Origin of the sequence: Nannocystis sp. RBIL2, from assembly GCF_026626745.1 — a bacterium.
Taxonomy (GTDB): Bacteria; Myxococcota_A; Polyangia; order Nannocystales; family Nannocystaceae; genus Nannocystis.
On sequence record NZ_JAPNJW010000002.1, the window covers coordinates 2075244 to 2132914 of the forward strand.

The 57671-nt window shown below is 73.1% G+C and carries 48 protein-coding genes and 1 tRNA gene (2 of these 49 cut by a window edge); 18 read left to right on the forward strand and 31 right to left on the reverse strand.

The window, feature by feature from the left end:
• Window positions 1-709 carry the end of a hypothetical protein gene (locus OV090_RS33320; protein ID WP_267708712.1) on the forward strand. It extends 1781 nt beyond the left edge of the window, so the window shows 709 of its 2490 coding nt (coding positions 1782-2490); its start codon lies off the left edge, out of view; it ends in the stop codon at window positions 707-709.
• Between the two features lie 3 nt (window positions 710-712).
• Here the strand turns inward: OV090_RS33320 and OV090_RS33325 are convergent, their stop codons facing one another.
• Window positions 713-1660 (reverse strand): DUF4215 domain-containing protein, encoded by a 948-nt coding sequence (locus OV090_RS33325; protein ID WP_267708713.1) that lies wholly within the window; start codon window positions 1658-1660, stop codon window positions 713-715.
• A gap of 118 nt (window positions 1661-1778) precedes the next feature.
• On the opposite strand from OV090_RS33325, the gene OV090_RS33330 reads away from it, so the two are divergent.
• Both OV090_RS33330 and OV090_RS33335 read left to right on the forward strand, forming a co-directional pair.
• Complete coding sequence (locus tag OV090_RS33330; protein ID WP_267708714.1) at window positions 1779-2360, forward strand: MYXO-CTERM sorting domain-containing protein; 582 nt, start codon at window positions 1779-1781, stop codon at window positions 2358-2360.
• Window positions 2357-3067, forward strand: a complete 711-nt coding sequence (locus OV090_RS33335) for a hypothetical protein (RefSeq protein ID WP_267708715.1) — start codon at window positions 2357-2359, stop codon at window positions 3065-3067. Before OV090_RS33330 ends, OV090_RS33335 begins: the two co-directional genes overlap by 4 nt.
• A gap of 117 nt (window positions 3068-3184) precedes the next feature.
• On the opposite strand, the gene OV090_RS33340 is transcribed toward OV090_RS33335, so the two are convergent.
• The 6 genes from OV090_RS33340 to OV090_RS33365 all read right to left on the reverse strand — a co-directional run bounded on the left by OV090_RS33340 (window position 3185) and on the right by OV090_RS33365 (window position 11555).
• Window positions 3185-5143, reverse strand: coding sequence for a hypothetical protein (locus OV090_RS33340; protein ID WP_267708716.1), 1959 nt, complete (start codon window positions 5141-5143; stop codon window positions 3185-3187).
• Between the two features lie 333 nt (window positions 5144-5476).
• On the reverse strand, window positions 5477-6562 hold the full coding sequence (locus tag OV090_RS33345) for a J domain-containing protein (RefSeq protein ID WP_267708717.1): 1086 nt from the start codon (window positions 6560-6562) through the stop codon (window positions 5477-5479).
• Between the two features lie 20 nt (window positions 6563-6582).
• On the reverse strand, window positions 6583-8418 hold the full coding sequence (gene dnaK, locus OV090_RS33350; protein WP_267708718.1) for a molecular chaperone DnaK: 1836 nt from the start codon (window positions 8416-8418) through the stop codon (window positions 6583-6585).
• Window positions 8419-8424: 6 nt separating this feature from the next.
• Window positions 8425-8991, reverse strand: a complete 567-nt coding sequence (locus OV090_RS33355; protein ID WP_267708719.1) for a nucleotide exchange factor GrpE — start codon at window positions 8989-8991, stop codon at window positions 8425-8427.
• Between the two features lie 87 nt (window positions 8992-9078).
• Window positions 9079-10146: a hypothetical protein gene (locus tag OV090_RS33360; RefSeq protein ID WP_267708720.1), complete on the reverse strand. Its 1068-nt coding sequence runs from the start codon at window positions 10144-10146 to the stop codon at window positions 9079-9081.
• Between the two features lie 80 nt (window positions 10147-10226).
• Window positions 10227-11555: a LysR substrate-binding domain-containing protein gene (locus OV090_RS33365; RefSeq protein WP_267708721.1), complete on the reverse strand. Its 1329-nt coding sequence runs from the start codon at window positions 11553-11555 to the stop codon at window positions 10227-10229.
• 85 nt (window positions 11556-11640) lie between these two features.
• Here OV090_RS33365 and OV090_RS33370 point away from each other — a divergent pair, with 85 nt between their 5' ends.
• Window positions 11641-12339, forward strand: coding sequence for a pirin family protein (locus tag OV090_RS33370; RefSeq protein ID WP_267708722.1), 699 nt, complete (start codon window positions 11641-11643; stop codon window positions 12337-12339).
• 608 nt (window positions 12340-12947) lie between these two features.
• On the opposite strand, the gene OV090_RS33375 is transcribed toward OV090_RS33370, so the two are convergent.
• The 3 genes from OV090_RS33375 to OV090_RS33385 form a co-directional block, all read right to left on the reverse strand.
• The gene (locus tag OV090_RS33375; RefSeq protein ID WP_267708723.1) at window positions 12948-13379 is read right to left on the reverse strand and encodes a hypothetical protein; all 432 of its coding nucleotides are present in this window, start codon (window positions 13377-13379) and stop codon (window positions 12948-12950) included.
• A complete protein-coding gene (locus tag OV090_RS33380; protein ID WP_267708724.1) occupies window positions 13376-14062 on the reverse strand; it encodes a hypothetical protein in 687 nt (228 codons plus the stop codon). The genes OV090_RS33375 and OV090_RS33380 overlap by 4 nt, the downstream gene beginning before the upstream one ends.
• A 423-nt stretch (window positions 14063-14485) precedes the next feature.
• Window positions 14486-15496, reverse strand: a complete 1011-nt coding sequence (locus OV090_RS33385; protein WP_267708725.1) for an amidohydrolase family protein — start codon at window positions 15494-15496, stop codon at window positions 14486-14488.
• Between the two features lie 432 nt (window positions 15497-15928).
• On the opposite strand from OV090_RS33385, the gene OV090_RS33390 reads away from it, so the two are divergent.
• Window positions 15929-16612: a hypothetical protein gene (locus OV090_RS33390; RefSeq protein ID WP_267708726.1), complete on the forward strand. Its 684-nt coding sequence runs from the start codon at window positions 15929-15931 to the stop codon at window positions 16610-16612.
• Window positions 16613-17063: 451 nt separating this feature from the next.
• Here OV090_RS33390 and OV090_RS33395 read toward each other — a convergent pair whose 3' ends face one another.
• From OV090_RS33395 to OV090_RS51120, 7 genes are all read right to left on the reverse strand, one after another.
• Complete coding sequence (locus OV090_RS33395) at window positions 17064-18242, reverse strand: coproporphyrinogen-III oxidase family protein (RefSeq protein WP_267708727.1); 1179 nt, start codon at window positions 18240-18242, stop codon at window positions 17064-17066.
• A 403-nt stretch (window positions 18243-18645) separates the two neighbouring features.
• Window positions 18646-19359: a hypothetical protein gene (locus OV090_RS33400; RefSeq protein ID WP_267708728.1), complete on the reverse strand. Its 714-nt coding sequence runs from the start codon at window positions 19357-19359 to the stop codon at window positions 18646-18648.
• A 72-nt stretch (window positions 19360-19431) separates the two neighbouring features.
• Window positions 19432-21021, reverse strand: coding sequence for a serine/threonine-protein kinase (locus OV090_RS33405; RefSeq protein ID WP_267708729.1), 1590 nt, complete (start codon window positions 21019-21021; stop codon window positions 19432-19434).
• A gap of 247 nt (window positions 21022-21268) precedes the next feature.
• Window positions 21269-22315, reverse strand: a complete 1047-nt coding sequence (locus OV090_RS33410) for an NAD(P)H-dependent glycerol-3-phosphate dehydrogenase (RefSeq protein WP_267708730.1) — start codon at window positions 22313-22315, stop codon at window positions 21269-21271.
• Between the two features lie 27 nt (window positions 22316-22342).
• Window positions 22343-22777, reverse strand: a complete 435-nt coding sequence (locus tag OV090_RS33415; RefSeq protein ID WP_267708731.1) for a thioesterase family protein — start codon at window positions 22775-22777, stop codon at window positions 22343-22345.
• 74 nt (window positions 22778-22851) lie between these two features.
• Window positions 22852-23007: a hypothetical protein gene (locus OV090_RS33420; protein ID WP_267708732.1), complete on the reverse strand. Its 156-nt coding sequence runs from the start codon at window positions 23005-23007 to the stop codon at window positions 22852-22854.
• 1158 nt (window positions 23008-24165) lie between these two features.
• Window positions 24166-26352 carry a serine/threonine-protein kinase gene (locus OV090_RS51120; protein WP_267708733.1) on the reverse strand — a complete coding sequence of 729 codons (2187 nt, stop codon included), beginning with the start codon at window positions 26350-26352 and terminating at the stop codon, window positions 24166-24168.
• Between the two features lie 76 nt (window positions 26353-26428).
• Between OV090_RS51120 and OV090_RS33430 the strand changes: the two genes are divergently transcribed.
• Window positions 26429-27073, forward strand: a complete 645-nt coding sequence (locus tag OV090_RS33430) for a M23 family metallopeptidase (protein WP_267708734.1) — start codon at window positions 26429-26431, stop codon at window positions 27071-27073.
• Between the two features lie 2 nt (window positions 27074-27075).
• Here the strand turns inward: OV090_RS33430 and OV090_RS33435 are convergent, their stop codons facing one another.
• From OV090_RS33435 to OV090_RS33455, 5 genes are all read right to left on the reverse strand, one after another.
• A complete protein-coding gene (locus tag OV090_RS33435) occupies window positions 27076-28749 on the reverse strand; it encodes an NAD(P)/FAD-dependent oxidoreductase (protein WP_267708735.1) in 1674 nt (557 codons plus the stop codon).
• A 77-nt stretch (window positions 28750-28826) separates the two neighbouring features.
• The gene (locus OV090_RS33440) at window positions 28827-30686 is read right to left on the reverse strand and encodes an oligopeptide transporter, OPT family (protein WP_267708736.1); all 1860 of its coding nucleotides are present in this window, start codon (window positions 30684-30686) and stop codon (window positions 28827-28829) included.
• 188 nt (window positions 30687-30874) lie between these two features.
• A complete protein-coding gene (locus OV090_RS33445; protein ID WP_267708737.1) occupies window positions 30875-31534 on the reverse strand; it encodes a hypothetical protein in 660 nt (219 codons plus the stop codon).
• A gap of 173 nt (window positions 31535-31707) precedes the next feature.
• On the reverse strand, window positions 31708-32895 hold the full coding sequence (gene carA / locus OV090_RS33450; RefSeq protein ID WP_267708738.1) for a glutamine-hydrolyzing carbamoyl-phosphate synthase small subunit: 1188 nt from the start codon (window positions 32893-32895) through the stop codon (window positions 31708-31710).
• Window positions 32896-32914: 19 nt separating this feature from the next.
• Complete coding sequence (locus OV090_RS33455) at window positions 32915-33919, reverse strand: aspartate carbamoyltransferase catalytic subunit (protein WP_267708739.1); 1005 nt, start codon at window positions 33917-33919, stop codon at window positions 32915-32917.
• A gap of 131 nt (window positions 33920-34050) precedes the next feature.
• Here OV090_RS33455 and OV090_RS33460 point away from each other — a divergent pair, with 131 nt between their 5' ends.
• The 4 genes from OV090_RS33460 to OV090_RS33475 all read left to right on the forward strand — a co-directional run bounded on the left by OV090_RS33460 (window position 34051) and on the right by OV090_RS33475 (window position 38448).
• A complete protein-coding gene (locus OV090_RS33460; RefSeq protein ID WP_267708740.1) occupies window positions 34051-34869 on the forward strand; it encodes a competence/damage-inducible protein A in 819 nt (272 codons plus the stop codon).
• A gap of 39 nt (window positions 34870-34908) precedes the next feature.
• Window positions 34909-35430, forward strand: coding sequence for a hypothetical protein (locus OV090_RS33465; RefSeq protein WP_267708741.1), 522 nt, complete (start codon window positions 34909-34911; stop codon window positions 35428-35430).
• Window positions 35431-35441: 11 nt separating this feature from the next.
• A complete protein-coding gene (locus OV090_RS33470) occupies window positions 35442-36410 on the forward strand; it encodes a TerC family protein (RefSeq protein ID WP_267708742.1) in 969 nt (322 codons plus the stop codon).
• 241 nt (window positions 36411-36651) lie between these two features.
• Window positions 36652-38448 (forward strand): HEAT repeat domain-containing protein, encoded by a 1797-nt coding sequence (locus tag OV090_RS33475; RefSeq protein ID WP_267708743.1) that lies wholly within the window; start codon window positions 36652-36654, stop codon window positions 38446-38448.
• A gap of 133 nt (window positions 38449-38581) precedes the next feature.
• On the opposite strand, the gene OV090_RS33480 is transcribed toward OV090_RS33475, so the two are convergent.
• Genes OV090_RS33480 through OV090_RS33490 form a run of 3 tightly spaced genes read right to left on the reverse strand, consistent with a single transcriptional unit; the run spans window position 38582 to window position 41596 of the window.
• Complete coding sequence (locus tag OV090_RS33480) at window positions 38582-40264, reverse strand: acetate--CoA ligase family protein (RefSeq protein WP_267712110.1); 1683 nt, start codon at window positions 40262-40264, stop codon at window positions 38582-38584.
• A 13-nt stretch (window positions 40265-40277) separates the two neighbouring features.
• Window positions 40278-41084: a hypothetical protein gene (locus OV090_RS33485; protein WP_267708744.1), complete on the reverse strand. Its 807-nt coding sequence runs from the start codon at window positions 41082-41084 to the stop codon at window positions 40278-40280.
• A complete protein-coding gene (locus tag OV090_RS33490) occupies window positions 41084-41596 on the reverse strand; it encodes a DUF507 family protein (protein ID WP_267708745.1) in 513 nt (170 codons plus the stop codon). The genes OV090_RS33485 and OV090_RS33490 overlap by 1 nt, the downstream gene beginning before the upstream one ends.
• Window positions 41597-41658: 62 nt before the next feature.
• Between OV090_RS33490 and OV090_RS33495 the strand changes: the two genes are divergently transcribed.
• The 5 genes from OV090_RS33495 (at window position 41659) to OV090_RS33515 (ending at window position 47680) form a co-directional block, all read left to right on the forward strand.
• The gene (locus OV090_RS33495; protein ID WP_267708746.1) at window positions 41659-42123 is read left to right on the forward strand and encodes an NUDIX domain-containing protein; all 465 of its coding nucleotides are present in this window, start codon (window positions 41659-41661) and stop codon (window positions 42121-42123) included.
• Window positions 42124-42689: 566 nt separating this feature from the next.
• Window positions 42690-43055, forward strand: coding sequence for a DUF962 domain-containing protein (locus tag OV090_RS33500; protein ID WP_267708747.1), 366 nt, complete (start codon window positions 42690-42692; stop codon window positions 43053-43055).
• A 429-nt stretch (window positions 43056-43484) separates the two neighbouring features.
• Window positions 43485-44579: a HEAT repeat domain-containing protein gene (locus tag OV090_RS33505; protein ID WP_267708748.1), complete on the forward strand. Its 1095-nt coding sequence runs from the start codon at window positions 43485-43487 to the stop codon at window positions 44577-44579.
• Window positions 44580-44920: 341 nt separating this feature from the next.
• The gene (locus OV090_RS33510; protein WP_267708749.1) at window positions 44921-46915 is read left to right on the forward strand and encodes a prenyltransferase/squalene oxidase repeat-containing protein; all 1995 of its coding nucleotides are present in this window, start codon (window positions 44921-44923) and stop codon (window positions 46913-46915) included.
• 255 nt (window positions 46916-47170) lie between these two features.
• Entirely contained in the window at window positions 47171-47680 is a 510-nt protein-coding gene (locus OV090_RS33515) for a hypothetical protein (protein ID WP_267708750.1), read from the forward strand.
• A gap of 90 nt (window positions 47681-47770) precedes the next feature.
• Here OV090_RS33515 and OV090_RS33520 read toward each other — a convergent pair whose 3' ends face one another.
• From OV090_RS33520 to OV090_RS33540, 5 genes are all read right to left on the reverse strand, one after another.
• Window positions 47771-48319: an adenine phosphoribosyltransferase gene (locus OV090_RS33520; RefSeq protein ID WP_276601147.1), complete on the reverse strand. Its 549-nt coding sequence runs from the start codon at window positions 48317-48319 to the stop codon at window positions 47771-47773.
• Window positions 48320-48355: 36 nt separating this feature from the next.
• Window positions 48356-49165 (reverse strand): 5'/3'-nucleotidase SurE, encoded by an 810-nt coding sequence (surE, locus tag OV090_RS33525; protein ID WP_267708752.1) that lies wholly within the window; start codon window positions 49163-49165, stop codon window positions 48356-48358.
• Between the two features lie 120 nt (window positions 49166-49285).
• A tRNA-Pro gene (locus OV090_RS33530) sits at window positions 49286-49359 on the reverse strand.
• 305 nt (window positions 49360-49664) lie between these two features.
• Entirely contained in the window at window positions 49665-50279 is a 615-nt protein-coding gene (locus OV090_RS33535; protein WP_267708753.1) for a MerR family transcriptional regulator, read from the reverse strand.
• A 10-nt stretch (window positions 50280-50289) separates the two neighbouring features.
• The gene (locus OV090_RS33540; protein ID WP_096333509.1) at window positions 50290-50568 is read right to left on the reverse strand and encodes an integration host factor subunit alpha; all 279 of its coding nucleotides are present in this window, start codon (window positions 50566-50568) and stop codon (window positions 50290-50292) included.
• A 289-nt stretch (window positions 50569-50857) separates the two neighbouring features.
• Between OV090_RS33540 and OV090_RS33545 the strand changes: the two genes are divergently transcribed.
• Together OV090_RS33545 and OV090_RS33550 are read left to right on the forward strand one after the other, a co-directional pair.
• Window positions 50858-52651: a DUF2330 domain-containing protein gene (locus tag OV090_RS33545; protein WP_267708754.1), complete on the forward strand. Its 1794-nt coding sequence runs from the start codon at window positions 50858-50860 to the stop codon at window positions 52649-52651.
• A 313-nt stretch (window positions 52652-52964) separates the two neighbouring features.
• A complete protein-coding gene (locus tag OV090_RS33550; protein ID WP_267708755.1) occupies window positions 52965-53927 on the forward strand; it encodes a YndJ family transporter in 963 nt (320 codons plus the stop codon).
• Between the two features lie 92 nt (window positions 53928-54019).
• On the opposite strand, the gene OV090_RS33555 is transcribed toward OV090_RS33550, so the two are convergent.
• Entirely contained in the window at window positions 54020-55564 is a 1545-nt protein-coding gene (locus OV090_RS33555; protein WP_267708756.1) for a hypothetical protein, read from the reverse strand.
• Window positions 55565-56204: 640 nt separating this feature from the next.
• On the opposite strand from OV090_RS33555, the gene OV090_RS33560 reads away from it, so the two are divergent.
• On the forward strand, window positions 56205-57671 hold the 5' portion of the coding sequence (locus OV090_RS33560; RefSeq protein WP_267708757.1) for an SUMF1/EgtB/PvdO family nonheme iron enzyme. Its footprint extends 594 nt past the window's final position; only the first 1467 of its 2061 coding nucleotides appear in the window; the start codon lies at window positions 56205-56207; the stop codon falls past the right edge of the window.

A 57671-nucleotide genomic window follows, 5' to 3' on the forward strand; every position in this document is an offset into this window, starting at 1 on the left:
CCCGCGGATCAACGTCGACCCGCGCAGCCTGCTCGGCCTCATGCAGGCAGTGCAGCTCAGCGCCAACCTCCACCTCCGCCTCACCGCCGGCCTCGGCCTCGACATCACCGGCTTCTGGCGCCGCGACCGCGACCGCGGCCCGCTCGTCCTCGACTACCTCGGCCGGCCGATCGAGGACACCGGCGCGGCCGTCCACGGCCTCGAGGTCATGCTGCGCCAGGACCTCACCCGCCGCCTGTTCGGCTGGGTCGCCTACACGCTGATGCGCGCGCGCACCGGCCGCTTCGACGCGCACGACCGCCTCGCCCTGCGCACCCCCAACGACTTCGATCAGCGCCACAACCTCGTCGCAGTGCTCGGCGTCAAGCTGCCGCGGCGCTGGCAGATCGCCGGCCGCTTCCGCCTCGTCACCGGCCTGCCGTTCACCCCGGTCGTCGGCGGCCTCAAGGCCGACGGCCCGTTCTCGGCCACGTACCCGGTCTACGGCGCCTACAACAGCGCCCGCATGCCGGTGTTCCACCAGCTCGACATCCGCGTCGACAAGACGTGGGTCCGCTCGCGCACCATCGTCTCGACCTACCTCGACGTGCAGAACATCTACAACCGCCAGAACGCCGAGGGCCTGTGGTACCTCACCGATTACTCCGGCACCCAGACGGTCGTCGGCGTCCCGATCTTGCCGGTGATCGGCGTGCGCGTCGAGTACTGACGCTCACGGCGCTTTCGGCTGCTCGAAGCAGTACAGGCGCGCCAGCCCGTCGCACGTCAGGTCCTCGCACGACTCGGTCCAGCGGGCGTCGGCCAGCGAGCACTCTCCGACCGCCGCCGGCCCGAGCGGCTGCCCGCTCCAGCCGTTGCAATTGTTCGCCAGCGCCGTCCCGGTGATCGTCGTCGCCGTCCACACCGGGCACGCGCCGCAAATAGGGGTCAGCACCGGCACGGTGTTGCCGTACTCGTCGACATCGATCGCCGCGGCGAGTTCGCCGTCGATCAGCTCGTCCCAGTTCTTGGCGATCGGCGTGCCGTTCAGCAGCTGCCACGGCCGCGTCCCGTGGACCAGGCGGTCCGCCGCGGTCTGACCCGAGCTGCTCAGCCACGCCACGTACTGGCCCGTCAGGCCCGCCCCGCGGGCTCGCGCAGTGCAGATCATGTCGGCCGAGTCGAGATTTTTGAACTCGACCAGCGAGATCGGGTTCGCGGTGACGAACACGCGGAAGTAGGTGCGGACGCACATCTCGCAGCCGTCGCCGCCGTCGCACTCCTCCTTGGGCTGCACGATCATGTCGCCGCAGTACTCGAGCTTGCACGCGTTGGAGCAGCCGTCGCCCTCCACCATGTTGCCGTCGTCGCACTCCTCGCCGGGGCCCTGCACGCTGTCGCCGCAGCCCTCGACCGCCGTCGTCGCCGGGCTCGTCGTGTCGGGCTCGCCCGTGCTCGTCGAGGTCGACGTCACGACCGGCTCCGTCGTCTCCTCCGTGGTGGCGGTCGTCGAGGTCGGCGCCGTCGGCTCGCTCGTGCTCGTCGTGCCCGGGCTCGTCGAAGTCGTCGAGCCCGGCGCCCCGGTCGTCTGCGTCTCGCTCTCCGTCGCCGCGCTCCCGCTCGGCGAGAAGCACCCGGAGGCCAGCAGGAGCACGAGCGAGGCGAGTCGCGGACTTGACATCGCAGTCATTGTCGAAGAAACCCCGGCGCCGCGTCAAAGCACGCGCAGCGCCGCGCCGGCGGGCCCCTGCCGACGCGATCGGTTGTCGCCGCCGATCGCAGGATGATACCGTCGAGCGATGGAACGCAAGCAGGGCCGTTCGCGCGCGCGGTGGGCCGTCGTCTCGATGTGGCTGTGGTCGCAGGGCACACCGGCGCGAGCGGACGTCGTCGAGGAGCCGCCGGCTGTCTGCCCGGCGGGCGCCGAGGGCAACACCTGCCACGGCGGCCCGTTCTGCAGCCCGATCAAGTGCACCACCGACGCCGAATGCACGGACGGCGCCATCTGCCAGGACACCAAGGGCTGCATTGGCACCGTCGAGTGCGGCGGCGGTGACGGTGGGCCCGATCCGACCCCTACGCTGTCTGCCCTGTGCGAGGGCGGCGAGGCCTGCGGCGCTGACGAGACCTGTCAGGCGATCAAGCTCTGCATGCCGATGGTCGAGCCGACGACCGGCGGCAGCGCGAGCACCGGACCGACCTCGAGCGGCACTGCCACCACCGACGCCGGCACCGCCAGCGGCACCGGCGACGACACCGGCGGCGGCAAGGGCGGCTGCGGCAGCTGCAGCACCGACGCCGACGCCGGCTCGTCGGCCCTCGCGCTCCTGACGATCGTCGCGTTCACAAGTCGACGTCGCCGCGCCCGGGAGCGGCCATGACGATCGCTCACCCGCAGTCGGGCTTGCGACCTCGCGCTCCGCTCGTCGCCGCCGCGATCCTCTTGTTCGCCTGCACCCCGCGCGAAGCTCCGCAAGCGCCCACGGCCGAGCCCGCCCCCGCACCCGACCCTGCCGCCACGCCCGCGTCGGAGGCCGAGCCCCCGCCCGCTCCGCCCGCAGCCGCCTCCGCGCAGCCCGAGCCCGCTGCTGAGCCGCCCCCCACCGCAGACAAACCGTCCACCCCGCTGGGGCCCAGCAAGACCTGGCCGTTCGTCGCCTGGGATCGCGCCGAGGCCTTCACTTTCAATCAAGTCGCCTACGGTCCCGGCATCCCGCTGCGGGTCTACGACGCGACAGCCGGCTGGAGCCCCAAGATCGTCGAGCGCACGCCGATCTCGGCGGACCAGGCCGGACGCGCAGTCGAGCGGGTCGTCGCTACCCGCGGCACCCTCGAGGTCTCGAAGTGCGCCTTCCCGCGTCACGCAGTCGTCCTGTACGCCGGTGACACGCCCGTCGGCAGCGTCAACGTCTGCTTCGAGTGCGGCGACATCCTGGTCTGGCCCGACTTCGAGCCGCCCGCCTCCGGCCCCACCGCCGAGCGCCGCCACCGGCAGCAGATGAAGGCCTACAAGCGCGTGTTCCCCGAGTGGGAGCGGTTCTTCCGCGACGACCTCGGCTTCCCGCTCACCCCGCCCGCGCAGCCCTGACCTCAGCGGGTCCGTTCACATGTCTCTCGGGACATCATGTCCCGAGAGCCATCCCGATGCCGGATCATTTACCTGTCGCTCAGGATATGTCCGAGAGTCACTATCAGGCCACGCCGCTCATCTGTCTCTCGGGACATCTGATTTCGGGCGCCCCTCGGGCGTCGTCGCTGGCTCGTCCTCGATCGCGAAGTGATCGACGCGAGAGGCCCAGCGCGTCCCGCCCGGCGCCGGCACCAGCCCCTCCTGCGCCGGCACCCGCACCCGCACGCGCCCGCTCGCTACGATGTCCGTCAGCCCCTCGCGTCGGCGCAGCGTCGAGCCGTGGGGCGCGTGCGACCACCCGAGCCAGCCCTCGAGCCGCGCCAGCGCCTCCGGCGTCGCGCGCCATCCCCCCGTATCCTCGCCGTCCACCGACCACGAGCGCTCCACCGGATCGTCGGCGGTCAGCGGGCGAGCCCCGCGGAGCTCGCCGCTCGCCAGCGACCACACGCGCAGCACCCCGTCGCGCGCCCCCGTCACCGCGCAGCTGCCGTCGCGCGCCACTGCCACCCCGGTCACCGCGGCCGGGTGCTGCAGCAGCGTCGCCTCGCGCGTCCCGGTCGACACCTGCCACAGCGTCACCGTTCCGCCCGCCGCCACCAGCAAGCGCCCGCTGTCCGGCGCGAACGCGACGCAGCGCGGCTCGACCTTCCCCAGCTCGGCGCGCACGCTGCCGTCGTCGACCGCGCAGAGCTGCATCTCGATCGGCCACCAGCCCCTGAGGCGGCCGTGGACGTACCAGCGAGCGTCGGGCGACAGGACGACCTCCTGGGTGTGAACGTAATGCCGGTCCCAGTCGACGCGCTCGCGCTTCCCCTCGATCGCGTCCCACACCGCCAGCCCGCGCGGCGCCATCTCGACGAAGCGGTCGTCGGCCAGCCTGCGCCCGTGCCTCGGCGGTCCGCCCTCGAGGTAACCCGGGCCGTCGAGGTCGAGCCGGGCGATCAGCCGCCCGTCGCGACCGTCGCACAGCAGCGTCCCCGTGATCAGCCGCTGCCCGCCCGGTGAGAACGCCGCGTCGATCCACCCCTCGTGCGTCCCGCGGAGCCGCGTCGGTCGCCCGCGCCGCAGCGCCGCGACGTCCCACACCCGCAGCACGTCCTCGTGGCGGGTCACCAGCGTCGACCCGTCGGCCGACAGCGCCAGCGCGTGCGCCGTCAGCGGCGCGCTCACCAGCGTCGCCCCGGATGTCCCATCGAGCAGGTGGATCGCCGCCCCGTCGCTGGCCGCCACCAGCGCCCCCGCGCGGTCACACGCCAGCGCGTGGATCTGCCCGCCGATCTGCACCCTCCAGCGGACCTTCGCGCCGGCCAGATCGATGCGGGCGAGCACCCCGTCGTAGTCCTGGCACCACCCGGCCACGAACACGGCTGTCCTGTCGGCCAGGCCGATCGCGCAGTCGAACTTCGAATCGCCGTCGACCTTCACGTCGACCAGCGACGCGCCGCTCCGCCGGTCGTCGACCTGCGCCCGGCCCCACGCGTCGCCCCGCGCCTCGAGCTCGGGCCTGCCGTCGTCGAGCTGCTGCGCGGCCAGGTCCGGCGCCAGCGCGCAGCCGGTCGCCCGCTCCCACGCGATCGCAGTCGGCCCCCAGCAGCCCACGATCCGGCCGTCGCGGGAGAGCGCCGGCGCCCCCGCGCCATCCGGCACCCCGCGGTACTCCTCGCGCAGCGGCCCGAGCAGCGGGAACTCCGGCGGCCGCAGCGAGCGCGCCCACGGCCCGCGCCCGCCTCGCAGAGCCCGCCAGCGCTCCGCCCACGCTCGCAGCGGCGCCCCGGCGTCGGCTCCCTCGCCGTAGAACGCCGCCGCCTCGGCGCTCGCGTGCCAGTACACGCGGTTGTACACGCACTGGAACAGCAGCGCCGGCTCGCGCACGACCAGCGCCAGGTCGAGGCGCAGCGCCGCCAGCACCACCCTCCGGAGCTCGTCTCCGGCAGTCTGCGCGGTCCAGCGGGCGACGAGCGCCGCGAGCTCGCCTTCGGCGGCGGCGCGCTCCAGCGCTGCCGGGTCCAACAAGTCGGGCGACGCGTCGGCCATGGGCATCGTGCGCCCAGCGTACCGCGGACCGCCGCTCGCGCGCACCAGAGCCCATGACTCCGGCGGAGCGCGATTCGTCGCCCAGTCCCCGCTCGCGCGGGCGAAGACGCCGGCGGCTCCGCATCACGGGCACTCGCTGCGCCTGCGCGCGTGCTCGGGCCCGAGCACGACCGACCGGCTCGGGTCCGCGCTCCGCCAGGCGCCCGCGTCGCACGCAAGGCGAGCCAGGTATCATGTCCTCGAGGACATGCCGATCAAGACATGTCCACAGGACCATGCCCGCAAGAGCATGCCCCTCCGGACATGCTCCTTCAGACACCCCCTACACGGCGCTCACTTCAGCCCGCGCTGGGCCGCGCGCTTCGGCAGCGCCTGCGGCTCGGCCTGCAACGCGCGCTCGAGCCCCTCGAGCGCGGCCCCGACCGCGCCTGTCCCTGCGGACAGGTTGGCAGTCTCGACCACCACCGTCACCAGTTGGTCGCCCGGGCGACCGCCCTCCGACGGCACGCCCTTGCCGCGCAAACGCAGCTTGCCGCCGGTGGCCACCCCGGGCGGAAGCTCGAGCAGCGCCGACCCGGTCAGCGTCGGCACCGGCACCTTGCCGCCGCGCGCCGCCTCGAGCGGGCTGACGAACAGCTCGCAGTGGATGTCCTGGCCCTCGCGGCGCAGCCACGCGTGCGGGCGCACGCTGACGGTCACGCGCAGGTTGCCGGGCCCGCCGCCGAACTGCCCCGGCTCGCCGTGGTTGGCGATCACCTTCTCGGCCCCGCCCTCGGTCCCGGCCGGCAGGCGCACCTTGAACGTCCGCGCCTCGCGACGCGCCCCGCGGCCGCGGCACGTCTCGCACGGATCGAGCTGGACCATCCCCGTGCCCGAGCAGCGGCCGCAAGTGGTGTGGCGGGCCAGGAAGCCCTCGCCCTTGACCTCGCCGCGACCGCCGCACAGCGGGCAGCCCGTCGGCGCCCGCCCGCCCGGCTTCGAGCCCGTGCCGGAGCACGTCGCGCACGGCCCCAGCGCCTCGAACTGGATCTCATGCTCCGACCCGAGCGCCGCCTCGGCCAGGTCGACCGTCAGCGTGTAGCGCACGTCGCGGCCGCGGCGACGCTCGCGGCGCTGGCGGCCGAACACGTCGCCGACCACCGCCGCCAGCAGGTCGCGCGCCGTCTGCATCGTCACCGGTTGATCGAACAGCCCGACCGGCAGGTGGCGCTGCGCGTCGTACCTGGCCCTTTGGGCAGGGTCGCTCAGCACCGCATACGCCGTGCTGATGGCCCGGAAGCGCTCCTCCGCCTCGACGTCGCCGGGGTGGCGGTCCGGATGGCTGGCCAGCGCCAGGCGGCGATAGTTGCGCTTGATCTCGTCGAGCGTGGCGTCGGCGGCCACGCCGAGCACGGCGTAGTGGTCTTGGTGCTGCGCCATGAAGGTCTTCGGTCCCGAGGTCAGGAGCTCCCGGTGGATTCGCCGCCGAGCAGCGCCGCGTAGATCTGCTGCGAGGAGCGCTCGAGGGTCAAGAGGGCCGCCTCGATCGCCGTCGCCGGCGCCGCCGCGGCGAGCAATTCGCGCAGCGTCGCCACCTCGGCCCGCAGAGCCGCGCGCTGCGGCCCCTGCAGCCCGGGCAGCCCCTCGGCAGCGCGCTCGCACGCGTAGGCCAGCGCCTCCGCGCGATTTCGCAGCAGCGCCGCGTCCTTGCGGACCGCGTCGGCCTGGCGGGCCGCGGCCGCCTCGCGGGCCAGCTGCTCGACCTGCGCCCGGGTCAGCCCGGCCGCCGGCTGCACCGTCGTCGCCACCTCCGCCCCGGCCCCGAGCTCACGCGCCGAGACGTGCAAGATCCCGTCGGCGTCGACCTCGAACTGCACCTTGATCTGCGGCGTCCCGCGCGGCGCCTCGGCGATCCCCGACAGCCGCAGGCGGGCCAGAGTTTGATTGTCGGCCGCCATCTCGCGCAGCCCCTGTTGTACGTGCACGTCGACCGCCGTCTGACCGTCGATCGTCGTCCCGAACACCTCCGAGCGGCGGGTCGGCACCGTCGTGTTGCGCGGGATCAGCGGCGTGAACACCCCGCCCTGCGTCTCGACGCCGATGTCGAGCGGCACCACGTCGAGCAGCAGCACCTCCTCGACCTCGCCCGCCAGCACCGCGCCCTGGATCGCCGCGCCCACGGCCACCACCTCGTCCGGGTTCGGCGACGTGTTGGGCGCGCGGCCGAAGAACTCCGCCACCGCCTCGATCACCCGCGGCATGCGCGTCTGCCCGCCGACCAGGATCACCTCGTCGACGTCGCGCGCGCGCAGCTTCGCGTCGGCCAGCGCGCGGCGGCACGGTTCGAGAGTGCGCTGGATCAGCGGCCGCACCAGGCGCTCGAGCTCGAGCCGCGACAGGCTCGCCTGCAGGTGCAACGGTTTGCCGCCGGCCGCGGCCACGAACGGCACCTGGATGTCCGTCGCCAGCGACCACGACAGCTCGTGCTTGGCCCGCTGCGCCGCTTCCTGCAGCTTCACCAGCGCCGCGCGGTCGCGGCGGAGGTCGATCCCGTGCTCGCGCTGGAAGCCCTCGGCCAGGTGGTCGACCAGCGCCGCGTCGAAGTCTTCGCCGCCGAGCAGCGTGTCGCCGGCGGTCGCCAGCACCTCGAACACGCCGCTGCGCAGCTCGAGCAGCGACAGGTCGAACGTCCCGCCGCCGAGGTCGTAGACCGCCACGATCTTCGGCGGCCTGTCCTTTCGGTCAGCCAGCCCGTAGGCCAGGGCCGCCGCCGTCGGCTCGTTGACGATCCGCTCGACCCGCAGCCCCGCGATCGTGCCCGCGTCGCGGGTCGCCTGCCGCTGCGCGTCGTCGAAGTAGGCCGGCACAGTGATGACCGCCCGCGTCACCGGCTGCCCGATCGCCGCCTCGGCCGCGTCGCGCAGCGACGCCAGCACGTGCGCGCCGACCTCGGCCGGCGCGATCGTGCGGCCTGCGACCTCGATCCACGCGTCGCCGTGCTCGCCGGGCACCAGGTCGTAAGTCAGCCGCGCGCGCAGCCCGGCGACCGCCGCGTAGCTGCGGCCGATCAGGCGCTTCGCCGCATAAATCGTGGTGGCCGGACTGACCGCCGCCTGGCGCTGAGCCAGCGTGCCGACCAGGATCTCCTGGCCGGCGAACGCCACCACGCTCGGGGTGGTGCGACTGCCCTCGGCGTTGACCAGCACGCGGACCTCGCCGCCGTCCATCACCGCGGCGCACGAGTTGGTGGTGCCGAGGTCGATGCCGAGGATCGGGCTCGGTCGCGGACCGGCCATCGGTCGTTACGACGCCTGGCCCTCGCCCTTGCCGCCGGTCGAGCCGGGGCCGGCGATGACCACGCGAGCCGGACGGAGCAGGCGGTCGCCCTGGCGGAAGCCCTTCTCCCACTCGCGCGCGACCACGCCGGGCGGGAAGTCGGGCGTGTCGATCTGCTGCAGCGCCTCGTGGATCGCCGGGTCGAACGGGTGGCCCACGCTCGGCACCGGCTCGACGCCGAAGCGGCCCAGGGCGCTCATGAAGTCGTTGACGACCATCTGGATGCCCTTGTGGAGCTGCTCGTTGCCGCGCGCCAGCTCGAGCGCCCGCCCGAGGTTGTCGACCGTCGGCAGGAACGCGTTCAGCAGGTTCTGCTGGGCCCGAAACACGTTGTCGTCGATCTCGCGGCGCGTCCGCTTCTTGTAGTTCTCGAGCTCGGCGAGCGCGCGCAGCCACTTGTCCTTGAGTTCGGCCTTCTCGGCCTCGGCCAGCTCGGCCCGCTCCTCCGCGGTGATGACCAGCTCGGCCTCCACCGCGCCGTTGCCGTTCTCACCCGCGCCGTCCGCCTTCTCTTCCTGTGGATCCTGGCTCATGCGGCTCCCGCTTTAAGGCCGGCGGGCGCGCGAGACAAGCCCGAATCGCGACCTCGTATTCGCGGAGAGCGAACCGCCAGTGAGGGATCACTCGCTGGTGCGCGCCGCCAGCGCTTGCGCGGCGTATTCTACCAGAGGGATCGCCGCCTCGTAGTCCATGCGGTCCGAGCCCAGCAGCGCCACCGCGGCCGTGCGGCCGTCCTCGGCCGGCTGCACGCGGCAGCCGATGAGGCTCATCCCCGACAGCACGCACGGCCCCGTCGGGCCCACGCCGGCCAGCGCCGGGCGCAGCTCCGCGGCCACGTGGACCTCGGCGCGGGCCTTCTCGAGCGAGTGTTCGGGCAGCAGCTGACACAGCAGTTCGGCGAGCCCGTGGTAGTCGTCGAACAGCGCCAGCACCTGCGCCAGGGTTTGGTCGCTCTGGCCCGCCAGCAGGCGTTGCCCGGCGATCTGCACCCACAACGGATCGAGCGCCGCCGCCGTGCACAGCCACAGGCCGATCCGCAGGCTCTCGGCCAGCAGGCGGTCGAGCCGCGCCTCGTGTTCGGCCCACAGCCGCGACAGCTCGGCCCGCGCCTCGGCCAGCGTCTTGCCGACGCACAGCCCGCGCAGCCGCTCCTGCAGCCGCAGCATGCCTCCGGTCTCGGCGAAGCGGGCGTCGATCGTCACCGGGTGCAGCCGCGTGTGCATCCCCGCCAGAGTCAGCGCCACCATCGCCCGGCAGCCCTGCACCGGCACCAGGTCGACCTGCGACACCTTGCCGCCGCGGTCCTCGCTGACGAACGTGACCGCCACGCAGCTCGCCACCTCGCTCAGCACCTGCGCCGCCACGCGCATGCTCTCGGGCCCGTGCACCGGCTCCGACAGCGACACGTCGACCGCCCGCCGCAGCTCCGCGCGCAGCGGCGGCGGCCGCACCAGCGAGCGCACGTACAGGCGCATCCCCAGCGGCGTCGGCAGGCGCCCGGCCGACTGGTGCGGCTGCGCCACATAGCCGGCCTCTTCGAGCGCCACCAGCTCGTTGCGGATCGTCGCCGGCGACCACTCGAGCCCGTGGGTCTGGACCAGCGCCCCCGACGCCACCGCGCGCCCGGTGACGATGTACTCGCGGCACACTGCGAACAGGATCCGCTGGCGTCTGGGGCTCAGCTCCACTCGATCCGCATTTACCTCGTCTCGTGGCCGGACGCCAGCGGGCTCGCGCGCGCGCCCGCAAGACCGCGCCAGGGCCTGCGTCACTTCTCCGATTTCCCCGACCTCGCCCTGCCCCCACGCGACGGCCCCGCGCCCCGCGACCCGCCCCGCGCGCCCGTGCTCACCCTCGAACTCTTCCCTGCCGCCTGCGCCCGCGACTTGTTCGACCCCTTCCCCGCCGCCTCCGCCCGCGACTTGCTCGAACTCTTCCCTGCCGCCTCCGCCCGCGCCTCGTTCGGCCTCTTCCCTGCCACCTCCCCGCGGGCCTCGTTCTCGCCCTCGCGCGCGGCTTCGGCCCGGCCCGTCGCCCGTGATCGATTCACGCCCGAGCTTGCCCGGCCTGCCCTCCACGACTCGCCCGCAGCCTCTGCCCCACCTGCCGCCCGTCTCCTGCGCGCGCCCGCCTCCTCCACCCGTGACACGCGCGCACGCATGCTCGCCTCGTCCGCCTCACTCCTCATGCCCGGCGGCTCACTCGGCCCCGCGCACAGCGTCGTCAGCCGCTCCACGATCCACCGGTGCGCCGGCCCCAGGATCGTGTCTGCGCGGTGGATCGCCGACAGGTGCAGCGTGTGTTCGTCCTCCGCCCACGCGGCCGGCCGGATCGCCACCAGCCGGCCGGCCGCCAGATCGTCCTCCGCCAGCGCCGCCGGCAAGTTGCCCCACCCGAGGCCCGCGCGCAGCAGCGCCTGCTTCGTGTGCAGGTCGGCCACTCGCCAAGTCCGCGGCGACAGCACCGCCTGGTCGGGCACCCCCGTCGCCCCGCGCTCCGACAGCACCACCTGCACGTGCTCGCCGAGGCGCGCGCTGTCGATCGGGCCCTCGATCTGCGCCAGCGGGTGCTCGGCGGCCACCACCGCGATCATCCGGATCGGCGCCAGCGGCCGGCGCTCGAGCCCCGGCGCCACGGCGATCGGCGCCGCCACCCCGAGAGTGGCCGCCCCCGCCAGCACCCGCGCCGACACTGCCGACATCGTCTCGGTGTCGACGCGCAACGCCACCGTCGGGAACGTCGCCGCGAACTCGCGGCACAGCGCCACCAGCACCGCCAGCGGGAACAACGCGTCGACGCACAGCGACACCGACGGCTCGAGCCCGCGACCGATCCCGGCCGCCAGCCCGCGCAGCGCGTCGACCTCGCCGGCCACCCGGCGTGCGGCCGCCAGGATCGCCTTGCCCGGCTCGGTCAGCGTCGGCACCCGCGTCGAGCGGTCGAACACCGCCACGTCGAGCTGGCGCTCGAGGTTGGCGATCGCCTGGCTCACCGCCGACTGCACCCGACGCAGCCGTTTGGCCGCCGCCGAGAAGCTCCCGGCCTCCGCGACCGCCGTCAGCACCCGTAGTTGGTCGAGCGTCACCTCGCCGATCATCCGCGAAGTATCGCACGAACTGATGGATGGCATCACATCTTCAGCGATTTACAGCATAAAAACCCAGGTCATGATGGGACCCGTCATGATCACCCAACGCCCCGCCGACTCCCGCGGCCACGCCGACCACGGCTGGCTCGACTCACACCACACCTTCTCGTTCGCCGACTATTACGACCCGGCGCACATGGGCTTCCGCAACCTCCGGGTCATCAACGAGGACCGCGTCCAGCCCGGCCGTGGCTTCGGCACGCACCCGCACCGCGACATGGAGATCCTCTCCTACGTGCTCGACGGCGGCCTCGAGCACCGCGACTCGATGGGCACCGGCTCGGTCATCCGGCCCGGCGACGTGCAGGTGATGAGCGCGGGCACCGGCGTCACGCACAGCGAGTTCAACGCCTCGCCCACCGACCCCGTCCACTTCCTGCAGATCTGGCTGCTCCCCGAGCGCCGCGGCCTCAAGCCCGGCTATCAGCAGCGCAGCTTCGGTACGGAAGAGAAGGACGGCCGCCTGCGCCTGGTCGCCAGCCCGGACGGCCGCGACGACAGCGTCACGATCCACACCGACGCCCACGTCTACGCCGGGGTGTTCGCCGCCGGTCAGCGCGCCGAACACCCGCTCGCGTCCGGCCGCCACGCCTGGGTCCACGTCGCCAGGGGCACCGCCCGCGTCAACGGCCGCGACCTAAAGGCCGGCGACGCCCTCGCCCTGTCGAACGAGCCCGCCGTCACCGTCGAGGGCACCAGCGGCGGCGAGGTCCTGGTGTTCGACCTCGGCTAGCACCTGCCCGAACGGGCATGTCCTTCTAAAACAAGCCATGCCCGGCCGGACTCGCCCGGTCCGCGGAGCCCCCGTGGGCCGGGCTCCTCCATGTTCGGAGGGACATGCCCCACGGAGCATGTCCCTCCGCACATCTCATTTCCGCGACCCGTCATCCCGCGCCCCGCGCCCGCGAGGGGCACCCGGTTCGGCCACGTCCCTGACCCCATGGCGACGCGGCCGCCGCGTCCCGTGCCCGCGAGAGCCAGCGTGTCCGCCCGACATCTCGTTTCCCAGGTCCGCCCGCAGCAGCATCGTTCACCCCTATCCACAAGGCACCCGACGGCAGCCCCGCGAGGACAGGCGCCTCGGAGCATGTCCCTCCGGACATCTTTTCGAGCGATCCGCCGCAGCCGCGGGCCCGCGTCCGCAAGCGACATCGGCTCCAGCGCATGTCCTTTCGGACATCTGATGCCTGATCCCGCCGAGGACATCCCGCCGAGGTACCGGTCGCATCGCGCACGGAACCTGGATCGTCGAGGTTGGGCCAGCCCGTCGCGATGCGACCGGTACCTCGGCGATCAGGAGCGCCGCGCTCGCCCCGGGTCGCAACCTCCGCGACGCCGCGCTCACGGCGGATACAGCGCCGACGGGCTCGCACACGGCGCCGCCAGCGTCAGCGAGAACGTCAGCGTGTGCGCCGGAAACTCCGTCAGCTCGACGAGCCCGGCAGGCTCGGGCGCCGCATCGAGGCCGCACAGGAGCCCGTCACCGTCGACGTCGAGCCAGGCGTACAGCACGAGCCCCTCGCCGTCGTCGATCGGCACCAGCGTCTCCCACGCGACGGCCCCCGGGCGCTCGAGCTCCAGCGCGTCGAACCGCCCGAGCGGCGTCGCCAGCTCGCCCGCCCCGCGCGACGCGTGGTGCAGCTCGAGCATCACCCGCCCCTCGCTCGCACCCGGCGCCACCACCTCGCCGGTCAGCGCCACCTCGTAGAGGCGCACGTCCTCGTTGATGCAGCCGGCCAGCACCGCCAGCGCCAACCATCGTCGCCCGCTCATCGCGCTCCTCCTCCGAAGGCCAGCCCCAGGTGAAAGCCCGGGATCGACGGAGTCTTGCTCGGCGCGTCGTACCACGCGAGGTCGACCCCGAGCTCGAGCCCGACCTCGCGCGTGATCGCCACCGCCAGCCCGATCGTCGCCCGCGGCAGCCACTCGTGGCGGAACGACAGGTCGCGCGACGTCCCCGCCGCCGTGATCACCGTCGTGCGGTCGGTCAGCAGCGTGTGCGACGTCCCCAGCATCACGTACGGCGCCACCCGACCGGTCGGAAAGGCCATGCGGATCCGCAGCTCCGCGTTCGGCCCGCGGCGCGCCAGCTCGCCGGTCTGGATCAGCCAGCCGAGCAGCAGCTCGCCGGTCACGCGCAGCCGCTTGCGATCGACCCACCGCAGCGCCAGCACGGCCGCCGGGCGAAACCGGCGGAAGCGCGCCATCTCGAGGTCCGCCCCGACCGTCAGCGCCCGCGGTCCCACGCCCACCTGCCCGCGCGCGCCGAGCCACGGGTAGCCGCCGGACACCGCCGCAGCCCACGTCCGCGCGTGCGAGCCGCCGCCCACCACGTCGAACACCGCCGCCTCGGCGAAGCGGACCGGCCGCACCGCCCGCTCGGCCGCGGGCGTCGTCTCCGCGCCCGGCAGCCCGCTCGTCGCCGTCAGCAGCGCACACAGCCCCAGCCCGATCATGTCGTCGCCTCCATCGCCATGCCCCGCGAGACATGCTCAAAAGGGCATGTCGTGAATGACATGGCACATAAGCCATGCGCGTCTCGCCATGTCCTCGAACGTCCAGCGCGCCGGGCGGCCCGCCGTACGGGGCACGGCGGATTCCGCCGCGCACCGGCCTGGCCGAGCCACATCATGCCATCGCCTCCGTCGCCATGACCCGCGAGACATGCTCATAAGGGCATGTCGCGGTGAACATGGTACAAAAGACATGCTCTTCTCGACATGTCCTCGAGTATCCGGCGCGCCGGGAGCCCCGTCGTACGGAACACGGCGGAGTCCGCCCCGCACCGCCGCGGGCCGCCCGCGGCGCTCTGTCGGCGCCAGGCGGGGGCCGCCACGCCATGTCCCCTCGGACATGCCTCAAAAGACAGCCGATGCCGCTCACAGCTCGGGCTCCGGGACCGCGAACACGCGCGCGAAGTTGCCGGCCAGCACCGCGCGCGCCTCCGCGGCCGAGTAGTCGGCGGCGGCCATCGCCGCGACCGTGCGCTCCAGGTACTCGGCGACGAACCCCGGGCTCTGCGGCCCGTCGCTGCCGTAGATGATGCGGTCCGTCAGCCCGGCCGCGCGCATGTCGGCCATCGCCTGCCGGAGGTTCTCGCCGGTCGGGTCGGAGCCCTTGCTGCCGAGCGCCGACGGCTCGAGGTACACGTTGTCGAAGCGCCTCGCCAGATCGATGCAGGTCGCCAGCGCCCCGGGCCGCCGGTCCTCGAAGTCGTAGCCGAGGTGGCCGAGGATGAAGATCGCCCCGGGGTGGGCCGCGATCGCCGGCTCGAGGTACGCCGGGTCGGTGTACGCCGGCTCCTGCGCCGTGCCAGGGAACGGGCTCGTCCCGGTGTGCAGGTACACCGGCTTCTTCAGCTCCGCCGCCAGCGCGTAGATCCCGAAGAAGCGCGGATCATCCATGCGGAACTGCTGGTGCGCGTGCGCCAGCTTGATCCCGACCATCCCCGGAGCCATCAACGCCGCGCGCAGCGCCGCCAGCTGCTCGGCCCCGTCCTCGTTCCAGCGATCGACGCGCAGGCTCGCCAGCCCGTAGAAGCGCCGCGGATCGTGAGCGACATCGGCGATCACGTCCTCGTTGGCCGCGATGCCGACGGTCCGCGGCGCGTAGATGGCCAGCAGCGTCCCCACGCTCACCCCCGCCCGGTCCATCTCGTCGAGGATCCCGGCCGGCGAGAGCACGCCCCCCGCCGCCTTGTCGGGCCGCAGATCGATCGGGAACGGGAACCGCGAGCTCAGGAACTCCTGGGTCTCCGGCGGAATGCTGTCCCAGTCGCCCGGGTGCAGGTGCATGTCGATCACCGGCATGCGCTCCCCGGCGTACACCACCCCGAGCTCCTCGTCGGCACAGCTCACCAGCGCGACCACGACCAGCGAAGACCATCGCATCGCAGCCACCTATATCAGGCGCCGCCGCCCCGCCCCGCCTCTCCAGCGTGCGCCCACACGCCCGCCCCCGACGCGAAATTTTAATAAAGGGGGTGACGAGGCCTCGCGGCGAATCACGAGCGGGCAGAAAAACGACGCTCGCGACGCCGTGCTCGCCGGCACTCCGATCGCGGAGCCGGGCGTGCTCCGTGACGCGCGACCGATGGCTTTGCCGGCCACCCGAGAGCTCGTCGGCACGTCGTCCCTGGCGACGCTCCGCGGTAGGCCGGATCCTCCAAGCGACCGCCGCGGGGCTTCAGCGTGACGCTGGGCCCGCGCGCCGAGCACCCTTTCGAGAAACCACCACAGTCCCGCTTACACGATCGCTGGCACGCCCTCGCTACTCGCGCCGTCCTGTCAGATCGGCCCACCCCGGCTCTACGCTCCCTGGCGATGCGGAAGTCGCTCGCGTTCGTCCTGCTCGTGCTCGTCGCTCTCGGCGCGTGGTGGTCGACGCGGTCGGCCCCGCCCGCGGCCGAGGCAGCGATCGCGGCGTCGTCCCCCGCCCGACCGATCGCCGAGGCAGCCGAGCGGCGGACCCGGCTCGACGACGCCGAGCCCGAACGAGCCCGTCGCCTGCGCGACGGCGCGGCCCGGCGCGCGACCATGCAGCGACAGATCGTCGACGCCATGGCCGCGCGCGAAGCTGCCGTCGCCGCGCGGCCGGACGCCGAGCCCGGCGATCCCGACTCCAAGCGCGGCGGCAAGGCACGCGCTCAGCCGGCCGACGACACCCCCGCCGACGCCATCCTCGATCGCACCGGCAACCACGGCTACCTCACCGGCGTGCTGAGCCGCGACCTCATGCCGCTGGTCGACGAGTGTCACGCGCTCGTCCGCGAGGAGCACCCCGATCTCGCCGGCATGCTCGTGCTCGACCTCGAGATCCTCGGCGACGAGGACATCGGCGGCGTCGTCAACACCTTCGAGCCCGGCAAGGGCAACGAGATCGACGAGCCGGCCCTGCTCGAGTGCGTGCGCGAGTCGCTGCTCGCCACCACCCTGCCCCCGCCCGAACAGGGCGGCCGCGACGCCATCTCGCTGTCGATGCGCTTCGACCCGCCCGCCCCCGAGTGACGCCGGAAGGGCGCACATCTTGGCCCTGCGAACACGTCCTTCGACCATCTCGCGGCTCCATGCCCACACGTCCGTCCGCTACACGGCTGGCGCTTCGAACCTGTCCTTTCAAAAACGTCTAGTGCCCCCGCGTTCTCGCTCCCCCCTGCCGCAGTTGCCGGCGCTTCACCGCATGGCCCTGAGAACATGTCCGTTCGACCACATCACACCTGGCACCCGCTCACTCAGCCCGCATTCGCCCGCCTCACTGTCTGGCTATTCAGACATGTCCATTCAACCACCTCGCCCTGAGCTCCCGCTCACTCCTGCCCGCACGTTCGCAAGCCGCACTGTCTGACTCTGCGAACATGTCCCTTCGACCACCTGGACCCCTGAGCCCCGCCCGCCCTTGCCCGCAGCTTCGTCCCGCCGCGCGGCATAGCGCTGCGAACATGACCGTCCGCGCCGGAGTTCACGCCAGCAGGTCGGCCGCGACCGCGTCGTGCCAGTACCAGCGGCCGGGCGCGATCCGCAAGATCCGCCCCGCCTCGCTCCACTCGAGGTTGCCGCGCGCCACTTGCCGGCGGGTGCGGTGCTCGATCCACTCGCGCGTCACCGCCGGGAAGCGGCGCAGGTACGCCGCCACGTCGAGCCCCCGGAGGTCGCGCAGGCCCGTCCACAGCCCCTCGATAGCGGCCGCCTCCGGCGTCAGGCGCTCCGCCTCCGCCGGCGTGCTCGGGTCCTTCGCCCACGTCGGCAGCCCGCGCACGTTGCCCCGGCGCAGCACCGACCCGTCGGCGAAGTAGCGGGCAGAGTGAGCCGAGGGGCCGAGCCCCAGGTAGTCCTGCCACGTCCAGTACAGCAGGTTGTGCCGCGCCTCCGCCCCGGCGCGCGCGTAGCTGGCCACCTCGTAGTGCTGCAGCCCCGCCCCCGTCAGCGCCTCCTCGGCGGCGGCCAGCATGTCGGCCTGGTGGTCGCTGTCGGGCAGGCGTCGCTTGCCCCGGCGAACCAGCGTGGGCCACGGCGTATCGGCCTCGATCGTCAGCGCATACACCGACACGTGCTCGGCCCCCGCCTCGGTCAGGCGCGCGACGTCGGCGCGCACCCCCGCGGCGGTTTGCCCCGGCCAGCCGACGATCAAGTCCGCGCTGACGCGCAGGCCCACCGCCGCCGCCGCCGCGATCGACGCCAGCGCCTGAGCCGGCGAGTGGACCCGCCCCAGAGTGTGCAGCCCCTCCGCCTCGGTGCTCTGCGTCCCGAGCGACACCCGCGTGCCGCCGATCGCCCGCACCGCCGCGTACAGGGCCTCGTCACCGTGCTCGGGGTTCACCTCGATCGTGAACTCCGCCGTCCCGGCCCCCGGAAACCGCCGCGCCAGCCACTCGCCGAGGCTCGCCAGGCCCGTCGGTCCGAGCAGGCTCGGCGTCCCGCCGCCGAGGTACACAGTGGACCATGTCGCATCGGACATGTCCACATCGCCATGTCCTTCAGAACCTGTCCAATCCGCCAGCTCCGCTGCCCGCCCGCTCACCTCGCGCTCGAGCCCCGCCAGGAACCCCTCGGTGTCCGGCGCGCGCCCGACCTGGAAGTCGAAGTCGCAGTACGGGCAGGCCCGGGCGCAGAACGGCACGTGAATGTAGATCCCGCGCATCTACGGCCCCCTCCAGGCGAGCGGCCCCGCCGCCTCGATCGCGCCAGCGCCGGCCGCCTGGAGCTCAACCATGCCTCGGCCGAACGAGCTCGCCAGCGGGCAGCACCGCGACGCGCGGGCTGCGGCTCGAACGACCCGCGGCCGCATGCCCCGAGCGAACGCCGCGCCCGCGGACCTCGCGCCCCGCGCCACGCGCCGGCCGGGCGAAGTGCCCGCTCGGCGGACCCAGCAGCGAACCTGTCCCAGACGACATGCCCGAGCCGACACACTCGAACACACCGGCTCCGCGCCTACTCGACGGCCGAGGCCGCCCACCTGCCCCGAGGGACATGCCCGGACTGACATGCCCCGGCGAACATGCCCTCTCGGACATGCCCTCTCGGACATGCCCGGGCCCCGCCGATCACACGTCGGAGACGAGCGCGGCGAAGTCGGCGCCGTGGGGGACATCGTCGTAGAGCTCGACCCCGCCGTCGGCGCGGAAGCGGGCCGCGACGCCGCGCCACCACCAGTGGGGCAGCGTCTCGAGGTCGATGCCGGCCGAGCGGAGCAGGCTGGCCTGGGCCTCGACGGTCTCGAGGCTGGACGGGTGGAACGGCTGGCCGAGGCCGCGCATCTGCAGGCCGAGGCGGCGGGACGAGCGGAGCGGCGTCGCCTCCTCGAGCCACTCTTGCGCCGACACGAAGGCGCGGCGGGCGATGCCGATGTCGGGGAACTCGAAGATGTGCCCGTGGACCACCAGCTCCTCGCCGAGCAGCACCGCCAGGCGGGCCGAGTACATCGACAGCAGCTGCTCGTAGACCGCCAGCGAGCTGCCCATGCGCGACACCGCGTCGGCGCGGACCAGGGCCACCACCTCTTCGGCGCTGGCGTAGGCGAACGACACGTTGTGCGACTGCAGCAGGCCGATGCCGGCGCGCACCGTGAGGCGGGCGAGCTCCGAGTCGAGGGGGTCGTTGGCGCGGGCGCGCATCTCCAGCAGGCGGGCCACGCCCTCGGGGCGCGGCGCGAACTGCATCACCAGACGGAACCCGGGCATCGGCTCGTGATCGCCGAGCACGCGGAAGGCGGAGAACTTACCCCAGGTGTGATTGCCTTGGACCTCGACGCTGTGCATCGGCTTTCTCGTCTCGCCCGTCGCCCGCTTCTTGTGGTGTCGCTGCTGTCTCTGGCCTTCGGCCGCTGCGCGCTACTTCATCGAGAACATCGTGTACGCGACGTAGCCGAGCCCGCCGAGCCCGAACAGCACGAGGATCCACGTGATGGCCGCGCTGCCCTGCTTGGTCTGCTCGGCCATGATGCCGTGACCGAAGCTGGTGCTCGTCGCGCCCGGGTCGACCACCACCACCGGCACCGACGCCGTCGACGTCGTCGGGTTCGGCTTGGCCGACGGCGCGCGGCCCGAGGCCAGCGAACGGTTGGCGCCGGTCGGCGGCCGGCGCGGGCCGGAGCCCATGCTCTGCGCGGCGCTCGGCGGCAGCGTCTTGTGGCGGGCCGACTGGTTCTTGCGGGCCCGACGAGCGCCGGCCACCGCCGCCGCCTCGGACGCCGCGCGCTGGCTGCGGGTCGTCGGCGCCGAGCCGGTCGCCGGCTTCTGCTGCGCCTGCGCCTGCGCCTGCGCCTGCGCCTGCTGCTGCACCTGTTGCAGCCGCTGGGCCTCGGCGAGCACCGCGTCGAGGTTGCCGATCGTCATCGACTTCTTGCTGCGCGTGTCGGACTGCGCCGGCTTGGCCCAGTCGGGCGCGTCGTCCTTCTCGGGCTGCGAGTCGAGGCGGTCGAACTGGTCGAAGTCGAGGGCCTCGTCGGCGAGGTCGTCGTAGAGGTCGTCGTAGTTGACCTCGGCCGGCGCGCCCTCGCCGAACATCTCGGACATGTAGTTCGAGAGGATGCGCGGCGTGCTGCGGATGCCGGCCTCTTCCGTGAACCGCTCGAGGTCACGGAACATGTGGTCGCAGTTCTGGTAGCGCTCGGCCGGGTCGACCTCGAGCGCCTTCATGATGATCGCCTCGAGCGCCGGCGGGAACTCGGAGTCGACGAACGTCGGCGCCGGGATGTCGCCCTCGACGATGCGCTCCGCGACCTCCTCGGCGGCGCCGCGGAACAGTCGCCGGCTGAGGCACATCTCGTAGAGCACCACGCCGAGCGCGAAGATGTCGGCGCGCGCGTCGATCGGGTGGCCGAGCACCTGCTCCGGGGCCATGTAGGCCAGCTTGCCGGCGAACTGGCCCTCGCCGCCGCCCTGCACGCTCGCGCGCGTGGCCGCGATGCCGAAGTCGACGATCTTGCAGGTGCCGTCGTAGCCGACGTGGATGTTGGTCGGGTTGATGTCGCGGTGGCACAGCCCGAGCAGGCGCCCGCGATCGTCGGCCCTCGAATGGACGTAGTAGAGCCCCTCGAGCGCCTGCATGATGATGCCGAGCGAGATCTGCAGCGGCAGGTGCAGCCCGGTCTTGGCCGACTTGCGCAGCACCGCCACCAGCTCCTGACCCTTCAGGAGCTCCATGGCGATGAAGTACTCGCCGCCGATCTCGCCGAGATCGTAGGTGTGCACCACGTTCTGGTGCGTGAGCGTGGCGGCGACGCGGGCCTCGTCGAGGAACATGCGCACGACGTTCGGCCGCTCGGCGAACTCCTCGCGCAACCGCTTGATCACCAGCTCCTTGGCGAAGCCCTCGATGCCGGAGTACGTGGCGCGATAGATCTCGGCCATGCCGCCGGTAGCGATGTGCTCGACCAGCACATATTTGTCGCCGAAGGGCGTTGGCTCAATGTTGCTCAAGGCGGCCCCAGATTAACGGATCTGCGATCTGTCGCCAAGCCCCGGCGGCCCGCAGCGCCCGGCGGCCGCGGCCTCGGCGATAAAGTCGCGGCCTTGCGGGCGAAATCCCCGGCGGCGCGCGCCCGAGGCCGGCGGCTCGCGCGACGGGGACCTGCACCTGCGCCTCGGCCGCAACCGGGATCGCGCACGCCCATTGGTAGGCGAGTGCCCACCTGTCGGCGGCGTCATCGGGGCCCAGGAAACCGCGTCAGTCCCGTTCGGGCTTCAGGTCGCGCTGCATCAGCGCCGCCACGGCCCGGCGCACGCTCATGCCCTCGTAGAGGATCGCGTGCATGATCTGGGTGATCGGCATCTCGACTTGCTCGCGCTGGGCCAGGCGATGAGCGCTGAGCGTGTTGTTGACGCCCTCGGCGACCATCCCCATCTCGTCGAGGATCTCCTGCAGCGCCCGACCCTGCCCGAGCGCCAGCCCGACCCTGCGATTGCGCGACAGACCGCCAGTGCAGGTGAGCACGAGGTCGCCGAGCCCGGCCAGCCCCGACAGCGTGACGGGGTCGGCGCCGAGGGCGATGCACAGGCGACCGATCTCCGCCAGCCCGCGCGTGATCAGGGCCGCGCGCGCGTTCTGGCCCAGGCCGGCGCCGTCGCACACGCCGGCGGCCAGGGCGATCACGTTCTTGAACGCCCCGCCGAGCTCGACGCCGACGACGTCGTCGGTGGCGTAGACCCGCAGCCCGTCGCCGTGCATCCACTGCTGGATCGCGGCGGCCGCCGCCGCGTCGGCGCTGGCGATCACCACCGCCGTCGGCAATCCGCGCGCGACCTCGGCGGCGAAGCTCGGCCCGCCGAGCACCGCCATCCGCTGCGCATGTTCTTTGGGCAATGTCTCTTGGACCACGTCGGCCATGGTCCGCAGGCTGTCGATCTCGACGCCCTTGGCGGCCACCAGGTAGTACGGCGGCGCCGCGTCGCCGAGCTCGGCCAGCGCCGCGCGGACCAGCTGGAGCGTGGCCCTGAGGCCGTGGCTGGGGATGGCGAGGATCACGAAGCCGGCGCCCGCGAGCGCGCGGCCGAGGTCGTGCTCGACCGCGAGGTTGTCGGGGAACGGGAACTCGGCCAGGTAACGGGCGTTGACGCGGCCCGCCGCCATCGCCTCGAAGTGTTCGACGCTGCGGGTCCACAGCCGGACGGGCAGCCCGCGGCGGGCGCAGTGGAGGGCCAGCGCGGTGCCCCAACTGCCGGCGCCGAGCACGGCGACCGTCGGTGGCGGCGGGGACGCGGGAGCGTTCGTCATCGCCACCGGTTTTACACCTCGCCCGCGTCAGCGCGCGACCACCGGGAACGCCGCCTGCAACTCCGCGGGCACGCGCGTCAGCGACTGCCCGGCGAGCTTGACGAACACCCAGCGGGTCTCGGCGGTCGCCAGCACCACTGCATCGGCGGGTCGCACGATCTCGTAGCGGCGCAGCGAGAGGATCTTCCCCATCTCCGCCACCCACGTGCGGACGACCACGGCGTCGCCGAGGCGGGCCGGGCAGAGGTACTCGATCGCGTGCGAACGCACCACCCACGTCGCCCCGAGCTCGCGGTAGCGCGCGAACGGCCAGCCGACCGCGATCGAGTGCGCCTTCGCGGCGGTCTGCGTCCACGCCAGGTAGTGGAGGTTGTTGACGTGGTCGAGCTCGTCGATCTCGTCGGCCGCGACCGTGTGGTGGTGATCGAACACGCCCGGGATCGCCGCGAGGTCGGCCGTCATGCGGCGCGAGTAGAGCACGCCTCCCGGCGCCGCGACCGGGGCATCTCGAGCAACCCGCGCCGACCGCGTGAGCCTCAGCGCGGCGCGTCGGCGGCCGGGCTGGGCGTCTGCGGGCCCAGCACCAGCAGCGTCGCGTGGTGCGAGGCGATCCCGCCGGGCACCCGCCGGATCGCATCGACGTCGAACACCTTCTTCGCCGCCGGTCGCGGCCCTCCCTGCACCCCACCCATGGCGCGAAGCTAGCTGCACGGCGGGCCCGCGCGCAAGGGTCGGCCGGTGGTGGCAGAGCGCCCTCGCCCCCGCCCGCGTGCTAGCGTCGACCCCGACTCGCCGCCGATGCTCCCGCCGCTGTACGGCCGCTGGATCTCCGACCTGCTCGGAGGGCCATTACCCGAAGAACAGGCCGCGACCTGCAGCGACTGCGTGCAGTGTCAGAGCCACGTGCCCGAGGGCTATCGGTTCGCCGACGCCACCAAGTGCTGCACCTACGTGCCGGCCCTGCCCAACTTCCTGGTCGGCGGCGCGCTCAAGGCCGGCTCGCTCGCCGGGCGCGAGCGGCTGCTGCGGCGCATGGTCGCGCAGCCCGACAGCATCACTCCGCACGGGCTCGACGCCACCGACGACGAGCGCGACCGCTACCGCGACATCCTCGCCGCCGAGCAGTTCGGCCGCGACCCCTCCCTCTTCTGCCCCTACTACCTCGCCGAGGCCGGCGGCCTGTGCGGCGTGTGGCGCAACCGCAACGGCATCTGCGCCACCTGGTACTGCAAGCACGACCGCGGCGCGCGCGGCCAGCGGTTCTGGCAGGCGCTCGAGGTGCTGCTCACCGCCGTCGAGCGCGAGCTCAGCCACTGGTGCGCCTGCACGATCCTTTTTGAAGAGACCCCGCCGGCCGAGGGCGGCGAGGCCGCGTGGAGCTGGTGGGCGGGCCGCGAGGGCGACTTCTTCCGCCGCTGCGCCGAGCTCGTCGAGGCGCTCGGCTGGTCCGAAGTACAGGCCATGATCGGGCCCGCGATCGAGACCCAGGTCGGCGACCTCCTGGCCGCCCGCGCCGCGCTCGCCGGGCCGATCCCCGACTCCTTGCAGCTCGGCACGATCCGCGTCTCGCACCGCGGCGACGAGCGCAGCCGCGTCGTCACCTACCTCGACACCGACGCCCTCGAGCTGCCGACCGCCCTCCTCGACCTCCTGCCGCGCTTCGACGGCCGCCCCACCGCGCCGTCCTCGCCGAGCTGCGCGGCCTCGGCGTCGAGGTCTCCCCCGCCCTCCTGCGCATGCTCGTCGACTTCGAGCTGCTCACCGCCGCCTGAACCGTCCGACATGTGCATTTGGCCATGTCTTCTCGGCCATGGCGCATGGAACATGTCCATGCGCACATGTCCCTTCGTCTACCGCCCAGGCTTCAGCAGCACCACCTCGAACTCGCTGCCGGGCACGAAGCCGACCGCCGCCACCGGCGTCGCGCCGCTGCGATCGAGCGGCACGCCCTCCGAGTCGCCGCGGCGGCGCAACAGCCACGCCGAGCCGTACGTGCGCGGCAGCGGCCGCCGGTGCGGCGGAAACGAGGCCCACACGTGGTCGAGCAGCTCCTGCGTGCTGTCGTAGCCGAAGCACGGCACCGCGACTTCGCCCCGCTCGCCGTCGGTCGCCGCGGTCCAGTGGATCACCGCGCAGCGCGAGCGCAAGGCGTCGGGTGCGGCCGCCGGCCCCTCCAGCGCGTGCAAGCCCAGCCGCAAGCGCACGCCGGGGCGCAGCCCCGCGTCGGCGGGCGCCGTCAGGCCGCGCTGCGGATCGGTCACGAGCGCGGCCTCGAGCGCCTGCTCGTCTCCGGCGCGCCGCAGCGACCACGACGACCCATAGGCGGCGAACGGCGGACGCACACGGGCAGGAATCGCCGACCAGATCGCCTCCATCAGCGCGCCCGTCGACGCGTGACGGCCGAGCACGAACCGCTGCACTCGCTCCAGCTCCGCCACCCCCTCCGGCAGCTCCACGATCAGCTCGCCGTGACGGGCCAGCAGCCTGCCGCCGTCGTCGATCGCCACCCGCAGCATCCCCAGCGTGTACGGCGTCATCGTCGCCAGCGCCGCCTCGAAGCCGGCCACGAGCGCCAGGAGGCAGGTCCGCCGCGGCATCCCGAACGCACCCGACAGCAGCAGCGGCACGGTGAGCGACTGCACCCCCGAGCACCGCGCCTGTTCGAGGCACGCCGTGGCCACCCGCGCGAGCAGTTGCTCGGAGCCGGCCGAGCCGGCGAATTCCTGCGGGAGGTGGACGAAGAACACCCGCGCGGCCGGGAGCCGCCCTCCCGCGACGACCTGGACGGAGCCGAGCGGACCCTGCGGCAACTCCATCACGGCGGCCGCGACCTCGGGCCCGCCGAACTCGCACAGGCTGCGCGCCAGCGTGCCATGCACCGGTCCGTCGCTGGTGATGCCGCACACGATCGCGTCGACCTCTTCGAACCGCAGATCGGTGCGCAGCACGATCAGCGTGGCGGACCCGGGCAGCGCGAACGCCTCGGGCCGCCAGCGACTGGACGGCTTGACGTAGAACGTGGCCCGCTGACGGACTTGCTGCAGCGCGTCGAGCTGCGGCACCTCGGGCGACCCGGAGGTCGACGCCTGCCCGTCCGCCGCCGCGGTGGCCGCCAGCGGATCGACGACCTCGCGCGCCCGCTCGACCCGCGGCAGCGGGCGGCCGTCCGGGAGCTCCTGCAGCGCCTCCGCGAACGCCCGCATGTCGGCGAACCGCGACCGCGGATCCTTCGCCAGCGCGCGCGCCAGCACCGTCTCGAGGGCGTCCGGCCAGTCGGGGGCGTGGTTTTTCGCAACCAGCGGCGACGGCGGCTCGCTCTGGATCTCCGCCATCAACTGGAACACGTCCTCACCGCCGAACGGCCGCGTCCCCGCGAGCAACTCGTGGAGGATGACGCCCAGCGCCCACACGTCACCGCGCGCGTCGCCCTCGCGGGCCCCGCCGGCGCGCAGCAGCTCCGGGGCCATGTAGGCGACCGTGCCGAGGAACGCGCCGTCGCCGGTCAGCGTCGTCGTGCTCTGGGTCGCAATCTTGGCCACGCCGAAGTCGAGGATCTTGATGGCGTCGTCGTCGGTCCCGCGGATGGTGCGGAAGCAATTCGCCGGCTTGAGGTCGCGATGGACGATCCCGTGCGCGTGGACCACCGCCATGGCGTCGCAGATCTGCAGCGCCACGTGCCGGACGCGCCGCCACGCGAGACGGCCCTCACGCATCAGCGTGAGCGACAGGTCCTCGCCGGCCAGGAATTCCATCACGTAGTAACCTGTCCCATCATGCAGGTGACCGGCGTCGACGACGCTGATCACGCCCGGATGACGGATGCTCGAGGCAGCCAGGGCCTCGCGGAAGAACCGCCGCAGCGCCGGCTCCGAGCGGCACAGGCGCGGCTGCAGCACCTTCACCGCGTAAGGCAGCCGGGCCTCGGTGCTCTCGGCCAGATAGACCGTCCCCATGCCCCCCTCGCCCAGACGGCGGACGATCCGCACGGGCAGTTTGTCGCCGAGCACCGCGCCGACGAGGGGATCGGACTCTCGCACGCCCGTCACGATACAACAGGCGCCCAGCCGACAGACCGGTGACCCCGGCGCGCGGATCTGCTAGGGTGCGCGCGCCGTGACGCTGTCCCTCCGGACATCCTCGCTCGCCGTCCTCGCCGTGGTCCTCGCGTGCGGAGAGACCGAGGAACCGGCGGCGCCGGTCGAGGCCGCGACGGACGCGGCTGCTCCGGCCGAGGTGCCCGCCGAGGAGCCGGCCCCGCCGCGTGACCCGTTCGCCGCCGAGGGCATCGAGGCCGCGCGTCCGGGCCTGCGCTTCGGCTGGCCGGTCGAGAGCCCGCACATCACCTCCTACTTCGGCTGGCGCACCAACCCGATGACGGGCGTCGGCACCAAGCTGCACCGCGGCCTCGACCTGCGCGGCGGGATCGGCGACCTCATCCTCAGCATCGGCCCCGGCGTGGTCCAGTTCGCCGGCCAGGACCTGCTGCTCGGCAACCTCGTGATCGTCGACCACGGCCTCGGCGTCACCTCGTACTACGGGCACATGCACGACATCCTGGTCCACGTCGGCCTGCCCGTCGACCGCGGCACCGCCCTCGGCCTGGTCGGCAACACCGGCCGCAGCGAGGCCCCGCACCTCCACCTCACCGTCAAGATCGGCGCCCTCGCCGTCGACCCGCTGTGGCTCATCGGCGCCCCCCTGCACGGCTACCCCGGCCTGCCGGCGCTGGCCGAGGCCGACACCGACGTCGAGTACTGACCTCACTCGCCGAACACGCGCACGAGATCCATGTTCGTCGGGACATGCTCCTTGAGCCATGTCCCGAAGCGCACCCGCGACGCCCGCCAGAACTCCGCCAAAGTCGCTCCCGGCGTCGCGTCGAGCCCCTGCACCAGGCTCACGAAGCCGCGGATCGCCGGCGCGAGGCTCGGCGCGCGCAGCGGGTCCGAGCCGTGGCGCGGCGCGATCGCCCCGATGTCGAAGTTACGCGTGCGCGCCAGCGCCGGCGCCACCGGGTCACGCGGCTCGATCAGCAGGTACAGGTCGCCTTGCCCCGGCGCCGCCGCGCGCTCGCGCAGGTGCACGCACACGAACCCCAGCCGGTCGGGCCCGGCCTCGCCGAGCTCGCGGCCCTGGCCCTCCGCACGGGCCGTCTGGCGCGCGGTCGCCTCGTCGCGCACCTCGTCGAGCGCCAGGTTCTGCACCAGCCCGCTCGTCAGCACCACGAACGCCTTCTGCGGCTTCAGCTCGGTGTCACGGGTCAGCAGGATCCGCTTCGACTCCCAGAAGTAGTCCTCGCGGTACAGGTTCTGCTGGTAGTAGAAGCGGACCATCCGCAGCAGGTCGCCGAACATCTCGCGGTGGTGCGCCTGATACTTGGCGCGCGCGCTCGCCTCGTCGGCGCCGGCCTGCAGCACCGCGATCGCGGTGCGGCCCGCGTGCCACGCCGAGTGCATCGCCAGCAGCACCCCGGTGGACAGCACCGGGTCGATGAAGCCGGCCGCGTCGCCGATCTGGATCCACCCTGGACCTGTCACTTCGGACATGCGGTAGCTCCAGTCGCGCTCGTGGCGGACCGGCGTCACCCGCGTCGCCGCCGGCCCGAGCACCGGGGCCAGCTCGCTCGCCGCCGCCAGCAGCGCGTCGTAGTCGCGGCGCGGCGCCCCGCGGGCCTCGCCGGCGTCGAGCTGCACCACCCCCACGCTCGCCCTGCCGCCGCCGATCGGGAAGAACCACCACCACTGCTCGGCCTCCGCCAAAAACAGCGCCTGCTCGTGGCGCGGCGGCGGCGCCCCGACGCAGCCGGAGAAGTGGGCCCACATCGCCTGGTGCTTGAGCCCCGCGATCTCCTCGCGGCGGTCCTTCGCGCGGCCGAGCAGCATAGACTGCCCGGTCGCGTCGATCACCAGCCGCGCCCGCGTCTCCTGCGACTGTCCCGCGCGCTCCCACGCCACACCGACCAGCCGCTCGCCGTCCCACAGCAGCGTCCGCGCGACCGCCCGATCGAGCACCACCGCCCCCGCGCGCGTCGCCGCCGCGAACAGGATCGCGTCGAAGCGCGCGCGCTCGACCAGCCACGCGTGATCGTAGGCGTCGCTGTCGTAGAACCACAGGTCCCAGCGCGGCGTCTTGCCCCACCCCCACAAAGTGCTGCCCGTCTTGCGCCCGAAGCCGGCCGCCTCGACCTCGGCGAGCGCGTCGATCTCGGCCAGGATCGGGATGATCCCCGGCAGCAAGCTCTCGCCCACGTGCGCGCGCGGGTGCGTGCCGGCCTCGAGCAGCAGCACGCGCAGCCCCGCCTTCGCCATCACCGCCGCCGCGGTGCTGCCCGCCGGCCCGCCGCCGATCACCAGCACGTCGACGACGTCCAGCGCCTGCGCCGTCACGCGCGTCCCCTCGCTGGGCCGGTCACCCTCGGCTGACTTATCGGACATGCACCTTCAGCCATGTCCCATCGACCCTGCCTCATCGGACATGCCCTTTCAGCCATGCCGCGCAGCTCCTCGCCCCGTCACGCGGTCGCCCGCGCCCCGCGGTACAGGAAGAAGCAGATCGCCAGCACCAGCGCCAGCGTCGCCAGCTCGCCGAGCTCGCCGCCGAGCAGCGGCGGGGCCTTCTTCGGCACCAGGCCCGCGACCACCAGCCCGGCCACCAGCACCCCGGCCAGGCCCTCGCCGGCGACCACGCCCGCGGCCGCCAGGATCCCAGTGCGGGCCTCGCCCTCGGCCGGGCGGCCACGCTCGGACAGCGCGCGCACGCAGCCGCCGAGGAAGATCGGCAGCATCGACGCGATCGGCAGGTACACCCCGATCGCGAACGCCAGGCCCGACACCCCGCACAGCATCGCCGCGCCGGAGATCCCCGCCCCCGTGGCGACCAGGCCCCACGGCAGCTCGCCGCTCAGCACGCCCTCGATGATCGTCTTCATCAGGGTCGCCTGCGGGGCCGCCAGCTCCTTGCCGCCGAAGCCGTAGCTCGACAGCAGCAGCACCGTCCCGGCCACCACCCAGCAGGCGCACGCCGCCCCGATCAGCTGCCCGAGCTGCTGCCACGCCGGCGTCGCGCCGACCAGGTAGCCCGTCTTCAGGTCCTGCGAGATGTCGCCGGCCTTCGACGTCGCCACCGCCACCACCGTCCCGACCGTCAGCACCGCCGCCCGCGCCCCGAGGTCGTCCCAGCCGAGCGCCGCGAACACTGCCGCGGTGCCGAGCAGCGTCACCAGAGTGATGCCTGACGTCGGCTGCGACGACACCCCGACGATGCCGACGATCCGGGCCGCCACCGCCACCGACAGCAGCCCGAACACCGCCACCCCGAGCGCGCACACCAGGCGGGCCAAGAACCCGAGATCGCCGGCGATGAGCCCGGGCACCAGCGCGACCGCGGCGATCACCACCGCGATGGCCGCGGCGATGAAGCTGCCCGGCAGGTCGCGGTCGGTCGCGCTGGCGGTCGCCTTCTCACCTGTCTCTTTGCGCATGCCCCTTGCGACAGATACGAACGCGCCTGCCATCATGGGCATGTTCCGAAGGACAGTCAGGATCCCCGCCGTCGCCACCGCCCCGGCGCCGATGTAGCGGATGTACTGGCGCCAGATCTGCGACGCGTCCATCTGCGCGATCGTCAGCTCGCGCTCCGGGTAGAGCGGCCCGGGCAGGCCCGCGCCGATCCACGCGATCAGCGGGATCAGGGCCAGCGACGACACTACCGCCCCGGCCACCACCACCGCCGCCTGGCGGTAGCCGAGGATGAAGCCGACGGCCAGCAGCGCGGGCGCGAACTCCAGCGCCACTTCGGCCTTGGGCAGCAGCGGCACCGCAGCGCCCGCCTCGCTCGGCACCGCGAACAGCAGCGCCACCAGCAGCTTCATGCCCGCGCCGACGGCCATGCCGCGGAAGATCCACGCGCTCCCGCTCGCGCTGGTGGTCGTCGCCCGCAGCACCTCGGCGCACGCGCGGCCCTCGGGGTACGGCAGCTCGCCGTGGCCGTCGACGATCAGCATGCGCCGCAGCGGGATCATCGCCGCCAGCCCGAGCACCCCGCCGAGCAGGGCCAGCAGCGCGATCTGCCAGAACGGCGGCGCCATGCCCCACAGGAACAGCGCCGGGATGGTGAAGATCGTGCCGGTCGCCAGCGACGTCGAGGCCGAGCCGATCGTCTGCGACAGGTTGGCCTCGAGCAGGCTGGCGCGCCCGCGCAGCAGCGCCACGGTCATCACCGACGCCGGGATCGACGCCGACACGGTCATGCCGACCTTGAGCCCGAGGTAGGCGTTGGCGGCCCCGAACACGACCCCCAGAGCGACGCCGGTGACGACCGCGCGGACCGTGAACTCGCGCAAGGATGGCGGGGTACTCGTCGAGGCAGTCACGGCGAGCCTCAGCAATACCAGACGTCCCGCGGGCGGCGAAAGCCGGCCCGAGCCCTGTCTGCGGCCCGGGCCCGGGCTTCACCAAGCTATGGAGCGCGTGTTCACCGGCCGGCCCTCCGACAGACGCTTCGCAGGACGGCAGGTCGCCCACACGCAGCCGCCGCCATGACGGCCCGGGCCTCCCGCTTTCACAGCCCTGAGAAGAAGCTGCGCGGGTCCTCGCCGCGGCGGTCGCGGGCCCAGCGGAGCCGCTGGCGGCGCCACGGCATCAGATCGATCCGCTGCGGCGCCCGCCAGTGGCCCTCGTGGGCTCGCTGCAGCAGCGGCGCGATCGCCAGCGGGTACTCGATCGGCGTCCGGCAGATCCACGCCACGCCTGTCCCGAAGGCCAGGCGCAGCTCCCACAGCGCGGCCGCCCGCCGCGACTCCCCGAGCCATGGCACCGGCTCGTCGACGCGGACGCTCAGCCCGCGCAGGCGGTCGCGCAGCAGCAGCGGCGCGCCCGGCCAGACCTCGAAGATCCCCGCCTGCGTCGTCGCCAGCAGTCGGTACAGCGGCGTCGGCTCGATCCCCGGCACCCGGCCCGTCGCCGCCCGCCAGGCCCACGTGTCGCCCGGCGCCGCGCCCGGCGGCTCCGCGTCGCACAGCGCCCAGTCGACGCGCGCCGCGGCCAGCGCCTCGTGGCCGCTGTCGACCGACGTGTGCACCCCCACCTCGCGGTCCCACCGCTCGAGCAGCGGCGCCGCTCGCCGGGCCCCGTCGCGCCCGCCGAACACCCGCTCGCCGAGCTCGTCGAGCGCCGCCGACAGGCGCACCCGGCCCATGTCCTCGGGGACAGGCGCGCTCACCCGCGCCTCCCGGCGAGCGCTCGGCTGGCCTTTAGAACAGGCACGGCCGCGCGCGAGCGGACCGCCGCGCCCCCGCCGAACCCGCCGTCCCTACCTGCCCCGCAGGACATGTCCCCTCAGCCCTGTCCCTCGCGTCCTGCCCTGGCGAACATGTCCTCGCGGACCTGCTCGCTTCAGGCGCGCTCGCGGCGGAGGCGGCGGACCTGGGCGACGAAGCCGGCCAGCAGGTCGGTGGCGTCGTTGGGCCCGGGGCCGGCCTCGGGGTGGTACTGGACCGAGCCGATCGGGCGGCCGCGGACGCGCAGGCCGGCGCAGGTCTTGTCGAACAGGTTGAGGTGGGTGAGCGTCGCGCTGGCGCCGAGCGACGCCGGGTCGACCGCGAAGCCGTGGTTCTGCGACGTGATCGCCACCTTCTTGTCGTCCTCGTTGCGGACCGGGTGGTTGCCGCCGTGGTGGCCGAACTTCATCTTGAAGGTCCGGCCGCCGAGCGCCAGCGCCAGCAGCTGGTGGCCGAGGCACACCCCGAACACCGGCGGCAGCCCCTGCGCGGCCAGCAGGTCGCGCAGCTCGGCGATCACCGCCGTCGCCGCGGCCGGGTCGCCGGGCCCGTTGCTGAGCAGGATCCCGTCGGGCCGCATCGCCAGCACCGCGCTCGCCGGCGTGCTCGCCGGCACCACCGTCACCCGGGCGCCGGCGTCGCGCAGGCGGCGGAGGATGCTGAGCTTGATCCCGTAGTCCCACGCCACCACGTGCACGTCGGCCGGCGGCGCCGCGTGCTCCCAGCTCGGCTGGTCCCACGCGTACGGCGTCCGCGTCGTCACCCGGCCGGTCAGATCCTGGCCCTCCATCGACGGCGCCGAGCGGGCCAGCGCCAGCAACTTCTCGACGTCGTCGTGCTCGCTCGACAGCGCCGCCATCACCGACCCGCGGTCGCGCAGGTGGCGGGTCAGCGCCCGCGTGTCGACCTCGGCCAGCCCCGGCAGGCCCTTGCGCGCCAGATAGCTGCCCAGGTCCTCCTGCGCGCGCCAGTTCGAGACCACCGGCGACAGCGCGCGGACGACCAGGCCCGCGCAGCCGTGCTCGCGCGACTCCTCGTCGTCGGCGTTGACGCCGACGTTGCCGACCTCCGACACCGTGAGGCACACCAGCTGGCCGGTGTACGACGGGTCGGTGACGATCTCCTGGTAGCCCGTCAGCGACGTGTTGAACACCACCTCGCCGACCACGGTCGTCGCGGCGCCGAAGCCGAGCCCGCGGAACACCCGGCCGTCGGCCAGGACCAGCGCGCCCGGGCGCGCGGCGGGGCCGGCGGCGGTGAGCGGACGAGCGGCGAGGTCGGGGCGGGCTGTTGCTTGGGTCATGGTCCTCCAGACATGTTCTTCAGAGCAGCTCGACGCCGCAGGCGCGCGCCAGCACGGCCATGCGGACCGCCACGCCGAGGGTGACCTGGCGGAGGATCCGGCTGTGCGGGCCGTCGGCGACCGCGTCGGCGATCTCGACGCCGCGGTTGATCGGGCCCGGGTGCATCACGATCGCCCCGGGTGCGAGAAGGCCGAGGCGCGCGGGCGTCAGCCCCCAGGCGGCGTGATAGCTCGGCGCGTCCGGGATCGCCACGTCGGCGCCGAGGCGCTCCCGCTGGATCCGCAGCATCACCGCCACGTCGGCCCCCGCGAGCGCGTCGTCGAGGGTCGGCGCCACCGTCGCCCCCAGGCGCGCGGCGAGCTCGGGCGGCGCCAGGTCGCCCGGCCCCGCGACCACGCAGTGGGCCCCGAGAGTGCGGAACAGCTGCAGGTCCGAGTGCGCCACCCGGCCGTGGCGGACATCGCCGCAGACCGCCACGCGCAGCCCGGTCATCGCCCCTTGCGTCGGCGCGCGGCCGAACGCCTCGAGGATCGTCAGCGCGTCGAGCAGCGCCTGCGTCGGGTGCTCGTTGACGCCGTCGCCGGCGTTGACGACGCGGGCGCGCATGACCTCGGTCCAGGCGCGCGGGACCCCGTCGCGGCGGTCGCGGACGACCACCGCGTCGAAGCCCATCGCGTCGAGGTTCTCCAGCGCGTCGCGCTCGGTCTCCCCCTTGCTGGCCGAGCTGGCGGCGTCCTGCACGAAGTGGACGACCTCGGCGCCGAGCCGGCGCGCCGCGACCTCGAAGCTGAGGCGGGTGCGCGTGCTCGGCTCGGAGAACACGCTCAAGATCTGGGCCCCGCGGAGGATCGGCAGCTCGCGGGCCCCGGTGCCCTCGGCGAGCGGCAGGACGCGGGTGGCCGCGGCGAGCACGGCGCAGGCCTCTGCGGGCGACAGGTCGGCGATCTCGCACAGGTCGCGGCCGGGACGACGACCCCGCCGCGTTGCCGCGCCCCCGTCGCCGCTGTCGCCTGCGCGGTGCATCGCCCTACCTGGCGCGGAGGGATAGCGCCGGCCCGCGCGTCGCGTCAACCCGCGCACCCCCTCGCGCCCGGACCGCGGCGGTGCCCTGGCTCACCTGCCTGTCACTCCTGGTACCCTGCGCCCAGGGCCCCATGGACCGCGAACCCTCCGTCACCCGCGCCGCCGTCCTTCTCATCGGCAACGAGCTCCTCAGCGGCAAGATCCGCGACCAGAACGGCCACGAGCTGGCGAAGATGATGCGCCGGCGAGGGATCCGCCTGGTCGAGATGTGCACCGTCGAGGACGACCTCGGCGGCATCGGCGAGGCGCTGCTGCGCCTGCTCGCCCGCGTCCCGCTGGTGTTCACCAGCGGCGGCGTCGGGCCCACCCACGACGACGTGACGATGGAGGCGATCGCGCGGGCCATCGGCCGCCCGCTGCGACGCGACCCCGAGATGGAGCGGACCCTGCGCGCGCACTTCGGCGAGCGGATCACCGAGGCCGCGCTGAAGATGGCCGACCTGCCGGAGGGCACCGCGCTGACGGCCGCCCGCGGCTGGCCGGTGATGCGGATCGACCTGCCCGCCGGTGCGCAGGCGAGTGCGCGGCGGATCTACGTGTTGCCGGGCATCCCGGAGCTGTGCCGGGCCAAGATCGAGGCGCTCGAGAAGATCCCCGGCGAGCTGCCCGACGCCGGTGGTTGGGCGCTGGAGACCCTGCACACGGAGATGGACGAGTCCGACCTGGCGGCCAGCTTGAACCGGGTCGTGGCCGACTATCCGGACGTCGAGATCGGGTCCTATCCGCGCTGGCTGAGCGGCGACGACGGGCGGCTGCGCTGCGTCGTGCGCGTGACCTTTGAGGCCATCGGCGAGCACGCCGGGCGAGCGGGCGAGGCTCGGGACGCCCTCGCGCGGGCGCTCGGCGACGCGGCCGTCCTGGCGGTGCCGGCGGACGGCGCGCTCTTGTGACCATCCCTCCGCCGAAAGTTCCGTGCTAGCTTCCGGGCCATGCGCCGCAGCCTGACCGCGCTCTTCTTCACCAGCGCATTGCTGGCCGTCCCTGGATGCAGCCAGCCCAAGAAGGACCTGTTGGCGCTCCCCGCGGCCTACGACCCGCAGGGCGCCGACCTCACCTTTAACAAGAAGAACCTGGAGAGCTTCAACATGATGAAGCCCCAGGAGCGCGACGACTTCGTCAAGGCGCTGCAGGACAAGCCGGGCAGCTTCCGCGGGCAGGCGGTCACCGAGGCCGGCAACGGCATCGCGGCGGGCGTCGAGGGCTCCGAGCACGGCGCCTGGGAGACCTACGCCCACGTCACCGAGCCGGTGCTGTTCGAGATCACGATCGACTACCGGATCTTCTCCACCGAAGAGCTCGGCCGGCCGCTCGGCCGCAACCTCCCGATCACCTTCACTGGCACGCTCGTCGACCTGCGCTACGACGCGGAGGCGAAGCCGCGCAAGCTGACCATCCAGGTCAAGGCTGACGCGATGGAGCTGATCACCGACAAGACGACCCCCGCGAGCTGAGCGAGCCTCATTTGTTTGAATCAGTCGGCTCACCCCTGACCTGGGGCGCATTCCTCGTCGGCATCCTCGTCCTGCTGGCGATCGACCTCGGGCTCTTCAACCGCAAGCCGCACCGCGTGTCGATGCGCGAGGCGCTGATGTGGTCGTGCATCTGGGTCGCGCTGAGCCTGGTCTTCAACGGCTGGGTCTGGCACGCCTACGGCTCGGAGAAGGCGCTCGAGTTCCTCAGCGCCTACCTCATCGAGAAGGCGCTCTCGGTCGACAACATCTTCGTGTTCATCGTGCTGTTCCGCTACATGCGGGTGCAGCAGGAGTACATGCACCGGATCCTGTTCGCCGGGATCCTCGGCGCCTTGATCCTGCGCGGCATCTTCATCGTCGCCGGCCTGGCGCTGATCCAGATGTTCACGTTCTCGCTGTACCTGTTCGGCGGCTTCCTCGTGTTCACCGGCCTGCGCCTCCTGTTCGTGCGCGAGGGCGGCGAGGAGGAGCAGGGCCAGGACAATTGGGTCAAGCGCTGGGCCGAGCGCTACTTCCGCGTCACCAAGGACTTCCAGGGCCCGAAGTTCTTCGTCAGCCGCGACGGCAAGCGCTACGTGACGACCCTGTTCGTCACCCTGCTGATGGTCGAGACCGCCGACGTCGTGTTCGCGCTCGACTCGATCCCCGCGATCTTCGGCATCAGCACCGACCCGTTCATCGTCTTCACCAGCAACGTGTGCGCGGTGATGGGCCTGCGGGCGATGTTCTTCCTGCTGGAGAACGTGATCGACCGCTTCTGGCTGCTCAAGTACGGCCTCGGCCTGGTGCTCTCGTTCGTCGGCGTCAAGATGCTGCTCGGCGTCGGCTACCCGCCGCACCTCGAGCCGATCCACATCCCCATCGGCATCTCCCTCGGGACCGTGTCGGCCCTCATCGGCGGCGCGATCACGTTGAGCCTGGTGTTCCCGCCGAGCCCCCCGCCCGAGCCGAACAAGTAGGCCGGCCGGCGCCTGTCCGCCGGGACATGTCCGAAGCGCCAGCGCCAGCGCCCGCGCCCCGCGGACCCGCGCGTCGCACCCCGCACGTACCGCCACCGGCGCGCCATCGTCCTGAGGAGCACGAGCGCGCGCCGCTCCGCCGCAGACGTCGTCCGACCCGGCTCGCCGGTGGCCGGCCGCGACGCCTCATTCGTCACGCGCCCGCCCGGAACCCATACGAGGCGCCACTGTCTGAGCCGGCATGACGCCCGCCGCGCTCGCGCTCGTCCTCGCCCTCGCTCCCGCCGCCGGATCGACCAGCACTTCGGGACAGGTCTCTTGGGACAGCGCAGCGAAGGCCGCCCAGGCCGCGGTCGAGCGCGCCGGCCTGGCCGACTCCGGCAGCCAGACCCTCGCCGAGCGGGCCGCCGCCGCCGGCCTCGGGCGGGCCGAGGTCGTACATGTCCTGGGGGACATGTACACCGCCTGCAACGCCGCCCCCTGCCCCGCGCTGGCCAGGGACGACGCCGCCGGCCAGCTCCTCGACCTCCTCGGCGAGATCGGCCTGCCCGCCGACGCCCCGGTCCTCCTGCGCCTCGGCGCGATCAACCTCTACAAGGCCGAGCGCGCGCTCGAGGCGATCCTCACCCGCGCCATGGCCGACGCGATCCCGAAGGCCCGCTGCGCCGCGCCGACGCCGGGTGAGGTCGCCGCTGCCCGCCTCGCCCTCGCCGACTTCGCAGTCCTGCGCCGCCACGGCGGCGTCCTCCGCGGCGACGCGCCGACCACCGCCGAGCTCGACGACCTCGCCTACTTCTTCGCCGCGGTCGCCGACGCCGGTCCCCTCGTCGGCGGCGCAGTCGAGGCCAGCCCCGGCAGCCCGCTGACCCCGGCCGCGCCCGACCCCGAGAACGACCGCCTCGCCGCCGCCGCCAGCGACGCCAAGGCCCGCGGCGACGTCGTCGGCCTCGTCCAGCACGGCCGCGCCTACCTGGCCCGTCTCGGCTTCCCCGGTCCTCTCCACGGTAGCGCCGAGAGCCACTGGGCATGGGGCGGCGCCCGCTACTCCTACGTCTTCCGCGACCTCGCGCTGGGCGCAGAGTTGCTCGGCGATCCGACCCTGGCCGGCCAGCTCTACCGCCGCGCCGACCCCGGCGGCGGCATGTGCGGCACCAGCGTCTCGTACCGCTGGAGCGAGCAGGTCCGCGGCGCCATCCGCAGCGCCGAGCGGGCCGGCGACTGCCGCGTCGCCGTCGCCGAGCGGCTCCTCGACGTGGATGGCCCTCGGGACATGTATCCAAAGCCAGCCCCCGACAGCATGGACTACGGCCCCGCCCGCCTCGCCGCCGCCGGCTTCGACGTGGCCCGGCTGTACCGCGGCGCCCTCCTCACCGCCGGCCGCGACGCCGAGCCCGCGGTGCTGCGCGCCGCCCTCGAGCGGGCCCCCGAGCCGCTGCGCGCGGTGGCCCTTTCTCGCCTCGAGCGCCGCGGCCCCGAGGCGTGGGAGGCCCGCGTCCACGCCATCGAGGGCCTCGCCGACGTCACCGGTCGCGCCGCCCTCGCCGAGCTCGAGCGCCGCCTGCCCGACCTCGCCGACGGCCCCCGCCAGCGCGCCCTCGCGGCTCTCGGCGCCCTCGCCGACCGACCCTCGTGGGACCCCTGCGATCCTGACGAGGCCGGCATCTACTTCGGCAGCATGAGCAGCCAGTGGTCGCGCCACGTCACCAGCCTCGGCGGCAGCTGCGAGACCGTCCTGCGCCTCCACGAGGCCGCCCCGCTGGCCCGCTCGCTCACCGCCTGGCTCGCGGACGAGAACCCGGAGACCCGCGAGGCCGCCGCCGCCGCGCTCGGACGGATCGGCCACCGCGTCGCGCTCCCGGCCCTGCGCGCCCGCCAGAGCGACCGTTACGCCCCCGGCGGCCAGCACTGCGACGACGCCGGCTGCCGCCCGTACTTCCCGGTCCGCGAGGCCGTCCGCGAGGCCATCGCCGCCATCACCGAGCGCAGCGCCCAGGACGCCCGCTGGCGCCGCAACGATCGCAAGCGGCCCACGCCATGAACTTTTGGACATGCCCACGAGGACATGGCTGAATCGTCATGTCCTTCAAGCCATGTCGATTCGACCGAGCCCGGTTCGTGCGCATCGAGGTCGGGCGGGCGAGCCTCGCCGTACGCGTTCTTCTCCAAGTATTTTAAAGCCCCTCGAGGTGGGCGCGCTGCACGATCCGGGCGTCGAGCGTCACGTAGCCGCGGGGTCCCGCGCACAGGCGCACCGGGCTGAGGTCGACCAGCTCGAGGCGGCCCTCGCTGTCGGCGCTGGCGGCCCCGAAGTGGCGGACCAGCGCGTCGAGGCGGAGCAGCAGCCCGGCCAGCTCGCGCAGGCCCGGGTCGTCCTTGCGGCGCAGCGGCACCCCGGCCACGATCGCCTGGGCGAACAGCATCGCCTCGGCCGGGTCGAGCGGAGACAGGCGCAGCACCACCTCCTGGTGCCCCGCCAGCGCCCGCCCGAACAGGGCCGTCTCGCCGCTCTGCAGCGCCACCGCCCCGCAGTGGATCTCGAGCCCCTCGCCGATCTGCTCGGCCACCAGCACGCCGTCGAGGTGGGCCGTCGGCGCCCGCTCCTCCACGTTGCTGACGATCGTCGCGTAGGCCCGGCGGACCGCCGCCGACGTCGTCAGGTCGAGCACCACCGCCCCGAGCTCCTGCTTGCGGCGGAGGTCGGGGCTGACCGCCTTGAGCACCACCGGGAAGCCGATCTGCTCGGCGAACTGGGCCGCGCCGCTGGCCGAGCTGGCGACCGCCTGGCGCGTCACCTCGATGCCGAAGCCGCGCAGCACCACCTTGCTCTCGTGCTCCGACAGCGCCTGCCCGGCCGAGCGCAGCACCTCCTCCGCGCGGGCCAGCGCCGCCGGGTCGATGCTCGGCGCCGCCTCGCCTTCGGCCGCGCGCACCAGCGCCTCCGCGCGCTCCCGGCGAAGCAGCGCCCGCTGGGCCAGGAACGCGTCCGTGGTCGCGTTGGCCGGCCCGCGCAGGCGCAGGCCCGGGTGCGGCGCCTCCATCCCGTGCTCGTCGCCCTGCAGCGGCAGCGCCCGCCGGGCCTGGCGCCACAGCGCCGCCGCCGGGCTTGCCTCTTCGGACATGCCCTCGGAGACATGCCCTTTCGGACCTGTCCCTGGCGACATGCTCTCCGCGTCCACCAGCAGCGCCAGCACCCCCGGGCTCGGGAACACCGGCCCGGTCAGGCGCTCGAGCGCGTGGGCAGCCGCCGCCTGGCCGAGCGACGCGTGGCGCGGCTGGTCGACGCGCGGCGCCTCGACCCCGAGCGGCACCACCACCTGGCGCGCCCCGGCGGCGCTCGCCCAGCGGGCCCAGCCGGCGTGCAGGCTCGCCGCCGGCACCATCCCCGCGGTCCGGCAGCCGGCCAGCTCGGGCGCCGCCAGCCACTCCGGCAGCCACGCCGGCGCCGGGCACAGCGACAGCCGCGGCTTCGCCCCCGCGGCCAGGAACGCCGCCCGCAGCCCGGCCAGCGCCGCCGCGTCGGGCCCGACGATCACCAGCTCCCCGGCCTCGATCACCAGCTGCGCCGCCGGCCCGAGCGTCCGCGACGCGAGCCCCACCGGCAGCTCCGGCCCCGTGATCACCAGCAGCCCCGGCGGCCGCTCGCGCAGCGCTCGCAGCAGCGTCGGCGACGGCTCGCGCGCGACCACCACCGCGGCCCCCTGCTCGCGCACGCGGCGGGCCAGCGCCGCCTCGCCGAGCACCTCGCCGGCGCCGGCGAACGCCGCCCCGACGTCCTCGCCGACCAGCGCCTCGCCGGCGAGCAGCGCCCGCAGGGCGGACCTGGTCGATGAGACAGATCGATCGGCGGCGGTCACCAAGGCGCGCCCGTCACACGACCACCGGCTTCCACAGCTCGCTGTGGAGCTGCTTGACCGCCTCGGGCCACGCGCCCGGCAGCACCCAGTCGGCGCGCGTCCAGCTGGCGTCGATCTCCGCGCCCTCGCCCGGGAACAGGATCACGCGGGCGCCCGGGCCGCGGGCGGCCAGCGCCTCGGGCACCGGCTGGTCGGCCCCGCCGATCCACAGCAGCGTCCCGCCCGTGTGCTGGTCGAGGTACTCCGGCCCGACCGGCTTGGCGCCGATCGACGCCAGGGCCGCGCGCGTGGCCTGGTCGAGGTCCTCGCGGGCGAAGTGACGCAGCGGACCGCGGCCGCCGTGTTGCTCGAGGCGGGCGACCCACTCCGGCAGGTCGACCAGGCTCGCCTCGTTGTCGTACTCGGCGTCGATGATCGCCGGCAGCTCGTACCACGGCAGGGTGCCGGCCACGATCGCGGTGATCGACGCCAGCCGCTCCCACTCGACCTCGGGCTCTTGCAGCCACAGCGCCTCGGCGCCGCCGAGCGTCTCCGCGGCGGCCAGCCCCTCCTCGGTGTGCGGCACGAACACCAGCAGCGGGTGCAGCCGCTCCTGCAGCGGCCGCAGACCGGCCGGGCCGAGGAACGTCAGGCCGTCGGCGCCGAACCGGCTGACCGCGCCGATGACGAACTGGTCGGCGCGTCCGGCGTCGCCGGGGCAGACCGCGCTGACCGTGGCGCCGCGCTCGCTGCCGATGTCACGGGCGAGGCACAGGGCCGCGGCGCTGGCCGGATGGATCCCCTGCGGGGTGCGCTGGGCGTAGACCAGGATATGAGCCATTAGTCGAGACCGTGCTTCCGTTTGATGAGCTCGAGCTGCTTCTGGTACTCGATCTCGAACGTGGAGGTGTTCTCGGTGAGGTGCTTGAGGTGGCGCCGCACCTCGCGGTCGAGGTCCTCGTCGGCCTGCATGTGGCGGCGGAGGATCTCTTTGAGCTTCTTCCGGATCACGGAGTCGTCGGCGTAGATCTCCGATACGAACTTGCTCTGCATGAACAGCTCGAGCAGCTGATTGGCGATCCAGTTCAAGGCCTCTTCCCCGATCCCGAAGTCTTGCTCTTCCGCCATCGAGCGCTTGAGCTTGAACAGGTCGGAGTAGGCCAGCTTCTTCCGCTCGAGCTCGTCCTTCGCGCGGTCGGTGAGCTCGCGGTCCTTGCGTCGGTACTCCTTGAGGATCGACTCGACATCCCGTTTGAACTCTTCGCGGTCGCTGACCTCGAGGTCACCGGCGTCGACCAGGGTCTTGTTCACGGCTTCGACGATCGTCGAGATCTTACTTGAATAAAGACGCATGGGGTGGGCCGAGGATAGGCGTAGCTTTTCCGAGCGTCCAGGGTGCGGTACCAACCACGGGCGTGCAGCCCCGCCTCATCGTCGCCGCCGGCCTCGTCTGGCTCGGCCCCCACCGCCTCCTCGTCCAGCGCCGACCGGCCGGCGCCCGCCACGGCGCCGGCGCCCTCGAGCTCCCCGGCGGGAAGGTCGAGCCCGGTGAGTCCCCGCGCCCCGCGCTGCGCCGGGAGCTCGTCGAGGAATGGGGCCCCGCCGCCGCCGAGCTGCCGATCGGCGCCGTCGCCGAGGTCCTGCACCACGTCTACCCCGGGCCCGGCCCGGAGGTCCTGCTGCTCGTCTACCACGTCGACGCCAGCCCCTGGCTCGGCACCGACTGGCACGCCGCCTTGCGCCTCGAGGCCGACGCCGCCGTGGTCGCGCACGACCTCGAATCCCTGCCCGTGGCCGAATTCCTGGCCGCCGACCGCGAATTCATCGCCGACGTGCGCGCCGGCCGGATCCAGCCCCCCCCGCTCCCCATCCGTCCCTGAGCCCCTCCGCTCTTCCCCGGCCGTCCCCCGCAGCCCGGGCGACGAGCGAGCGCCGACGCGAAGCGACGGCTGCCCGACCTCGCCCGCGGACGCCGTTCCTCGCGCCGATCCCGGCCCCGGCGCAGCACCCTCACGTCTCCCCACGGCTCGCCTCCACGCGCCGATCCCGGCTGGTTCAGCGTCCCGTGTCTCTCCACGTTCCGCGTCCTCGCGCCGATCCCGGCGCAGCGCCCTTCACGTCTCGCCTCCCGGACCGGCTCGCTCTGCGCTCGCATCCCCCAGATACCTGACCGCAAAGACAGCTTCTCCGCGCGAGCCCCGCTCGCGACCTGTCCTTGCGGCCATCCTCGTCGCCATCACCGTTGCTGCCTGGCGTGAGGACTGCCCCATCCCCGGCGATCTGGCGGCGCGCGCCCCCAGCCGCTGCGCGAGGCCCGCTGTGCGCCCTCCCTCGCGCGGGACCTCCAGCCCGCGCCGCTCCGGCGATCTCGCGCACAACCTGTCTTTTCAGCCATCCCCCGCGTCCGCGCGTGACGGCCGCCCGGCCGCGGCGTATGGTCGGGGCGATGCCCGCGCCCCGCGATTTCTCAGAGTTCTGGCCCTTCTATCTCGGCGAGCACCGCAACCCCGTCAATCGCGCGCTCCACTACGTCGGCACCAGCAGCGCCTACCTCTTCGTCGCCTGGATGGCCTGGACCGGTCGCTGGAGCCTGTTCCCGCTGGCCCTGGTGATCGGCTACGGCCCCGCGTGGATCGGTCACTTCTTCATCGAGCGCAACAAGCCGGCCAGCTTCAAGTACCCGCTGTGGTCCCTCATCGGCGACATGAAGATGCTGCGCCTCCGGCTCACCGGGCGCATGCGCGGCGAGATGATCCGCCTGTTCGGCAGCACCGCCCCCGCGCCCGACGCCCCCCAGCGCGCCCGCACCTGACCGGGGCGGCCCGTCCGAGGCGCCTGTCCCGAGAGACAGCCAATCTGTCCCTCGCGCCCTGTCCTCGACGACACCCTGCCCTTCACGACCCCCGGCGCGGTCGTCTCCGTCCTGTCCCTCAAGACACCCTGGGCGCCCCTCCCTCGCTCCTGGCCGTTCCACCCCGTCCTTCACGACACCCGGCGCGGCGATCTCCATCCGCTCGCGGCAGCCTCTCCTGTCTCTTGCGCCCTGTCCCTCACGACACCTGGCGCGCTGCATCCTTCCTGGCCCTTTCGCTCCGTCCTCCCCGACGCCCGAGCGCTCGCTTCTCTCCTGTCCCTTGCGCCCTGTCCTTCAAGACACGCGAGCCTCGCGCCGCGAGCCCTGTCCCTTGCGACACACCTCGCGCGCCTGACCCCGCGTGACGCTTCCCTCACTGCGCCCCGCATGCCCTCGCTCCCGATCACCCTCGAGGCCGCCCTGCGCGACGCGCGTTCGCCCGACCCGACCTCGCGCAGCGTCGCGGTGCGTAACCTCGCCGCCGCCCTCCTGGCCGAGCTCGGCGATCCCTCCCCCGCGCTGCACCTGGCCGCAGGCCACCCGCTCGGCGAGGCAGTGGTCGCCGCGTTGACCGCCGCCCTCGCCGATCCGGTCGTCCCGGTGCGGGCCATGGCCGCGACCGGCCTCGGGCAGCTCGGCGAGCCCGACGTCATCCCGCACATCGACCCCTGGCTGCACGACGCCGATCCCGGGCCCGACGCCGGCTACCTGCGCGAGTGCGCCGCCATCACCTGCGTCCTCCTCGGCCTCGCCGCCGCCCCCGAGCACCTCGTCAAGCCTGACGACGCCGAGGGCCCCGTCGAGTCCCCCGCCGCGCCGCATCCCTTGCGTCCTCCGGGACATGTCCCGAGCGACCTGTCCCGAGTCACCTACGAAGCCGCCCTCGCGCGGATCACCGCGGCCCTCCGCGCCCCCGCGCCCGACCTGCGGTTCCAGGCCGCCGGCGGCCTCGTCGAGCTGGCCGGCCGCGCCGCCGAGCCGGCCCTGTGCGCCGCCCTCGACGGCGAGACCCATCCGCACGTCCGCCTCGCCCTCGTCAGCGCCCTCGCCGAGCTCGACCCGCCCGGCCCCGAGGCCTGCACGCGCCTCGCCGCCGTGGCCACCGACCCGGGCGCCGCCGTCGACCTCGCCTTCGCCGCCGCCCTCGGCCTCGCCGCCGCCCGCGACCCCCGCGGCGGCCCGCCCCTGCTCCTCGCCCTGCAGCGCTCCGGCGACCGCGCCCGCGCCCTCGAGGCCCTCGCCGCCCTCGGCCCCGCCGCCCCGCCGGCCGCCGTCCCGCCGATCCTGAAGATCGCCCGCGGCTGGCTCACCCCCGCGGTCATGCGCGTCCGCGCCGCCTACGCCCTCGTGCGCGTGGCCCCGCAGGTCGGCCAGCCGCTGTTCGACGAGCTCGCCAGCAGCCGCCGCCCCGCCGTCCAGGAGGCCGTCGCCGACGCCCGCGCCGCCCTCGCCGCCCTCGCCCTCAAGGACATGTCTAAATAGACATGCTCGCCAGGACATGTCCTTGGGAGCATGGTCCCGAGGACATGCCGCTGCCGTCCGCGCACTGAAGCGCCCGCGGCCCCGCGCGCGGCCTGGCGCGACCGCGCGGATGACCCCAAAGCCAGGTCGAAATCAGGGCACGCCCGACGCGTTCGCCCGTGCGCGACCGCGACGGGCCCGACCCTCGTGGTCGACCCCGCCCGGCTCGACTCGCCGCGACCCCCCGCGACCCGCATGCACGCGGACGACCCCCTCGCCGCTGGCTGCAGCCCGCGCCCGCGCCCTCGCGTCCTGCGATCCAGCGCACACCGCTTGGCCGCCCGCTTTGCCACCCTCGGCTCGTGACGCCCGCGACCGCCGAAGCCCCCCACAGCGACCTCGCCACCGCCTACGAGCGCGCCTTGCAGCACCTCCGCGGCGTGCAGGCGACCAAGGGGGCCGTCGGCGGCGAGGTGATCTGGAACCCGATGCTCGTGTGCCAGTACGTGATCGCGTGTCACGTCCTCGGGCGGCCGATCGCCCCGGTGCGGCGGCAGCGGATCCGCCTCGCCCTCGAGCGCCAGGTGCGGGACGACGGCGGCTGGGGCATGCACCCCGACAGCGACAGCTGGCTGTTCCACACCACCCTCGGTTACGTCGCCCTGCGCCTGCTCGGCCACCCGCCCGACGACCCGCTGACAGCCGGCGCGCTGCGGTGGATCCGGGCCCACGGCGGCGTCACCAAGAACCCGACGTGGGGGCGGATCTGGCTGGCCCTCCTCGGCCTCTACCCGTGGCAGTGCGTCCAGCCGATCCTGCCCGAGATGTGGCTGCTCCCCGAGGCCACGCCGGTCCACCCGCGCCGCCTCTACTGCCACATGCGCCTGATCTACCTCGGGCTCAGCTACCTCTACGGCGCCCGCGTCCAGGCCCCCGATTCACCTGTCCTTCGGGACATCCGCGACGAGCTCTACGACGGCGCCTACGACCGCGCCCCGTTCCGCGCCCACCGCGACGACATCGCCGCCACCGACCTGTACGAAGCGCCAGGCGCCGGCCTGCGCGCCGCCTTCGCCGCCATGCGGGCGCTCGACCGCGTCGCCCCCGGCCTCGTGCGCAAGAAGGCCCTCGCCCGCGCCATCGAGCACGTCCTGTTCGAGCTGCGCAGCACCGGCAACGTCTGCCTCAGCCCCGTCAACGGCCTGCTGTTCAACCTCGCCCTCCACCACCACGACCCGTGCCACCCCGAGCGCGACGCCGCCTTCCGCGGCCTCGAGTACTGGTTCTGGGAGGACGACGTCGAGGGCGCGCGGATCTGCGGCGCCCGCAGCGACATCTGGGACACCTCGTTCCTCCTCCAGGCGCTGTGCGAGGGCCCGCAGAGCGCCACCGGCGAGGCGCTCGGGCGCAGCGCCGCTGCCTGGCTGGCGACCGCGCAGATCCGCGGCGACATCCCCGGCGGCGCCGAGCACTACCGCGAGCCCGCCGACGGCGGCTGGGGCTTCGCCGACGAGCGCCACCCGTGGCCCGTCAGCGACTGCACCGCCGAGGCGCTCGAGGCCCTGATCCACTGCGCCGACCACGACCTGGCCCAGCCGCTCCCGCGCGATCGCCAGCTCGCCGCCGTGCGCTTCGTCCTGCGCCGGCAGAACGAGGACGGCGGGTTCGGCTCCTACGAGCCGCGCCGCGGCAGCCTCGTGCTCAAGCACTTCAACCCCGCCGAGATCTACGGCAACTGCATGCTCGAGTACTCGTACTCCGAGTGCACCGCGAGCTGCGTCCGCGGCCTCGCCCTCGCGCGCGCCCGCCTCGGCGACGCCATCCCGCCCGGCCTGCTCGCCGACGTCGACGCCGCAGTCGAGCGCGGCGTCGCCTTCCTCCTCGGCGCCCAGCACCCCGACGGCGGCTGGCTCGGCTTCTGGGGCATCAACTTCACCTACGGCACCTTCTTCGCCGTGCACGCCCTCCTCACCGCCGGCCTGCCGCGCAAGCACCCCGCGATCCGCCGCGCAGTCGCCTGGCTGGTGCGCCGGCAGCGGCCCGACGGCGGCTGGGGCGAGAGCTTCGAGGGCCTGCTCGACGGCCGCGACGTCCAGCTGCCCGCGCATGAGCCGAGCCTGGTCGCCCAGACCTCCTGGGCTGTCCTCACGCTCATGGCCGCCGAGACAGCCGAAGAGGCCCCCGCGATCGAGCGCGCCATCGCCTACATCCAGGCCCGCCAGCAGTCCGACGGCAGCTGGCCGCGCGAGCGCGCCAGCGGCGTGTTCTTCAATACCGCGGTGCTCGACTACGACCTCTACCGCCAGATCTTCCCGGCTTGGGCCCTGGCCCGCCGCCTCGGCCGCGCCGCCGAGTGAACCCGGGCGGCCTCCGGCGCCGCAGCGGCGACTCGCGCACATGCCTTAAAGGGCATGTTCTCGGGAACATGCTCTTTCGAACATGCCCCGGATGCGCGGTCGCCGGGCTCGCCGCCGCACGATCGCGGCCGCGAACCCCGACGCATGACGCCGCTCTCGCCCGCCGTGCGTTCGCCATGACCCCCTGCGCGCTTGCGCGGGCGACGCGCCAGTCGTCGCTCGCTCGCCGTTCCGCGCCGCGGCACAATCGCCGGCGTGACCGACCCCGCCGAGCTCACCCGCGCCATCGTCGACGCCCGCGGCACCCATCGGGTCGTCTGCCGCTTCCTGGCGCGCGAGCCGACCGACGACGCCGACCTGCCGGACGACGACTTCGCCGATCTGTTGCGCGGAGAGCTGCTGTCGGCCGCGCCGGCCGCGAAGCAAGCCGACCCGTTCGCCCAGGCCCTCGCCGACCTCGCGCGGATCGTCGACCTCCCCGGACGCCCCTTCCCCTGGGTCGAGGCCGACCCCGCCGAAGCTCGCGCCAGCGTCGTCGGGCTGCTCATGCGCGGGGTCTACGACGAGGAGGCGCGCATGCCCCTCGCCACCGCCCAGGCCCTCGCCGGCCGCTTCTTCGCCGGCTTCGGCGCCGACGCCCGCTGCTTCTGGCGCGGCCACGACCACCCCTTCGGCGACGCGGTCGTGGAGCACGTCCTCGCGGTCGTCGACCCGCGCCGCTCCGGCCTCCTGGGCCTGTTCGACGACGGGCCGCGGCGCGATTGAGCATGTCCGGAGAGGCATGCCCCTTCGAACATGCCCCTTCGAGCCTGTCCCTTCGCGCATGCCCGTCCGGACATGCCCGAAAGGCCCGCCTCAGAACGACAGCAGCGCCTCGACCCGCAGCGGCGCCAGCCGCTCGCGCCCCTTCAGGAAGGGCAGTTCGATCAGGAACAGGCTGGCGACCACCTCGCCGCCGAGCCGCTGGACCAGCCGCGCCGCCGCGCCCGCGGTCCCGCCGGTGGCCAGCAGGTCGTCGACCAGCAGCACGCGGTCGCCGGGCGCGATCGCGTCGGCGTGCATGTGCAGCGTGCCCTCGCCGTACTCGAGCGCGTACGCCTGCGTCACCGTGGCCGCCGGCAGCTTGCCGGGCTTGCGCGCCGGGACGAAGCCGACCTCGAGCGCGTGGGCGATCGGCATGCCGAACAGGAACCCGCGCGACTCGACCCCGACGATGCGGTCGATCGAGCCGGCGAGGTCGGCGACCGCGTCGAGGTGGAGGCGCAGCGCCGCGGCCATGGCCGCCGGCTCGCGCAGCACCGGGGTGATGTCGCGGAACAGGATCCCCGGCGACGGGAAGTCCGGCACCGCGCGGATCAGGCTGGCCACGTCGCGCAGCGCCGCCGCGCGCTCGGCCTCGGACATGCGAAAATCGGGGCTCTCGCGCATCGTCTCGGTCCTCTAGTCGTCGCTCCGCGGATCGACCTGCACGGTCGTCCCGGCGAACATCGTCTGCCACGGTGTCAGGTCGGGCGCAGTGATGTCGAGGATCAGCGGGGTCACCGACACGCAGCCGCGTTTGACCGCCCAGGTGTCCTCGCCCTCGTGCTCGCCGGCGTCGCGCGGCGGCCCGCCGATCCAGAAGTAGGCCATCCCGCGCGGGTCCTGGCGGCGCTCGACCTGCTCCACGTAGGGCCGCGCGCCCAGCCGCGTCACCACGATCGGCAACCCCTCGGCCAGCACCTCCGGCGGCCCCTCCGGCGGCGGCGCGCTGTGGGAGATCCACGGGATGTTGACGTTCAGCAGGCTCAGCGACGGCTGCGCCAGCAGCATGCGGGCCAGCGTCCGCACCACCGGGATCGCCACCCGCGGCGACTCGCGCGCGTGGACCGACACCGCCATCGCCGACGCCCCGCGGATGAACCCCTCGGCGGCGCCCCCGACCGTCCCCGAGTAAAACACGTCGGAGCCGAGGTTATAGCCCGGGTTCACCCCTGACACGACCAGCGCCGGCCGGCGCTCGCACAGGTGCAGCGACGCCAGGTACACGCAGTCGACCGGCGTGCCGTTGACGCGGTGCCAGCCCGGCCGGACCTCGTCGACGCGCAGGTGCGAGTGCAGCGTGATCGCGTGCGACGAGCCGCTGCGCTCGGTCTCCGGCGCGCACACCACCACGTCGCCCAGCGGCGCCACCGCCTCGGCCAGGGCCAGGATCCCCGGCGCGAGGATGCCGTCGTCGTTGGTGACCAGGATCAGCGGCCGTTCCGACACGCCGCGCCTTGTAGCACAGACGACCCGGCGGCCCCGACGCGAAACGGCCGCGAAACGGCCGCGGAGCGCGGACCAAAAAGTAAGAGCCGGCAGGGGAAACCTGTCGGCTCTTCGCGTTTGTCGGGGCGAGAGGATTCGAACCTCCGACCCCTAGACCCCCAGTCTAGTGCGCTACCAGGCTGCGCTACGCCCCGAAACGGAGCGCCGGTATACGCGCTTTGAACCGCCTGGGCAAGCCCCCTGCGCCACCGGTCCGCCCGGCAAACTCACGCAGCGCTCGTGCGGTCATTTTTTCGGGCCGATCGCTGGCCCTCCGAGCCCTCGGAGACCCCGCCCACCCGGCCCCGGCCGTCGAACCTGGCCTCGCCCGCCCGACGTCCTCGACCCCGTCCGCAGCCGCCGAACTCGCCTCACCCAGCGGGCCTCACGCGCCGCCTCGCATCGCCGACCCGAAGCACCGCTCGCCGGGCGGCGCCTCGCCGACCCCACGCGTCCGCCGTCACAGCGGCTCGCGGCCGGTGCGCTGCAGCAGTGGTTGCGCCTCGCCGGCCGCCGCCGCCTCGTCGATCAGCGCCCGGGCACCGCCGCGAGTGCGGATGAACTCGACCGGGTCGGCGGCAGTGTTGGCCGTCGTCTCGGTGTTCTCGACCCACGCGATCAGATCGTCGAGCGACTCGCGCAGCGCCGCCAGCGACTGCGACGCCAGGTAGCGGCTCGACGGCGGGGCCATCTCGACCGCGTCGCCGCCGAGGCGCAGCTGCTGGCGCGCCCCCGCGATCGTGAACTTCTTCGCGTACAGCAGGTGCTTGATCTTCAGCAGCGTCTCGACGTCGCGGCGCCGGTACACCCGCTGCTGCGTGCGCGACTTCTGCGGGCGGATGACCTTGAACTCGGTCTCCCAGTAGCGGAGCACGTAGGCCGGCACGCCGACGATCTGCGCCACCTCGCCGATCTTGAAGTACAGCTTGTCGGACCCGAGGTCGGGCCCTGCAGTCGCGCTGACCTTCTTCGCCCGCGCGCGCGTGCGGGTCGGCTTGGCCTGGCCCTCGCTCGCCGCGCCGTCGCCCGCCTTGCGCCGGCTCGTCTGTCCCGCGTCCTCGTCTGCGCCGCTCATCGCAGTCTCGCTACGCGTTGAGCGCGGCCTTCAGCACGTTGCTCGGCTTGAACGTCAGCACCCTGCGCGCGTCGATCGTGATCTGCACGCCCGTCTGCGGGTTGCGGCCCGGACGCGGGTTCTTGGCGCGGACGACGAAGTTGCCGAACCCCGAGATCTTGATCTTCTCGCCCTCCGCGAGCGTGTTCTTCATCAGCTCGAACACCACCTCGACCACGTCGGCGGCCTCCTTCTTGGAGAAGCCGCCGACTTCCTCGCATACGCGCTCGATGATGTCCGCCTTCGTCATCGCCGCGGATCTTTGGCAAAATCTCGGCGCCGCGCAAGCCCGGCGGCCGTGCGTTGGCCCTAGCCCTGCGCGAGAAAAACTCAACTGCCGCGCTTGTTTGCAGCATCACATGTCGGGCACGAGCGGCGGTCCGTCCGGGCGCCGCGCCCACCCCCGTCCCGGGCTTCCTGTTCACGACTGCACGACCTCGCAGGAGCCCGTAGAACGCCGCTCCGATGGCTTGCGCCAGCGCCGGCCGCGAGCGATCATCGCGGCGATGCTGCGATCTGCTTGCGCTTATGTCCTACCGTTGACAGCCGTATTGCTGGCCGCGCTGCCGCCGAACCGAGCGGACGCCTGCGGCGGCACGGTGTGTGAGCCCGGGCCTAACGCCATGCCGGTCGACCAGACCGGCGAGAACATCCTCTTCGTCATCGACCAGGGCCAGGTCGAGGTCCACATCCAGATCCAGTACGACCCGGACACCAACGCGCAGCAGTTCGCGTGGCTGATCCCGCTGCCCGAGGTCCCCACCTTCTCCGTCGGCAGCGAGCTCCTGTTCCAGGAGCTGCTGAACGCCACCGTCCCGACCTACGGCCTGCAGGACAACTTCGAGTTCTGCGGCGGCGACACCGACAGCTTCCCGGCCACCTCCGGCGCCAGCTTCACCGGCGACGGCACCACCGGCGACGGCACCGACACCGGCGTCATCGTCAAGAAGATCGAGACAGTCGGCGCCTTCGAGGTCGTCGTGCTCGCCGGCATGAACGCCGGCGACATCATGCAGTGGCTGGGCGACAACGGCTACCAGCAGGACCCCAACGCCGAGCCGATCTTGCAGGAGTACCTCGACGAGGGCAACAGCGTCGTCGCCTTCAAGCTGAGCAACGACGAGGGCCTCAGCAGCATCCATCCGATCGTCCTCAACTTCGCCGAGCCCGAGGGCTGCGTCCCGATCCGCCTGACGCGGATCGCCGCCGTCGAGGACATGGACATCCGCGCCTTCAGCCTCGGCGACGGGCGGGCGATCCCCACCAACTACCGCCACGTCCTCGTCAACCCGCTCAAGATCGACTGGCTCAACCTCGGCGCCAACTACAAGGAGGTCGTCAGCCTCGCCGTCGACGCCTTCATGGCCGAGGGCCACGCCTTCGTCACCGAGTTCGCCGGCGACAGCGGCGTCCTCAGCGTCGGCAACTTCTACTCGCCCGTGTGGAGCGCCGATCCCTTCACCGGCCTCGCCGCGGTCGACGTCATGAGCCAGCTCAACCAGCAGGGCCTGACCGACTGCAGCGACGAGTTCTTCTGTCAGTTCAACCACCCCCTGGTCCAGGGCCTGCTCGCCACCTACCTCCCGGTGCCGAACGGCATCACCGCCGAGCAGTTCTACAGCTGTCTCAGCTGCTTCGAGGCCGACATCGACCTCGGCGCCTGGGGCGACGGCAGCGGCTTCGCCAAGGACCTGCTGGCCCGCGTGATCGAGCCGGCCGAGCACGCCAAGACGCTGGTCGACACCTGGCCGTACCTCACGCGGCTCTACACCACCATCTCGCCCAACGAGATGACCGAAGACCCGCTGTTCCTCCTGAACCCCGAGCTCCCCGACGTCCCGAACCTGCGGATCGCCCAGCGCGACATCTCGTGCGAGGACTTCTCGGTCGTCACCTTGCCCGACGGCCGTCAGGTCAACATGAACTTCGGCGACCCGTGGCCGCAGTTCCAGGACGAGATGCCGTGGGAGGAGGACGTCGACCAGATGGTCATGGACGGCATGCCGCAGCCGCTCGTCGACAACACCCCGCTCATCGACCAGCTGCTGGCCGACTGGAACCAGCAGCACCCGCCGCCGCCGCCCTCCGGCACCACCGGCGGCCCCACCACCAGCGACACCGACGGCCCCACCACCGGCCCCGACACCTCGGGCGGCAACAGCAGCAGCACCGGCACCACCTTCTACTCGACCGAGAGCGACAGCAGCCCCAACATCGTCGGCGGCGCCGAAGGCAGCAGCTGCGCCTGCGACGGCCGCGGCGACGCCCCGACCGTCCCCTCCCTGCTGGCCCTGCTCGGCCTCCTCGCCGTCCGCCCGCGCCGGCGCCGCTGAACCGAAGGACATGTCGCCGAGGGCATGCTCTCCAGGGCATGTCCGAAGCGACATGTCCTTGAGGGCATCCGCGTTCGCCGCAGCTCGCCTACTGCAAAGGCATGTCCCAGGCGACATGTCCTCGAACCCCCCCGCTCGCCTCCCGCGTCCGTGCCGCGAGGGCGATGCTCACCGGCCTCAGTCCGCGAGCGCTTCTGACCTCCGCACGAGGCCTCCTCCGTCGCGCAGGCGAGGCCCCGCCGAACTCGCGCCCGGACGCTCCCCGGCTCTCCGCGTTCCCGCGTCCCCGGATCCCCGCGATACACTCCCGCGCGTGGCCCCTGCCTCGCTGAGCACGAGCACCCCTGCGATCGGCCTCCTCGTCTGGCTCGCCCTCGTCGGCGTGCGCCTCGGCGACCTCGGCGACGAGGCGACCCTCGCCGAGGTCATCGTCCTGTTCGTGGTCCTCGTCGCCGTCCCGCGGGCGCTGCTCTTCACCGCGGACATGTCCCCGAGGACATACGCCAACGCCGCCCGCCCTGCCGGCCTCGCCGGCCTCGCCGGCCTCGTCGCCGCGGTCCCGGCCTTCGCCCCTGGCCTCGACCCGGGCGTCGCCGCCGGCCTCACCGGCCCCTGGCTGCTCCTGTGCGGCCTCGCGGCCCTGCACGGCCTCCTCCGCTTCCTCAGCCGGCGCAGCCTCGCCCCCGCCGAGCTCGCCCTCGACCTCGGCCTCGTGTGGCTGCCCGGCGCCGCGGTGTGGCTGCTCGTCTACCGCGGCGACCTCGTCCTCGGCGGCTTCGGCGGCCTCGCGGCGATCCTCACCGCCGGCCACTTCCACGCCGCCGGCTTCGGCGCCCTCGTCATGGTCGGCCTGCTCGGCCGCGGCCTCGGCGATGCACCCGACTGGACGCGCCGCGTCTACCGCCTCGTCGCAGTCGTCCTGATCCTCGCCTTCCCCCTGCTCGCGGTGGGCATCGGCGCCGGCGCTCGACCGGTCGAGCTCGCCGGCGCCGGCCTCTACGTCCTCGGCCTCCCGCTCCTCGCCGGCCTGCAGCTGGTCACCGCCGCCCGCCTGCGCGATCGGCCAGCCTGGGCGCGTGTCCTTCTGGCCCTGTCCTCCGCGTCACTGTTGATCAGCACCACCCTCGCCGGCATGTACGCCGCCCAGGGCTTCTACGGCGCCGCCGTCCCGATCCTCACGATGCTGCGCGCCCACGGCCTCGTCAACGCGCTCGGCTTCCTCGGCCTCGGCCTGCTCGCCTGGGGCGGCCTGCAGGCGCCCGCCCGCAACGACTGACGCCGACGCGCCCGATCCACATGACCGAAAAGACAGGCCGCCATCCCGACCGGCGCTCCGCACATTCGCGCCGGCCGGCATGACGCCCTGCGCTACTGCGGGATGATCGCCTTGCAGATGCCCGCGTCGCACACGAGCGGCGGGCAGCAATCGTCGTCGACCACGCACGGGCCGCAGGTCCCTCCTGGGGTGCACGCGGGGGTAGGGTTGGCGCAATCGTGGCAGTCGCCGCAGCCTTGATCGGGCGGGTCGCAGCCGTCGAGCTCGAGGATCGCCTGGTCGTAGTGGACCACCAGCGGGCTCGCCAGCTGCAGCCCGCCGACGAACAGCGAGCCCCAGATCTCCGACATGTTGTTGGCCGTGAACACCGCGTTCGGCTGGTACAGGTTGGCCCCGAGAGTGAAGTTGCTGGCGAACTTGAACGCCCCGCCGACGTAGATCCGCGTCGCCGCCGGCCGCTTCGGGTCGCCGATCGTCGCCACATTGTTAAAATTGGCGTTACCGGCGATGAACAGGTCGAGCTCTGCCTCGGGCGCGAGCGTGATGTGGAACGCCCCCGCGTTTTGCACGTCGCCGGCCACCGCGATCACCGTGCGCCCGGTCAGCGTGATGTCGAGGCTGCTGTTGCTGTCGATCCCCGTGAAGAAGTAGCGGCCGCACGGCAGCTCGATCGACTTCGGCTGCGGCAGCCCGACCAGCTCGTCGGGCGCGATCGGCAGGGCGTCGTTGTCGTTGTCCTGCATGTAGCCGCTGACGATCTTCGGCACGTCGATGAGGTCCTCGCAGTCGCACGGCGTCTTGACCTCGACCTGCTCCTTGATCGTCGCCCCCAGCACCTTCGCCCCTTGGTTCATCTTGTTGGGCAGGATGTGCAGGTCGCCGTCGATCGTCAGCGTCATGTTCTGCGCGAACAGGTTGCCCTCGGTGAACAGGTCGTCGGCCACGTGCGACGCCGAGCCGGCCGTCAGGTCGTCGCTGCACTTGAGCTGCTGCGCCACCTCGTGGGCGTTGAACGTCTCGATCTTCCCGTCCACCCACAGCGACCCGCCGATGTCGACCATCGACGCCGCCTTGTACGGCCCGTTGACCCCGACCGAGCCGCCGTCCATCGGCACCATGTTCGGGTCGTTGCTGTCGAACGAATCGGTCCTCAGGCTGTTGTTCGCAGTCAGCCCGCTGCACGAGCAGATCGCGAACAAGAACGTCTTCTTGCCGAGGTCGCCGGTGCACGTAACCTCGTCGCCGGGCAGCAGGATGCCGCCCTCGCCCTCGCAGAAGTCGACCGCCCCGGTGGTCCCGCCCGTCGTCTCCCCGCTCGTCGTCTCCCCGCTCGTCGTCGCGGTCGCCGTCCCCGTCGTGCTCGTGCTCGTGCCCGGGTTCGTCGTCGACGTCACCGGCTCGCCCGACGTGGGCCCGGTCGTCGACGTCCCCGTCGAATCACTGACCCCGCCGCTCGCAGTCGTCCCCGTCGTCGGCACGTCCGTGCTCGTGCTGCCCGTCCCCGTCGCCGTGACGGTCGAGCCGGTCATCGTCGTGCCTGCGCTGAGCCCCGTCCCGGTCCCGCCGCTGTCGTCGCCCGAACCACCGCAGGCCGCCATCGCCATCGCCACCCACAAACTCGCGCCGCGTCTCGCCATATCCTCGCAGACTATCGAGCCCTGCCCGATCGCCGCAATGTAAGTCTCGGAGCCCGGCGTGCGATATCCGGGTCTCGTGAATGCCGCCATCGCAGCGCCTCGCCGCGGACCGGCCTGCCGCGGAGGATCGGGCGCGCCGACCGCCAACCGTCCGAACGAGGGGTTCCCCGAAGGATCTCACAAACCGCGGCGAATCGCGTCATGACGCCGACTATGGACAATCGGGCCGAACACGAGTGCGCTCTCGGCACCGCGGCCGCGGACGAGTGGCTCGCGCAGTCCCCCGCAGATTGTGCAGAGTGCATCCCGCGCTCGTTCGATTCCGCCGGGATTCGAGAATCATCGATCCGGCAGCGAAGAAAGTTTCATCCGTTTCACCGAGCGGACGCCACAATACCAGCCCCGCGCGGCGCTAGGCGACGGTCGCATCGACCGAGCTCGACCTCGCCGCGCGCGCGATGCTCACCGCGTATTCGGACATGTCGCATCCGACATGTCTTTCAGGTCAGACGGATCCGCTCGGCGCAGCTCGCCCGCGCGCGGCGGCTCTCGCACCAGGTCGGCCCCCGAGCGCGAGGTGTCGCGGCAGCGCCGACGTGGCCCCCACAAGGCCGTGGCCGACTGGTTTGTTGTAGGCTTCGTGCCAGGTACCGACTTGGTCGCCGCCCGAAATATCCCGCCGTGGATCCTGCTACTGCTCGGTTGCGCCCCCTCCCCGGCGCCCGTCGGCGAGCAGGAGCCGGCGGTCGCCGGCCCTTGTCCCGCCGACATGCGCCGCATCGCCGGCGGAGACGGGATCGCCGAGTTCTGCCTGGATACCGTCGAGGTCAGCTCGGTGAACTACCGCGCGTGCTTCACGGCCGGCGTCTGCAGCGCTCCGACCGCGGGAGACGGTCATGGTTGCAATCACTTCGACCCGCCGAGCGAGGAGCCGATCGGCTGCGTCAGCTTCGACCAGGCGCAGACCTACTGTCATTGGCTGAGCAGACGCCTCCCGAGCGAGCGCGAATGGGCCTGGGCTGCCCAGGGCGGCCCCCGTCGCACCACATTTCCGTGGGGCGACGCCGATGACGGCCGGGCGTGCCTCGATCGCAGCGAGGACGCCGGGCCGTGCCTGGTCGGCCGCACCGCGGACGCCAGCCCCGAAGGCGTGCACGACCTCGCCGGCAACGTCGCCGAGTGGACCGTGCGCGAGGATGGCGGCGGCAGCTTGCGGGGCGGCGTCTGGCGTTATCGATGGGAGCCCGACGCGGACGCTCGCCGCCTCCCGCAGGTCTCGCTAACGAGCGGCTTCCGTTGCGCCGTCGAGCTCGCCTATGCGCATACCCTGGCGGTCCCGCGACCGACCAGCCTCGCCGCCCCGGCACGCGAACCCCTCGTCGACCTCGCGTGGGCGCCGGCGCCGGTGCCTGCGCCCGCGTGGCCCCTCGACCAACTCGACGTGCTCGGTCAGCAGCCCGTCGCCGAGCCACGCTGGTCCGAGCTCGCCGACGGCCGATTCCTGCCCTTCGTGCCGGCCGCTCCGTCCGCACACGGCCTGCGCGGCGCGGTCGATCGCTCTGCCTTTCCCGCGAGCGCCGGCCGCTGTACCCCGCTCCGTGGCCTGCGCTCGCTCGTCGTCTTCGCCTGTGACGACGCCGAACGCCGTCGGCTGATCGCCGTCGACCGCGAGGGAAAAAACATCCGCTGGCAGAACCCCTATCGCGGCCGCAAGCCGGAGCAGGACGTCCACTTCGGCCTGCAGACCTTGGTGATCGAGACGCGCGACGCGGGGGGCGCGGGCGAGCTGTTCGGCTACTCCCTGGCCACGGGCGAGCCGTTGTGGCGCAGCCCGCTCGCGCGCGACGATCGCACGTGGTTCCACGCTGGCGGCGTCTACCGGATCGACAGCCGTCTCAGCCGGCCTTTCCTGCGCGCGTGCGACCCTGCCAGCGGCGACATCCTCTGGAGCCGCGACGCCGGGTGCGGCCTTGTCCACGGGGAGGCGCTCGTGATCGAGGACGCGCGAGGCTTTCACCGCCTCGATCCCGCCACTGGCGCCGAGCTTGCGACGCTCGGCCCCCCGCGGAGCCACTGCGGGTCCGCGACCGATCTCTCCTCCGCCCCG

Bases quoted from the DNA above. Each gene is read 5' to 3' on its own strand.
- OV090_RS33385 (WP_267708725.1), bottom strand. From the start codon at position 15,496: ATGCGATGGTCTTCGCTGGTCGTGGTCGCGCTGGTGAGCTGTGCCGAC.
- OV090_RS33475 (WP_267708743.1), top strand. From the start codon at position 36,652: ATGACGCCCGCCGCGCTCGCGCTCGTCCTCGCCCTCGCTCCCGCCGCC.
- OV090_RS33555 (WP_267708756.1), bottom strand. From the start codon at position 55,564: ATGGCGAGACGCGGCGCGAGTTTGTGGGTGGCGATGGCGATGGCGGCC.
- OV090_RS33365 (WP_267708721.1), bottom strand. From the start codon at position 11,555: ATGATCGGCGAGGTGACGCTCGACCAACTACGGGTGCTGACGGCGGTC.
- OV090_RS33370 (WP_267708722.1), top strand. From the start codon at position 11,641: ATGATCACCCAACGCCCCGCCGACTCCCGCGGCCACGCCGACCACGGC.
- OV090_RS33390 (WP_267708726.1), top strand. From the start codon at position 15,929: ATGCGGAAGTCGCTCGCGTTCGTCCTGCTCGTGCTCGTCGCTCTCGGC.
- OV090_RS33535 (WP_267708753.1), bottom strand. From the start codon at position 50,279: ATGAGCGGCGCAGACGAGGACGCGGGACAGACGAGCCGGCGCAAGGCG.
- OV090_RS33415 (WP_267708731.1), bottom strand. From the start codon at position 22,777: ATGACGGCCGACCTCGCGGCGATCCCGGGCGTGTTCGATCACCACCAC.
- OV090_RS33355 (WP_267708719.1), bottom strand. From the start codon at position 8,991: ATGAGCCAGGATCCACAGGAAGAGAAGGCGGACGGCGCGGGTGAGAAC.
- OV090_RS33395 (WP_267708727.1), bottom strand. From the start codon at position 18,242: ATGCGCGGGATCTACATTCACGTGCCGTTCTGCGCCCGGGCCTGCCCG.
- OV090_RS33335 (WP_267708715.1), top strand. From the start codon at position 2,357: ATGACGATCGCTCACCCGCAGTCGGGCTTGCGACCTCGCGCTCCGCTC.
- OV090_RS33460 (WP_267708740.1), top strand. From the start codon at position 34,051: ATGGACCGCGAACCCTCCGTCACCCGCGCCGCCGTCCTTCTCATCGGC.
- OV090_RS33330 (WP_267708714.1), top strand. From the start codon at position 1,779: ATGGAACGCAAGCAGGGCCGTTCGCGCGCGCGGTGGGCCGTCGTCTCG.
- OV090_RS33485 (WP_267708744.1), bottom strand. From the start codon at position 41,084: ATGGCTCATATCCTGGTCTACGCCCAGCGCACCCCGCAGGGGATCCAT.
- OV090_RS33380 (WP_267708724.1), bottom strand. From the start codon at position 14,062: ATGATCGGGCTGGGGCTGTGTGCGCTGCTGACGGCGACGAGCGGGCTG.
- OV090_RS33540 (WP_096333509.1), bottom strand. From the start codon at position 50,568: ATGACGAAGGCGGACATCATCGAGCGCGTATGCGAGGAAGTCGGCGGC.
- OV090_RS33340 (WP_267708716.1), bottom strand. From the start codon at position 5,143: ATGGCCGACGCGTCGCCCGACTTGTTGGACCCGGCAGCGCTGGAGCGC.
- OV090_RS33490 (WP_267708745.1), bottom strand. From the start codon at position 41,596: ATGCGTCTTTATTCAAGTAAGATCTCGACGATCGTCGAAGCCGTGAAC.
- dnaK (WP_267708718.1), bottom strand. From the start codon at position 8,418: ATGGCCGGTCCGCGACCGAGCCCGATCCTCGGCATCGACCTCGGCACC.
- OV090_RS33400 (WP_267708728.1), bottom strand. From the start codon at position 19,359: ATGCACAGCGTCGAGGTCCAAGGCAATCACACCTGGGGTAAGTTCTCC.
- OV090_RS33410 (WP_267708730.1), bottom strand. From the start codon at position 22,315: ATGACGAACGCTCCCGCGTCCCCGCCGCCACCGACGGTCGCCGTGCTC.
- OV090_RS33455 (WP_267708739.1), bottom strand. From the start codon at position 33,919: ATGCACCGCGCAGGCGACAGCGGCGACGGGGGCGCGGCAACGCGGCGG.
- carA (WP_267708738.1), bottom strand. From the start codon at position 32,895: ATGACCCAAGCAACAGCCCGCCCCGACCTCGCCGCTCGTCCGCTCACC.
- OV090_RS33465 (WP_267708741.1), top strand. From the start codon at position 34,909: ATGCGCCGCAGCCTGACCGCGCTCTTCTTCACCAGCGCATTGCTGGCC.
- OV090_RS33420 (WP_267708732.1), bottom strand. From the start codon at position 23,007: ATGGGTGGGGTGCAGGGAGGGCCGCGACCGGCGGCGAAGAAGGTGTTC.
- OV090_RS33345 (WP_267708717.1), bottom strand. From the start codon at position 6,562: ATGGCGCAGCACCAAGACCACTACGCCGTGCTCGGCGTGGCCGCCGAC.
- OV090_RS33500 (WP_267708747.1), top strand. From the start codon at position 42,690: ATGCCCGCGCCCCGCGATTTCTCAGAGTTCTGGCCCTTCTATCTCGGC.
- OV090_RS33325 (WP_267708713.1), bottom strand. From the start codon at position 1,660: ATGTCAAGTCCGCGACTCGCCTCGCTCGTGCTCCTGCTGGCCTCCGGG.
- OV090_RS33375 (WP_267708723.1), bottom strand. From the start codon at position 13,379: ATGAGCGGGCGACGATGGTTGGCGCTGGCGGTGCTGGCCGGCTGCATC.
- OV090_RS33505 (WP_267708748.1), top strand. From the start codon at position 43,485: ATGCCCTCGCTCCCGATCACCCTCGAGGCCGCCCTGCGCGACGCGCGT.
- OV090_RS33520 (WP_276601147.1), bottom strand. From the start codon at position 48,319: ATGTCCGAGGCCGAGCGCGCGGCGGCGCTGCGCGACGTGGCCAGCCTG.
- OV090_RS33435 (WP_267708735.1), bottom strand. From the start codon at position 28,749: ATGTCCGATAAGTCAGCCGAGGGTGACCGGCCCAGCGAGGGGACGCGC.